Here is a 57,671-nt window from a genome sequence, read left to right on the forward strand (position 1 = left end):
CATTAGCTGTGGCTAATGTGTAAGAACCACTACATAATAAATCATTAGTGGCTCTTTATCATTTCTGTCCCACTCCCGCGTTTTTTGTTAGGTTAAAATCCATTTAACTAACACACTCAGAATGTGCTAAAGGAGCTCGAAACAATAAATTGTTCCAGCTCCTTTAAGCACCGATGTCTTATTTATAATATGTTTGTCTAATATCATCTTTCTTTATACCAAACTGCTTATAGGATTTATCCATTAATTTGGCAATTTTATCTGCCCAGCGAATGTCACTCGCATATTGATGTTGCGCAGGATTTTCTGGATTCCATCGCATTTGATATAAATTCAGTTGATTGTTTTCAAAATATTCATTACGAATGAACTTTGCACCACCAATAATCGCCTTATCTGGTGATGTCCATTGTTCCTTTTCAGCATAACTTTTCCCACTACGAACAGCACTACTATCGAATGCTCCTATACCAAAAAAGTTGTAATAGCGTTTTTTTCCATCTTTAATGCCTTTTGCTAATTCTGATTTGCCGTTACCTGTTTCTACTAATGCATGGCTAACAAGATAAATGACATTAACCTCATATTTTTCTTGAGCTTCTAGAAAAACTTTCCCTCGATTTTCTAAAATCCCCTTACCTTTTAGCAATTGGTTAACTTCAGATTCCGACATTGGCACTTTTTCTGTGATATCCATATACTTCATATCATTGTCTTTATGTGAAATAGTCATTGCTTTAGCAATTTCATTATTATTTGCTTCAACAAATTTACCATCCTCTTCTTTTGTCTGTACAATACCTTTCCCTTGTTGCATTGAAACAGCCTCATCAAAAGAGTAATTCACATCATTTTTAAACAATTTAGTTTCATTCACGATGAGTAATACAGCAAAAACAACTAAAATAACTATCAATAGTAGCGTTGAAATGCGTAACTTGAAATTCTTCTTCATATAGACAAAACCTCATTTTTCTTACTTAGACAATAAAAAATATGCCACTACAATCGCTAATATTACGATTAAAAAAGAAGCGTTAACGATTACTTTCATCGTTGTTCTATCTCTGAACATCATATTAAAGACAACTAGACTAATTGATAATGAAACAGCAAAAAAAGTAATAGCTAACACTAATTTCATCATAAATAGACAGACTAAACCTATGACTAATAATGTATTAGAAATTACAGCTGACGTTTTTAACATTCTCGAATTAATATGCACTCACCCTTTTTATTTAAATAACTTACATAATCATAATAATACATGATGTTTCATAGGCCTGTCGATGATTGATTCACAATAGCACGTGATTTTTTTGTTTTTCAATATTATTCATTTATTCCATCAAAAACACCCTTTTTAATTTTTACAAAAATTAAAAAAAGTGCTCCTACACTGCTTGCATGTAGAAACACTTTTTCATTGTAATGTTATTCTTCTCGAGACATACCTTTTAGCATATTAAGCATGTATGTTAAACTACGGTTCATGTCGTCATCTTTCAATACGCCCAATAGACTTCTTATAGTTGTCTTAGCATTTGGACTCGCTTGATTGGCAACGTGTAATCCTTTATTAACTTTATTTAGGAAGTCGCTTAAATCTGATACATTGAGTTCACCTAATAAAAATACCATTGAAGCCATATTAGATAATAGCCCTGTATAAATATCTTTATTAAGTTCAACTGCAAATTTATTTATGATGACTTGACGTCCTCGAATTGCACCATTTAAAGCATCTAATAGTTTTGCATCATCTAATGTTTTAATAAGCTTGATTGCTTTTAATATACTATCTTTATTCGCTGCAATTGCCTCTGTAACTTCATTTAAACTTTCTAACTTAATTTGTTCTTCTGATTTTTCTAAGCGTCTAATTTTAGAAGATATTCTCTCAGCCATTATTTATCCACCTGATTTCCCGGGAAAACATAATCTGAACGTTCCCATTTTTTCTGTACTTGAACACTGTACTGCGGATGACGTTTTTTATTGACACGGAAATTATTAGGGTTCAACGGTGACTTACCACGTTTCGTAATTACCTCCAAACGACAGCTAGTACGTTTATAAGATGGTGTATCCGTGTATTGATCAACATCACTATTAGTTAATAAGTTAATTGCACCTAGATCTCCATTTTCCATCGCATCATTATTTAATGGAATATAGATTTCTTTACCTTTAACACGATCTGTCACGTGAACTTGTAATACCGCTTCTCCTGTTTCAGAAATCAGCTTAACTTCTGCACCTTCATGAATGCCTCTATCTTCAGCAAGCTCTGGAGAAATTTCAACAAATGCACGTGGCACTTTGTATTTAATCATTGGTGTTTGATAAGTCATATTACCTTCATGGAAGTGCTCTAACAATCGACCATTGTTTACATGAATATCATAAATTTCATCTTGCTTAAAGTAATTATCAAATGATAATGGGAATAATTTTGCTTTACCATTATCAAAATTGAATCCTTCTAAGTATAGAATAGGCTCATCAGTACCATCAGGTTGTACTGGCCATTGTAAACTATTGAATCCTTCTAAACGATCATAACTTACCCCAGCATATAGAGGTGTTAAGCGTGCTACTTCATCCATAATTTCACTAGGATGCTTGTAATTCCAATCAAATCCTAATCTATTAGCAATTGCTTGGAAAATTTTCCAGTCAGGTTTTGAATCACCAAGAGGTTCTAATGCTTGGTATAAACGTTGAATACGACGTTCGGTATTTGTAAAAGTACCGTCTTTTTCAAGTGAAGGACTTGCTGGCAATACAACATCTGCGTATGTTGCTGTGAATGTTAAAAATTCATCTTGGACTACCATGAAATCTAATTTTTCAAACGCAGCTTGTACAAAATTAATATTTGAATCTACAATACCCGTATCTTCACCATATAAGTACAATGAGTGTACTTCTCCGTCATGTATACCTTCTACCATTTCATGATTATCTTTACCAGCTTTTGGATTCAATTTAACGCCATATTCTTTTTCAAATTTAGCGCGAATATCATCCGCTTCAATACTTTGATAACCAGTAATCTTATCAGGCATACTTCCCATATCACTACATCCTTGAACATTATTATGTCCACGTAATGGATACGCACCAGTACCAGGACGACGATAATTACCTGTTACTAATAATAAGTTTGAAATCGCTGTACTTGAGTCACTACCAATGTCTTGTTGTGTAATACCCATTGCCCAACAAATTACAACAGATTCAGCTTTAGCACATTCTTCAGCAAATTTAATCAATTCTGATTCAGGAATACCTGTTGCTTCTTCAGCAAAAGCCATTGTAAATGTTTCTAATGATTTGTAATATTCATCAAAATCATCTACCCACTCATCAATAAATGCTTTATCGTGTAAATCATGATCAATAATATACTTAGTCACTGCGCTTAACCACGCTAAATCCGTACCTGGTTTCGGTTGATAAAAACGATCCGCACGTTCAGCCATTTCATGTTTTCTAATATCAAACACATGTATTTTTTGTCCAAATAATTTTTGAGCACGTTTCATGCGTGATGCAATAACTGGGTGTGCTTCGGCTGTATTGGTACCTATCAATACAGACATTGCCGCTTTTTCTAGATCTTCAATACTACCTGAGTCACCGCCGTGTCCAACCGTTCTAAATAAGCCTTTTGTTGCAGGTGCTTGGCAATATCTTGAACAGTTATCAACGTTATTTGTTCCAATAACTTGTCTTGCTAATTTTTGCATTAAATACGATTCTTCATTCGTCGCTTTAGAAGAAGAAATGAATGATAGTGCATCTGGGCCATACTTTTCTTTAATAGATGTAAAATTATCTGCAATGACATTTAAAGCTTCATCCCATTCTACTTCATGGAACTCACCATTTTTCCTTACTAGTGGTTTAGTTAATCGTTGATCTGAATTAATATGTCCCCATGAAAACTTACCTTTAACACAAGTCGCAATTTTATTTGCTGGAGAATCATGTGATGGTTGTACTTTTAAAATTTCTCTATCTTTAGTCCAAACTTCAAATGAACAACCCACACCACAATAAGTACACACTGTTTTAGTTTTCTTAATACGCTCTTTACGCATTTCTGCTTCTGAATCTGAGATTGCAAATAGTGGACCATAACCAGGTTCTGCTTTTTTAGTTAAATCAATCATTGCTGCTAATGAACCAGGTTCCGTATCAGTCATATAACCCGCATTACCTTCCATATTCACTTCCATCATGGCATTACATGGACATACCGTCGCACATTGACCACAAGATACACATGAAGACTCATTAATCGGTACATCATTATCCCAAATAACACGTGGATGTTCACGATCCCAATCAATTCTAATAGTTTCATTCACTTCGATATCTTGACATGCTTCTACACAACGCCCACATAAGATACATTGATTTGGATCATAACGATAAAATGGGCCGTAATCTTTTTCGTATGGCTTCTCTTTATATTCATACGTTTGATGCTGAAGCCCCCATGCATCCATCGTATTATGAATTTCACAATCACCATTATTATAATCACATACTGTACAATACAGCATATGCTTTTCTAAAATTCGATCAAGCGCTTCTTTTTGAGCATCTTTCACATCATTGTTCACAGTATTTACAGTCATTGGACGATCAATCACCGTACTACATGAACGTTCAATTTTACCGTCAATTTCAACAGTACATGTATCACATGTTTGAATTGGTCCCATCGACTCGTTATAACAAATTGAAGGTACAAAAGTATCTTGTGATTTAATAAATTCAAGTAAATTCGTACCTGGTTCTACAAGATAATCTTTTCCATCAAGTGTAACCACCAAATGTTCTTGCATATTACTCACCCCGTCTATATATATTTTCCGTAAATGACTTTTAATAAATTGCTCATATCCACCTAAAATAACGATGCCCCACACATCTTTCAGATAGAATTAATTTAATTGTATTACTTTATGTACTAGTTGTTAAGTGAAATTTTGTATTTTGCCTTTTTACAATCATTTTTATTTGAAATATTTTGCGCGAAATTAAATCATCTTTTTGTTTAATTGAAAATAATTATCATTATTAGTTTTCCAATTATCTGTTTCACGCTTTTTGCCATATCTTTCACAACCTTATTAATGACAATATTTAATAATCACCTCACCTAAAAATCGTTATACTATTTATAAATACCCTTTTTCTGAAAATTAATAACCCAAGTTTGATAAATATCTACTATCATTTAGAAGGTAAGATTTATCTTTAAATTAAATTTGTAATGGATTAATTTATAAAAATCAAATCAGGCATTAAATAAAATAGCCCATAAATACAAAGTGTTATCACCTTCTATTTACGGGCTATTAGTTCTATTCGTTATTCTATTTACAGATCATTCTATCTAATTAATTTGTGTACAATTTTGATAACTTATTTTCCCTTAGTTTACTACTCTAGATTATCTTTTAATAACTTAGTACTTTCAGCTTTTGACTGCTCACTAGGAATGAAGTAGTACAATCCGTCACTTTGAATGCCGCCTTGACCACTCAATTGATGTTTATTAATCGTGTCATTAGCATCTTTATAATTGCTTCTAATCGTATTCAAATCACCTAATGTTAAATCTGTTTTAACATTATTTTGAATTTCATTCATTAGACTATTAAAATGTGTAATCGATGATGGACTTGCAATCTTATTAGCCATCGCTTCAAGTACAATTTGCTGACGTTGTTGTCGACCAAAGTCACCACCAGCACCTTCTTCTTTACGACTTCTAATAAACTTCAATGCTTGATCACCATTTACATGTGTCTGCTGTCCTTTTGTAAAACGAACACCATCAACAGTGAATGTATCATTACTTACTACATCAACACCGCCGATGCTATCTATCATATTATGCAAACCATCCATATCGATTGTCGCATAATGATCAATTGGCACATTCATTAATTTTTCAAGTGATTTAACAGCCATATTTGGTCCACCATATGCATAGGCATGTGCAATTTTTTCAGTAGTACCACGGCCAACAATTTCCGCTCTTGTATCACGCGGTATACTTACTATTTCAGTTTTCTTCGTTTTAGGGTTGATAGATAAAATCATAATACTATCACTACGCTCTCCGCCACCCTTTTTCTTACGATCAGCATCTGAATCGACACCAAATAAAGCGATTGTGAATGGATCACCATCGTTTAAACTCACTTTTTTATCTCTTAATTCTGAATGATTGCGATCTAACGGATTGTGTATCTTATTACCAGTAATAAAAATTTTAGCAGCTACATACACAACAGCTACAATCGCTAAGATTACTAAAATACCGAATACCCATAAAAATATTTTTTTCGGTAGGCTCATTTTACTTTTAGACGAACGTTTCAATCCCACCACTCCTTTACTATTCCTTACATACTTTGTCTGTTTTCTCTATTTATTATATAGTAAAATAATTTTTTTACTATACTTCTGTAGACGTATAACTATTTTTTATCATTTTTTATCTCTAGAGAATATCTATCTGTATTTTTGATAACCACCATTTGCATTTAAAATTTTAAGTACCGTTTCATGACATGCTTTATTACTTATAATAAAAGGTGCACCCTTTAAATGATCAATTGCCTTACCATCTAAAGTCGTCATTTTTAGATTCAATAGTTCTGCAAATAAAAACTGTGCAGCAATGTCCCAAGGTTTAGGATTTGTATTAATATGTGCCCCAAATTGACCTTTTGCCACTCGCATAGAATCTAATCCGCAAGCACCAACTAAACGATAACTAAATGAGGCGTCAAATAAATCTTGCACCGTATCTAGATTCATCACTTGTGCATTAAACGATATAATAGCGTCTTCCAATTTTAACGATGGTGGTTCTTCCATCTTAATTCCATTACAAAAAGCACCTTCTCCTCGTATTGCTTTATAAAGCTTTTTATGCGGATAATCATATACGTACGATAACATTGGTTTACCTTCATAAAAATACGCCAATATAATACAATAATCTTCTTGCTGTTTTACTAAATTGGCAGTTCCATCAATGGGATCCATAATCCATAAATGATTAATTTCATTCGTAATCATTGCATTACTTTTTTCTTCCGCTAATAGTTGGTGTTCCGGAAAATATGTTGCTAAAAATTGTTGAAATTGTTGTTGAATCTGTTTATCTACATTTGTAACTAAATCAAATCGATGACGCTTAGTTTCTGTAGTCATTTCCATAATTAATTGCGGAATAACATTGTCTATTTGTTTCAACCACGAACATATTAACTTATCTATTTGCTGTAATGTTTTATCTGTCATTTCGTCCACCACTTCTCATATCATTATCATTTTATTATTACCCTATATTAAAAGAATCAACAATACAACTGAAGACTTCTTCATTTTATGCATAAAAAAATCGGCTAGTCACGTGCTAGCCGACAAATAGAAAGGAAAGTAAGTAATAAATATTGAAGATGTTGTGATGTAACTTGAACGATTAAAAGCTATCTGTTATATAGCTCTACCCCTTTGTTTAATCGCTCCCCCTGTTACAAGTAATATCATAGCACAATCTTTTTTAAAATGTAAGCGTTTTCCACAAAATTTTTACGATTTTTTTTAAAAGATATTGAAAATGTCCTCATTGTCACTCTTATGTTATACTTTGTGTAATATATCATCTTTTAGGAGGTGGCTGTCATGAATAAAGCTGAAAGGCAAAATTTAATAATTACTGCAATTCAACAAAATAAAAAAATGACCGCTTTAGAATTAGCTAAATATTGCAACGTATCCAAACGCACAATTTTAAGAGATATTGATGATTTAGAAAATCAAGGTGTTAAAATTTATGCGCATTATGGGAAAAATGGTGGTTACCAAATACAACAAGCACAATCTAAAATTGCATTAAACTTATCTGAAACACAATTATCGGCCTTATTTTTAGTGCTTAATGAAAGTCAGTCGTACTCGACATTACCATATAAAAGCGAAATCAACGCAATTATAAAACAATGTTTAAGTCTTCCACAAACACGCTTAAGAAAATTGCTTAAACGCATGGACTTTTATATTAAATTTGATGACACACAACATATGACACTCCCAATGCTGTTTTCCGACATTTTAATTTATTGTACAGAACGAAATGTGATGTTAGTAGATCATAGGGTTGATGATAATATTAAAGCTGAAAACGTTATATTTATTGGCCTTTTGTGTAAACATGGACATTGGCATGCAGTCATTTATGACATTGCTCAAGACAAAACTGCCGAACTTGAAATTGAAAATATTATAGATATTTCGTATTCATTCGGTAAGACGATTCAAACCAGAGACATATCCATTGATAACTATCATCAATTTTTAAACCCCATCGATTCCTAAAAAACAGCAGTAAGATGATTTTCAATTAGAAAATATCTTGCTGCTGTTCTCTATTTATACAATACTTCGTATTGAATGGCTTCGCTTTCCTAGGGTGCCGTCTCAGCCTTGGTCTTCGACTGGCACTGCTCCCTCAGGAGTCTCGCCATTAATACTACGTATTAACATGTAATTTTACTTTGAAATACTTAAAAAAATAAAACACTTTGCCCAACTTACACTACCAATAGAAACTGCTGTTAGAATTCCTCAAAATGATATTTCGCGATATGTTAATGAAATTGTTAAAAAGATAGCTGATAGCGAATTCGATGAATTCAGACATCATCGTGGCGCAACATCCTATCATCTAAAAATGATGTTAAAAATCACCTCATATTCATATACTCAATCTGAATTTTCTGGCCGTAGAATAGAAAAATTACTTCATAACAGTATTCGAATGATGTGGTTAGCTCAAGATCAAACACCTTCTTATAAAACTATTAATCTTTTTAGAGTGAATCCTAATACTGATGCGCTAATTGAATCTTTATTTATTCAGTTTCATAATAAAATGCATATCAAAAAAGCTGATTTCTATCAAATAATTAATAGAAATCAGCTTTTTTCATTGCCTAAAAACTTAATGTCCCGACCTCTTTATCTACGCATAAATACTTATTACTGATATAACGAAAGAAACAAAATTATTTGCTATATGTAATGCAATTGTTGAACCTAGGTTTCTTCCAGATTTTAAATAAGTGAAAACTAATATGATGGATAGTATGAGATATGGACCAAACTCAAACGGCGACTTTGCATCAGTCACATGAATAAATGCAAATAAGAACACCGAAACAATACTCATAGCTATAAAATTAAACTTCTTACCTAATTCTCCAATTAAAATATGTCTAAATACGATTTCTTCAACTATTGGACCTACAATCACAATTAATAAGAATGCTACAGGTAAAAATGCAGGCACTTCAAACATTTTATTTAGCTCAAGTTCATTGGCTGTTTCACTATATTGCAAATGTTTAGGTAGAAACTGTGTCATATATTCATATGTATAAATTAAGATGAGAGCAATAATATACGTTATTGACAATCTAAGCCAATATTTTTTGATATACGCAAAACCAGCTCGAAGCCTTGATGGCATCACTTTTAAATGAAATAAATAAAATGCGCCAATCCCAATCGTATATGCTAAAGCTTGTGTGATAGTCGCTACAAATATCAGATTACTATCGATTTCATAATAACCAAACAAAATTGGTCCTATGTAAGCTGCAATTGTGAGTGCATAAAATATAACACCTATAATTGGAATTATAAGCAAATCTCTCCATGCTATATCTTTAAACGTGTATTTCTTTTTTTCATTTTCCACTGTTATATCCTTTCCTGTTTAATAATTGATTTTTGGAGGTACTTCTACATGATAAACGAAACTAAGTATATGAGACAACAAATTACTAATTTGATTCAAATCATTGATACGATTAAATATAATACCTTAATGACAGATTGGAACATTCAAACGCATATTTATAAATTTAACCAAATAGTTACTAATGAATTGAATAAGTTCAAAGGCTTTGAAACATTATATATAATAAACGAAAATCAAGTTTCCTATTATGAAATTATAACACTACTTAATAAACGTCCCCTCCGACAAGTCGACTATGGTAACAAAATTCAATATCTTAATTTTTATCATACACAACTATCTAACGCATTATTTGCAATTAAATTTGCCCATTAACCTATTTTTCATAAAATGTCATTTAAACAAGTTATTTATTAAAATTCACTTTATTACATAAATTATACAATTAAAAAGTTTCTTCAAATTGTAAAGATGCATTAATCGAGTTATAATCATAATGATTAAGATGGTAGATTTAGTCTTATATAACTACATTTACTAAGATTTAAATAGATGAGTACATAATGTATAAATTGGGAATATACAGTATGACTTACGGTAATATATCAATATATTGATATATTATTTGCACATGGGAGTATGCTATTTTTTATCTATACATCTTAAAAATATTTACAGTTTTATAATTCAATATCATTAAACAAACAACATATTCAGCTTATTTTTCATTCTCTTACGTTACAAGTTGTAAATACCATCGCGTTAAACAACAATAGCCAACGCTAATAAAATATATTGCGTTAAAGTGGAGTGATTAATATGTCAAACGTACTAACAGAAATAGATAGTCAATATCCATATATGACTAAAAATGAAAAAAAGATAGCTAAATTTATACTAAATTCACCTCAAAAGGTGATTAAAATGAGGTCTCAAGACTTAGCAAGCTTATTAGATATTAGTACATCATCAGTCATTCGATTCAGCAAGAAAATTACTGATGGCGGTTTTCACGACTTGAAAATAAATATATCTAAATATGTTCCTAAAGCATCATCAATTTACAATGTTGAATTAATGAATAACGAAAGCACAGAATCTTTAAGAACTAAACTCCATACACGTACTACACGCGCACTTAATCATGCTAATAACGAATTAAATGATAAAACTATTGATCAAATATGTCATTGTTTAAAACGTTCTGAGACGATTTTTATATATGGTTTTGGCGCATCTTTTGTAGTTGCTACCGACTTATACCAAAAGTTATCAAGAATAGGTCTTAATATTCAACTTGTTCAAGAAACACATATTTTTGCAACATTATTAGCAACTCACAATTCGAACGACAGTGTTATTCTTATTACTAACAATGGTACGCAAAGTGAAATGCAATCAATGGTTAAAGTTATTGATGACTACCATATACCTATAATTACAATTACTAGTACAAGGGATAATCCCGTAGCACAGGCATCAAATATTGTTTTAACTTATGGGAAAACTGATGAAAATGAGATGCATATGGGAGCAACAACTTCATTATTTGCTCAAATGTTCACTATTGATATTTTATATTATCGTTATGTTGCATTAAATTATCACGCATCATTAGATTTCATAACACAATCTAAAATGGCTTTAGATAACTATCGTAAACATTTATCAAATATTAACTTTAAACATTAACAGTCTTATATAAATTCTTTAATCATGTCATATAATAATTTATGCATCATTTTCAAAGCTTACATGTCTTTTATCTTGTATAACATACGCATATGACCAATGATTTGATAAGGCCATTCAATTTCTTATATTAAAAACAAACGCAGTTGATTAACGGATTCATTCCATATATCAATTGCGTTTGTTATTTTAATAATGCTATTTTTTATTTTAAAGCCCACAGTAAAAACTAACGATAATATTGCCACTTATAAGTTTTTCACACTACAACTTCGATTTAAGCTATATTTATAAAAAAATGCGCCTACTCATAACATTCTTTGGCTATTTAACTTTAATAAGCTAGGGCCAAATTTGTCATAAAATAAGCGCACATTATAATCATACTATTTTGCTTTTACATTATTTTTATTATATCTAATAAAGTAATAAATCGTTACAATCGTTAAGAAGATGACACCAATTAGCACTGATATTCTAGTTTCAACATTAAATACCATACCAACCAATACTAATATTAAGAATAAGATTGTTAAATAGTTAGTTACTGCGCCACCAGGCATTTTGAATGGGTGACCTTCCAATTCTTCAGGGTGTAATTTTCTAAAACGTAAGTGACTGAATAAAATCATAAACCAAGGAATCATACCTGGTAAAATAGACGCACTATAAACGTATACGAAAATACTCTTCGCTCCATCGATATATAAAGGTAAAATTACGTTTAATAAAGCACCAATTAAAATACCAAGAGATACTGCTATAACAGTGTACAATGGTACACCATTTCTCATTATTTTAGTAAATATTTTCGGCATTTCACCTTTATGAGCAAGTGTATAAATCATACGACTCGCACTGAAAATACCTGAGTTACATCCTGACATTGCTGCAGTTAATACAACAAAGTTAATTAATCCAGCTGCAAATGTAATACCGATTTTAGCAAATGTTGCAACAAACGGACTTCCAATGTCTCCTAATTGATTCCAAGGATACACTGAAACAATAACAAAAATAGCACCTAAATAGAAAATTAAAATTCTCCAGATAACACCATTCACTGCTTTAACGATATTTTTCTGAGGATCTTTAGTTTCACCTGCCGTAATACCTATCAGTTCCACACCTTGGTATGAACCAATTACAATTGATAATGCAAAGAAGAAACCAACAATACCATTTGGCATAAATCCGCCATTTGTCCATAGATTAGAAATACCTACCGCATGGCCACCATTTCCAAAACCAAAGAAAATAAGACCAAAACCAGCAATAATCATTAAAATAATTGTTACAACTTTAATTAAAGCAAACCAAAATTCAAATTCTCCAAACGCTTTTACCGAGAATAAATTCGCTGCCATTAATAATAAAATAGCAATAACACCAGGAATCCAAGTTGGCAATTCCGGGAACCAAAACTTCATATATTCTCCTACTGCGATGACCTCACTCATACCAACTACAATCCATTGGAATATATTACTCCATGCTGTCATATAACCTGCTGCAGGATGTATATAATCACTTGCAAATGTTGCAAATGATCCTGTTGTAGGGTTTAAATAAATCATTTCCCCCATTGCTCTCATGATTAAAAATAAAAAGATACCCGCAATTAAATATGCAAGGATAACTGATGGGCCTGTCCATTTAATTGTACTTGTCGCACCCATGAAAAGCCCCACGCCAATCGTACCACCAAGTGCAATCATTTGAATTTGACGGGCACTCAATCCCCTTTGTAGTTCATTGTTCTCCATAACTTCTTACCCCATCTCTGATTGATACTAAATAAATCCATAAAAAAACTTATTGCCGTAATTATACTATAAATTATCGATTTTGGTACATTAATATTTGCATACCATGCAATCGTTTACAGAACTACTATAGCAGGCTTTTGCAACTTTGCAAACAATTATTTTGTGATTTTTCTAAAAAATTAAAAAAGTTGTCCGTGAACCGTTGAGTCACATACAACTTCAGCTACTCTTGGTAATTATGATATAATTTTAATAATATTAAAAAGGAGTATATCAATGTTAAAACAAATACTGCTACGTGCTACAAAAATATCGGTACTCTTTGCTGTAGCATTTTTCATCATAAATTATATCGGTATGGAAAAACCTGACATCCTATATTTAGTTGGAAGAACTATTATTGCAACACTTGCTTTCATACTCATTTGTCTTACAGTATTTACTATTATTAATTCTCCAGAGCGCAAGATTAAACTCGGTACGACTTTACCGATTGCATTAATTATTGGTATCATTTTCGGCGCCATATTTTTAACGGTACAAATCGGTGTCATCACTGGGTTAATCATCGGTGTGATTGCTACGTTTATTTGGGAATTGATTGAAAAAAATAAAGGAGGTCGTTCATCATGACAACAGCATTAATTGGTGTAATTGTATTAATCTTACTAATTATTAGCTTTGTGCCAAACTACCGTGCTATGAAATCAGCAAAAGAACAAGGAAGTAATGCAACAAGAGCTACAATTATAGTAGGCATAGATATTATCTTAATTGTACTTATCATCGTGACGTTATTATTAAAATATATGTAACTATTTAAACCACCCTATCTCATACATAAACATGAACGTTCTACCATTTCACATACATATGGTCGTCCATTTAATGAGGTAAGGTGGTTTTCTCGTTAAAGTTTACCTTGTAATAGTAAAAAATAGCCAATTGTTGCGAGTATTAAGTAAATCATTGAACCAACAACAAAAGATCTTACTTGCACGCGAAATGGTGTCTGTTTGTTAAATATAGGACCAATCACCAAATTTCCAACGCCTAAAATTACTGGACCAGCTAGAAAAAACAATATAATGTAACCCATCATGATACGCCTCCTATTTCGTAAAGAAACGCGCTACAATTTGATCGTAATCAATATCTTTTGCTACATAATCTACATTAGAAAAGTCCTGTGCGCTTGTCATTTTATTCGTATTAACAATAACATCTAATCCAGCTGCAATCGCGGCTGTTGCACCATTTACAGAATCTTCAATAGCCAAACATTGTGTCGGCATATAATTTAATTGTTGTACTGCAGATAAATATAATTCAGGATCAGGTTTAACTTGTTCAACATCTTCTCTACCAACAACTACCTCTATATAATCATCTAGACCTAATGCTTTAAAGGTAGGCATTATTTCCGCTTTCACACTACTTGTGGCAATCGCCATAGGAATGTGACGTTGCTTTAAAAATGCCATCAATGATTTAATCGTATCAATCATCGGTAATGTTGTACTAGTAAGATGATGTTCTTCATAAAGTTTATCTTTATTTTCCGAACCAATCGCTTTAATTAAATGGTCATGCAAATCTGTAGCTGCTCCTCCAATAGAAGAACGATAAAAATCAATGCTTATAGGATCGGCATTATGCATCTCTAAATGTTTATTAATAACATTAAATAAATGTTGTTCCGTATCTATTATTGTTCCATCGAAATCAAATATAACTGCTCTATACATATATTTACTCCTCTATTTTTTCTCTTTATCAAAGCTTAACACAGTCCGATGACCACTTCATTCTATTAGTGCAATTATAACTTTTTTGACCAATACTTTGCTAAAATAGGCCCTGTTATATTATGAATGAAACTAAACACTGCGCCTGGTACTGCTGCAATTGGATTAAAATGCAATGCTGCTAATGACACAGCTAAACCAGAGTTCTGCATTCCAACTTCAATACTGACTGCTTTTTGATCTTGTCGATCTAATTTTAAAAGACGAGCTAACCAATATCCAATCGTATATCCTAATACGTTATGTAAAATAACTACTAAAAATATTAATAATCCTGTAGTTAAGATTTGGTGCTTACTGCCACCTACAACTATTGCTAAAATTAATGAAATAGCAACAACTGATATAATTGGCAAAGCTGTAGAAGCTTTTTCAGCAATTTTACGATTAATAATTTGCAAAACAATACCTAAAGCAATTGGAATTAATACAACTTGAACAACTGACCACAACATACTCAAGAAAGATACTTCCAACCATTCATTTGCAAATAGATATATTAACGCAGGTGTAACGAATGGCGCTAGCAACGTAGAGACCGTCGTAATAGAAACAGAAAGTGCTACGTTAGCTTTGGCTAAATAACTCATTACATTACTTGATGTCCCACCCGGACAACATCCAACTAATATTACGCCAACAGCAATATCAGGTGGTAAATGAAAAGACTTTGCAATTATAAATGCTAATGTGGGCATAATACTGAATTGTAGACAGACACCAATAATTACTGCTCTAGGTGCTTTAAAGACCATTTTGAAATCATTAGGTGTAATTGTTAATCCCATACCTAACATAACAATACCAAGTAAATAAGGTACCCACTTACCTAATGTCGCAACATGTTGTGGGGAAATAAATCCAATAACAGCTGCTACTAACATCCATACCAAAAAACTCTTCGTGGCAAATATACTCAATTTTTGAAACATTGTTAACACATCCTCGTCGATAATATTGAAAAATATTACCATAAGACCAGTAAGGTTACAATTACTTTTCTGAAAATTAAGGTTATTTAGTCATTCTCTTCTTATTGCAAATATTTTATCACTGATAAAAAATTATTTTAAACTTCATTCAAAAGTCTTAGTGAATAAAGAAAAAAAGCGTGGTAAAATCAACTTGAACAAAATTAAGTCACCTTTATAAATATTAAACGTGTATTTAATGCCATGTATTCCTCGGGAGGTCCTCACATGTTAATTGATAAATTCGAAACATACATCATCAACATCGCCGGTTTAAATGACCGTACTACTAGAAAAAAATTAAGTAAGTTATGCAAAAGTGTACAATTTTGTGATGCGTTGCAATTCTCAATAAACAAACAGTTTAATCAGTATGTATTAGAAATTAGCTTACCAAAGCAACAACTTCCATACTTCATTTCATTTTTAAGTTTTCATCAGTATAGTATTTTCCAAGTACTTTCACCAAAGAAAATAAATGAATTACTTGATTCTGATAATTTATATCAATCTGCAAAGCGTTTCGATATCAATATTGATGGCTTGCAAGATGCTTTCATTAAAGACAAAGTCATCGATATTATGAATATGTTCCAAAATCACACTGATATCACTTATACGTTGAATAAGTCTCATGCACATATTATATGTACGCCAGAAATATTTGCTAAATTGTTACATACGATTGCAACTAGAAATATCGACATTCTATCTGCCAATTATAGATCGTCATCTATGAGCAAAGCTCGTATATCATAACAAAAGACACATCTATACGATGATCATTTACAATGATTGCGTATAGTGATGTGTCTTTTTTTGTATTATTTATCTTCGGACGATTGATCCTCAACCATTTGTTCAAATGCTTCACGAACTTGTGGTACTGTCATACCTACTACAACTTGGATACTCTTACCACTCTTTACTAATCCGTGTGCCATTTGTTGATGCGTGAAATATTCCGTATCCGCAACTTTACTTTCATCATAAACAGTTAAGCGTAATCTTGTTGTACAGTTAGTAACATCTTTGATATTTTCTTTGCCGCCTAAACCGTCGAGGTAATACGCAGCTTTGTCTTCGTATTCATTACCTGTTGAAGCACGTTTAGAATCTACGCTATCACCTTTTTTATTTTTGTAATCTTGCTTAGAAAATAATTTAACTTCCTCTTCTGTTTTCTTACGTCCAGGTAATGGAATATCAAATTTCAAAATTAAGAATCTGAATAAGAAGAAGTAAATCGCTACAAATATCAGACCGATAATAACTTGTGCAACATAAGTACCCCAATGTTCTTTACCTAATGGCAACCAGTTTGTTGAAATAAAGTCTAACAAGCCACCACCCATGTTACCTACAACACCAAATGCGTACATTAAAGTATCCATTGATGCTGCTAAAACTGCGTGTAAAACAAATAAGTATGGTGCGATGAATAAGAATGTAAATTCTAATGGCTCAGTAATACCTACAACGACTGCTGTTAATGTTGCAGGAATAAGTAATGCTGCTACTTTTTTACGATTTTCTTTAGGTGTCGTAGCATACATTGCTAAAGCAATACCTAAACATCCAAATACTTTCCCATTTCCTTGAAGCATAAAGCCATAAGGGAATTGCTCTTTTAATGGCTTAGTACTCTTAGCAAACTCATTTAAATGTTGTAACCATTCAGCTTTCAAGCCGTGATTGAGTACTACTGGTCCAACTTCAATTGGTGCATAAATAAAGTGATGTAATCCTGTTGGTATTAATACACGTTCTAAGAAGTGGTACAGCCAAACACCGATATAGCCTGAAGCGATGATAAAGTGTTGCATTGAACCAATACCGTGCTGAACAGTTGGCCAAATAACACAAGTAATTGCTGCTAATGGTAACATCACAAAAAATGAAATCGTAACTACAAATGTTAAACCTTGGAATACACCAACCATTTCTGGTAATCGTTTACTATAGTATCTATTGTGAATCCAAGTAATAATAGCTGAAATAATAATACCACCTAGAATATTCGTATCCAATGTGGCAATACCTGCAATTGATTTTAAACCAGGTACATTTTCAACGCCTTTTTCTAAATTAGCGCCAAACGTATGTGGCCATTGCGTTAAAATGGCATTTATAAATGTATTAAACATTAAGTAACCCATCAATGCTGCAAGTGCTGCATGACCTGGTGCTTTTTTAGCTAAAGAAAGTGGTAAACCTACAACAAATACAACTTCCATATGCGTAAAAATAACCCAGCCACCAGATTCTATTACTGACCAAAATTTAAACCAAAACGTATGTTGATCTGCTAAACTCCCCATGATTGTAGGATTTTTAAATAATGTCGCAAAGCCAAGCACTATCCCAAAGAAAGCGAACATTAATACCGGTACAATCATTGCACTACCGAAACGCTTTATCGCATTCATCTTCTATTCCCTCCATATCATCTTTCCTAACAATACATCTAATTAGATTCATTTATAAATAGATGTCTTACTATTTAAATATAATATATAGTAAACGCTTACACACCTACAACGACATTGACGTATTTTGAAAGTATTTTGTATAATCAGATTATCTTTTCATATAGTGAAAATTTTTTCACGACCTTATATATGACATCGTTGTATTTGTAATACATTCGTTTTAAACGCATAATCAAACCTATATCAATACACAAATATATATAATGACATACAAGATTTTAATGTAATAACGATCTATCACACATTTATTTTCAAGGAGGTTGAATATGTTTTTAGATGAACACATTAATCGAAACTTTGATAAACTTAATGATAATGATTTACATATCGCTCACTTTATCAATACACATATAGATGAATGTAAAAATATGAAAATACAAGATTTAGCGCAATTCACACATGCCTCGAATGCAACCATTCACAGATTTACACGCAAATTAGGTTTTGACGGTTATAGTGATTTTAAATCGTACCTTAAATTTGAAAGTAATAAGACACACCAATTACCTTCTAACTCTATCGATAGTTTCAAACAAGAAATCGATAGTACATTCAGTTATTTAGAACGCGTTGATTACCAGCTTCTTACTGAAAAAATGCATACAGCTTCAACAATATATTTGTATGGTACAGGGCGTGCACAGTTAAACGTTGCTTCAGAGGCACAGCGTATATTGTTAACGTTACATAATCATGTCATTGTACTTCATGATGAACATGAACTTAAAATGATTTTGAACAAGAGTGAACCTAATGATTTATTCTTTATTATTTCATTATCAGGTGAAACACATGAATTATTAGAAGTAACAAACTTGCTTCAACTTAGACAAAAATACTTTATTTCTGTTACTACAATGAAAGATAATACCCTTGCTCAAAAAGCAAATTACAACGTCTATGTATCCAGTAACACATTCTACTTAACTGATGGTACAGACTATTCTAGCTTCATCAGTTATCATATATTCTTTGAAACACTTGTAAGAAAATATAATGAGTATTTACTACATAATGATATTTCAAATTAGAAAAAAGGAAGTTATGATTTAATGGCCTTGAGCCTATCATAACTTCCTTTTATCATTTTATTGTTGTGTTGATGTTTCGATAACGTGGTACATCTTATCAAACATCAATTCGAAACCATGCACCATGGCATCATGATATTCTTTTTTCTTTTGCTTGTATTCTAAATTAGTAAATCGTCTTTCTTTTTCAACTAATGAACGATAATAAAATAGCATTTGGGTGCCACCTGTTTCACGTTCAAAAAATTCTACCTCAATGACATCTTGTGTTTCACTTAGTCCAGGCATACCGATAGTCATCTTAACGTATTCATCCATAACTAAAGATTCATAAATGCCTTCAATCACATTTACTTTGCCATTACGTTGTTGATCTACAATACGATATTTACCGCCTTCTTTAACGTCCGCTTCAATCTCTTTATTCGTTCTGGCCGATGTCATAAACCATTGTTTCAACAAATCTTTCTTTGTCCAAGCTTCGTATACTAACTCTGGAGAAAATTTATAAAGCTTTTCAACTTCAACTTCGACATGTTCATTCTCTACATTAAATTTTGCCACTGTTGTCCACCCACTTTCGCTCTTACTTTTATTTTAACGTATTTTTGCTCAGTTCCAAACATAGATGATCATCATTTTTAAAAGATTAGCGTTATACGGTGAGTACAACATGATCTGTTAATATAACAAGCCACCTTACTTGGCTACATCGATATATTGTTAAGCATTAACGTTTCATTTCTTGACTAGTGTTCTTTTTTAGCTTTGGAAAATTAAATAAAATCGCAATAAGTCCGCATACACCTAATAATATAGGATAAATGCTGTATGGGAATAACATTAACGGTGAAATACCAGCTACACCAGCCGCTGAAATGACTTGCGGGCTATATGGTAATAAACCTTGGAAGCAGCCTCCAAATATATCAAGAATACTTGCTGATTTCCTTGAATCTACATCATATTCATCTGCAATATTTTTAGCTAAAGGACCTGACATAATAATAGAGATGGTGTTGTTTGCCGTGGCAATATCTGCGACACTTACCAAACTCGCAATTCCTAATTCTGCGCCACGCTTTGATTTCACTTTAGAGCGAACAAATTGCAACAACCATTCAATACCACCATTGTGTTGAATAATACCGACTAAACCACCAATTAGCAACGCAATCATAGCAATATCTTCCATGCTTATAATACCTTTGGACACTGCATCTAGTAGCCCCATCCAACCGAATGAACCATCTATGAGACCAATGATTCCGGCTAATAATGTTCCGCCAATCAATACGATAATGACATTTACACCTAATAATGCTAATACCAATACTAAAATATACGGTACAACTTTAATTAGATTATAATCATAGCTTTTAGCATGATTTAAAGAAATGCCATTCGTTAAGAAATACAGAATAATAATCGTTAAAATAGCACCTGGCAATACAATTTTAAAGTTTACTCTGAATTTATCTTTCATTTTCGTATGTTGTGTTCTAACCGCAGCAATTGTTGTATCTGAAATCATTGATAGATTATCGCCGAACATTGCACCTCCAACAACTGTAGCCATTGCTAGCGCAGTTGGTACATCTGTCGCTTGTGCAAATCCGTAACCAACAGGTGCTATTGCAGCAACAGTCCCTACAGACGTCCCCATAGATATAGAAACAAACATACAAATCACAAACAATCCTACAATAATTAAATTTTCTGGGATTAATGATAGTCCTAAATTAACTGTCGACTTTACGCCACCCATTTTTTCAGCTGTATTTGAAAATGCACCTGCTAAAATAAAAATCAACATCATTAAAATAATGTTTGAATGGCCTGCACCTTTCGTGAAGACCTCAACTTTTTTAGCAAATGATTCTTTTCGATTCATTAATAACGCCACAATTACCGTTATCGTAATTGCAACATTTAATGGCATTGAAGTAAAATCACCTGTGATAATACCTACGCCTAAAAACAACGCCACAAATAATAACAAGGGGAATAATGCCCAAGCATTGCTCTTTTTATGTACTTCCATCCTTTTTACCTGCTTTCCAATTAAAAATACCTCTTTCTCACAAACGATGAAGAAAGAGGTTTTCATGTGCTTTACCTGCTTATCTTCAAACCATTACGGTTACTGGAATTGGCACATTCGAGATGTTGCCGAGGCTTCATAGGGCCAGTCCCTCCACCTCTCTAGATAAGTGATGCTTATTTACGTTTACGTTACAAGATAATCCTTAGTACGTCAATCATAAATTAATCAGGAGTCGTATAATATTTTTCATAAACAATCATTGCTACTGTAATAATAATCAAAACAATAATGCTAATAACAAGTAAAAGCCACCATTTAAGCATTAATGCAATAAAAATGAACACGATAGACACACTTACTAATATTAATGATATGACTTTAAATTGCTGAACACGTTGCTTGGAGATGACTTTCAACTGTTTGTTTGATAGACGCGTATTTTTTATACTGATTCCCAGTATATTTTCTAATATTTGAACCAATACGATACTTATTGCAAATATAATAATTGGTAAAACATCATAGCTCCCTATAGTTAATGTATAAATTACAAATCCAATGTAAAGTAACCCTGAGACAAAGGATAAAAAGTATGCGACGTATTTGTTAAACTTAATGATATGCTTTTTAACGTTTTGATGTGTAAACCATACATTCGAAACGATCGCAACTGCTACAAATAATGTGAATACTATATATAATGGTAATTTTTGTTCAGGAAAAACAGTCGCTATTCCAAAAGCTAATGCTAAAATCAAAAATAATATAGCTCTAGATACTATTAATGCCATAATAACAACCCCTTTGTTTAATATCGAGTTTGCAAATTTACGTTTATCAGCGTTTCTATGATCAGTACTTCTACGGGTAGCGTTTCTATGTAATTTACATCATCTTAACATATAAATACTTCGCTATTTAATTGAAAACATATCCTATTATTCTTTGTCCGTTCTGACGTTTAATATCTAGCCTTAGGTATTTCACTTGTTAATGAATTTAACTTTCTTCCACTAACCGTCCCTAAACCCAATCCCGCAACATTTTTTAATTTTTTCGTTGTTGTCCTGACATCCTCATTAAGAAAGTTTATTCTGCTTAAACCTTATAATCCACACCCTGAGCAAACGCTCCTTATGACAGAGTATTAAAATAAGCCGATAAAGATACACACCTTTACCGACTATTTAAAATACACTTCACCAATTCATTTTAATTTAATGGATTGAAGTAACTAAATTAATATTATGTTGTTCAATTAAAAGCTTCATACAAACCTAATCTATTTGCACTCCACCGCTAACACCGAACACTTGTCCAGTTGTATAACTTGATTCTTCTGACGCTAATAGCACATAAGTTCCACATAACTCAACAGGTTGACCTGCACGACCTAAAGGTGTTTTTTGACCAAATGTTGGGATTTTACTTTGAGGTTGTCCACCAGAAATTTGTAATGGTGACCAGAATGGACCAGGCGCTACACAGTTCACTCTAATTCCTTTTGGTCCTAATTCTTCTGAAAAACTTTTAGTTAATGAAATAATTGCTGCTTTTGAAGCGGCATAATCATGAAGAATAGGACTAGGATTATAACCTTGTACAGATGATGTCGTTGTAATTGACGCACCCGGTTTTAAATATTCCAATGCTTTTTGAACTGTCCAAAATAGCGGATAGACATTCGTTTCAAATGTTTCTGTAAATGCCTCAGTTGTAAATCCATGAATATCATCATGATACTGTTGATGTCCAGCAACTAAAGTAACATTATCTAAGCCACCTAATTGTTGATATGCTTGTTCAACAAGGTCATAGTTGAACTGCTCATCTCTTATATCACCAGGAATTAACACTGCCTTTTGACCACTTTCTTCAATCACTTGGCGTACTTCTTGTGCATCTTGTTCTTCACTCGGAAGATAGTTAATCGCTACATCTGCACCTTCTTTAGCATACGCAATTGCTGCTGCACGCCCTATTGCTGAGTCACCACCTGTGACTAATATTTTATAGCCTTGTAAGCGTTGATGACCTTGGTAAGACGTTTCGCCACAATCAGGTGCTGGCGTCATTTCAGATTGTAAACCCGGTACCTCTTGTTCTTGTTTTTCATAATCCGTTGTTTTAAATTTTGTTCTAGGATCTTGAGCTGCCATTTTTTAACATCTCCTTATTCGCTTAATGGTTATTATTTACCCAATCTTCCTAGGAACTTAATCATGATTACACTAAAAATTACTTTCTTCTTTATAAAAACAAGCTCGAATTACTCATGCAATAGTCTTTTTACAAATTCAACAAAATACTCAGGTACTTTTTCAAGAATCCTTTCATCCGGTTTATATTGAGGATGATGTAAATCATATTCACTATGAGAACCAATTAACGCAAATACACTTGGAAAATGTTGACTATAACCTGAAAAATCTTCTCCAATCGTAAGCGGCTGTTCCATCATTTCCACCTTATATCCAACATGTTGGGCTACTGCAATTGCTTTATGCGTCAATGCCTCATCATTCATCACAGCGCCAGGTAAATGTGTATAATTTAAATTAATTTTCATATTATATGCTTGAGCCAATCCGTCCGCAATATCTTGTAATCGTGTTTCTACAAGCTTTCGTACCACAGGATCAAAACTACGCACTGTGCCTTGTACATACGCATGATCAGCAATGACATTCCAAGTATTACCACATGATATTTGTCCAATTGTTACTACCGCTTCATCAAACGCAGATAGATTTCTACTAACTATGGATTGAATACTATTAATCAATTGCGCCAACACAATAACTGGATCGTTGCATTGTTCTGGCTTTGCAGCATGACCACCCACGCCTTTAATATGAAACTCAAAACGATCTACTGCTGATGTAATTGCCCCTGTTTTGATTGCAAATGTACCTACCGAACGCGATGGGTCATTATGAAAACCCAATACTGCTTGTACATCTTTTAATGCATGTGTTTCAATAATTTTAAAAGCGCCATGTCCTAGTTCTTCTGCTGGTTGAAAAATGAATTTAACACGCCCAGTAAGAGTGCCCTCAATTTCTTTTAATTTTACAGCCGTAGCCAAAATACTAGCCATGTGAATATCATGACCGCACGCATGCATAACACCTTCATTTTCAGATTTAAAATCCTGTTCAACAAGCTCTTGAATCGGTAAAGCATCAATGTCAGCCCGAACAGCTATACAACTCAGACCTTGTCCCACTTCAGCAACAAGCCCAGTCGCAAGTGGTAAGTCTAATATTCTAATATGATGTTCTGTTAAAATATCTTTAATTTTTTGTGTAGTCTTAAATTCTTTATCGGATAGTTCTGGAAATTGATGAAAATACCTTCTCCAGGTAACAGCTTGATCTTTTAATCCCATCGGTCATTCCCCTTCCTTAAGTCAATGATATGTTGTCTACCCTACGATGATCATCTTTGACTATTAAACGATGATTTCACAACAATGTACTCTTGTTAATTACTTTCGCTAATGATAGACAGTTGTTTAATAATATCGTAACACTGTTGTCAAACTATTCTAACTTTTATAATTAAGAATCTATACAAAAACGTGTTCTCGGATAAACTTGTTTTTACAAACCACAAAAGCTCTAAACATTAGTGTAAACCAATGCTTAGAGCTTTCTAATTATTTTATGCTTTAAAAGATAATGTGTTATCTACGATGACCTTACCGTCTTTAATAACTTTTTCTGCGTGATTGATACCAAAATGATATGGAATATATTCATGATTTGGTGCATCCCAAATTACTAAATTAGCCTTATCACCTGTGTTAATTGTACCCGCGTTAATGTCTATTGCTTTAGCAGCATTGACCGTAACAGCATTCCAAACTTCATTAGGTGATAGCTTTAATTTCAAGGCTGCAATCGCCATAACAAGTTGTAAGTTGTTTGTGACACTACTACCAGGGTTATAATCAGTTGCTAATGCAATCGCACCGTTATTGTCTAGCATGCCTCTTGCATCTGCATAATCTTCTTTACCTAAATAGAACGTCGTTGCAGGTAAGAGGACAGCTACAGTATCACTATTTCGCAACTTTTCTTTTCCTTTATCACTAGAAGCTACTAAGTGGTCTGCTGATATTGCTTGTTCATCAATTGCTAATTCCAGTCCGCCTAACGGATCAATTTCATCCGCATGTATTTTCACTTTAAAACCTGCTTCTTTGGCTTTTTGCATATAATGTTGCGATTGTTCTATTGTAAATACACCTGTTTCACAGAAAATATCCGCAAAGTCTGCATATTGTTTTACTTCCGGAAGTAACGCAATCATTTCTTCTAAAAATGCCTCATTTGAACTTGCCTCTTTAGGTACAGCATGAGGCCCTAGGAAAGTATGTTTCATGTCTAAATCATATTTCTCAGCTAAACGATTAGACACTTTCAATTGCTTCAGTTCATTTTCTCTATCTAATCCATAACCACTCTTACTTTCAACTGCAAGCACGCCGTGTTTAATCATAGTAAGCAAATCATGCTCTGCTTTTTTAAACAAGTCATCTTCGGATGTTTCTCTAGTAGCATTAACGGTAGATAATATGCCACCACCCATTTCTAATATTTCAAGGTAAGACTTACCTTGACGTTTTAATGACATCTCATGTTCTCGAGATCCACCAAATGTTAAATGGGTATGTGCATCTACTAATGCTGGGGACACTACCTTCCCACTAGCATCAATCGTCTCAGTCGCATCGTAGTCATCTGTATGTGTTCCAGCATATACAATTTTGCCATCTTTAATGACAACTGTACCATTTTTCACAACATTTAATTCATCTAATTCCTTACCCTTCAAAGGTTTATCTGTTGATCTCGGTAAAATTAATTCTGCTATATGATTAATTATTAAATCATTCATTACTTATCACCTGCTTTATCAATCATTGGAATATGAATACCTTTTTCTTTAGCTGTTTGAATAGCGATGTCATAGCCAGCATCAACATGTCGGGCAACACCCATACCTGGGTCAGTCGTCAATACACGTTCCAATCTTCTTTCAGCACGCTCTGATCCATCTGCTACAACAACCATACCCGCATGAAGTGAATATCCCATGCCAACACCGCCACCGTGATGGAATGAAATCCATGAACCACCTGCAGCTGTGTTAATGAGTGCATTCAATACAGCCCAATCACCAACCGCGTCACTACCATCTTTCATACTTTCTGTTTCACGGTTAGGACTAGCAACTGAACCAGCATCTAAATGGTCTCGTCCAATAACAATTGGTGCTGAAATTTCACCGTCACGTACAAGACGATTTAAAGCTAAGCCCATTTTCGCTCTTTCTCCATAGCCTAACCAAGCAATACGTGATGGTAGTCCTTGATATGAAATTTTTTCTTCAGCTAAATCAAGCCATCTTAATAACTTTTCATTTTCTGGGAAAAGTTTGCTCATTTCTTCATCCGCACGCTCGATATCTTTTGGATCACCACTCAACGCAGCAAAGCGGAATGGCCCTTTACCTTCACAGAATAATGGTCTAATGTAAGCTGGTACAAAGCCTGGGAAGTCAAAAGCATTTTTCACTCCGTTATTGAAGGCTACTTGACGAATATTGTTACCATAATCAAATGCTACAGCGCCACGTTTTTGGAATTCAAGCATTAATTCAACATGCTTTGCCATTGAAGCTTGTGACAGTTCAACATATTTTTTCGGATCTTTTTCACGCAATACTTTCGCTTCTTCTACAGAGTATCCTTGTGGCACATATCCATTTAGCGGATCATGTGCACTTGTTTGGTCAGTAATAATGTCAATTTTAAATCCTTTTTCTAGAATCGCTTGATGGATGTCTACAGCATTTCCAACTAACCCGATTGATAATCCTTCTCCACGTTCTTTCGCCTCTTCTGCTAATTTTAATGCTTCATCTAAATCAGCTGTTTTAACATCACAGTATTTCGTATCAATTCGCTTATCAACACGTGTTTCATCAACATCCACGCAAATTGCTACCCCATGATTCATAGTAATTGCTAACGGTTGCGCACCACCCATACCACCTAAACCTGCTGTCAGTGTAACAGTGCCTGCTAAATCTCCATTAAAGTGTTGATTACCTAGCTCGGCAAATGTCTCATAAGTACCTTGCACAATACCTTGAGAACCAATATATATCCAACTACCGGCTGTCATCTGTCCATACATGATTAAACCTTTTTTATCTAATTCATTAAAATGATCCCAGTTTGCCCATTCAGGCACTAATACTGAATTTGAAATTAATACACGTGGCGCTTCTTCATGTGTTTTAAATACAGCAACTGGCTTTCCTGATTGTACTAACATTGTCTCATCTGATTCTAATTCTCGTAACGTTTTCTCTATTGCTTCAAAAGCTTCCCAATTACGTGCTGCTTTTCCAATACCACCATAAACAACTAAATCTTCTGGTCTTTCAGCAACTTCTGGGTCTAAATTGTTGTATAACATTCTAAGTACTGCTTCTTGTTCCCAACCTTTACACTCAATACTCAAACCTTTTTTTGCTTGAATTTTTCTCATAAAATTCGCTCCTGTTCTTTTTAGAAGTTAATTCCACTAAATTTAAAACGCTTACATTATTATCTTCAATATTCATTATAGTATGTTAAAATATAGCCAACAAATATAAATAAACTAATTATCCATAGCTTGAATCTATAAATAAAAGGAGCAAAACACATGAAAATTATTCAGTTAGAATACTTCTTGGCTATCGTGAAATATAATAGTTTTACTAAAGCTGCACAATTTTTACATATTAGCCAGCCATCTTTAACTGCTACGATTAAAAAAATGGAAGCAGATTTAGGTTATGACTTATTTACACGTTCAACAAAAGACATCAAGATTACCGAAAAAGGAATACAGTTTTATCGTTATGCGAGCGAATTAGTTCAACAATATCGATCCACGATGGAAAAAATGTATGATTTAAGCGTTACATCAGAACCAAGGATAAAAATTGGGACTCTTGAATCTACGAATCAATGGATTGCGAATTTAATTCGAAAGCACCATTCCGACTACCCTGAACAGCAATATCGTTTATATGAAATACATGATAAACATCAATCTATAGAGCAATTACTGAATTTTAATATTCATTTAGCTATAACAAATGAAAAAATAACCCACGAAGATATAAAATCTATTCCATTATATGAGGAATCTTACATTTTATTAGCACCCAAGGAAACATTTAAAAATCAAAATTGGGTAGATGTTGAAAATTTGCCACTCATATTACCAAACAAAAATTCTCAAGTGCGCAAACACTTAGATGACTATTTTAATAGAAGAAATATTCGTCCAAATGTCGTTGTAGAAACAGATCGATTCGAATCAGCAGTTGGATTTGTTCATCTCGGCTTAGGTTACGCTATCATTCCGAGATTTTATTACCAATCATTTCACACGTCTAATTTAGAATATAAAAAAATTCGTCCAAACTTAGGCCGAAAAATTTATATCAATTACCATAAAAAACGCAAACACTCCGAACAAGTACATACATTCGTACAACAATGCCAAGATTATTTATATGGACTTTTAGAGGCTCTTTAACTTAAGTTATTAGAGCCTCTTATGCAGTTGCGTAGTCAACTGTATACCTTTCGCCTTTAACTTAAGTTATTAGAGCCTCTTATGCAGTTGCTCAGTCAACTGTATACCTTTTGCCTTTAACTTAAGTTATTAGAGCCTCTTATGCAGTTGCTCAGTCAACTGTATACCTTTTGCCTTTAACTTAAGTTATTAGAACCTCTTATGCAGTTGCTCAGTCAACTGTATACCTTTTGCCTTTAACTTAAGTTATTAGAGCCTCTTATGCAGTTGCTCAGTCAACTGTAAAACAATTTCACAACCAATTTTATGATTTACATGTATAAATCATTACATTCAGACCAACAAACATAAATAAGCAGTAAGATGACTACAACTTAAGAGTCTTCTTACTGCAATTATTTTTCAAATATATCAACGTTAATATAACTTCTATTAAGAAATACTCACATTCTGCCCTGCAATGCAAATCTCGTCACATATAAATATTTTTAATTATTTTAAAAAATGATGCACTAAATTAGCAACGAGCTTAGCAGTTCTATTGTCAGCGTCATATGTTGGATTCATCTCAGCAATACTAACTGAAGACACCTTATCACTTGGAATAATACGTTTTGCTAATTCAAGAACAGTATGTGGATACAAACCTAACACTGCAGGCGCACTTACCCCTGGTGCAAATGCACTATCAATGACATCCATACAAATCGTAAACATAATGACGTCATGTTCATGCACAAAACGCTCAATCATATCTTTAATAGGTGGCGACACATGGTTTAATAATTCATCTGCAAAGACATAATCAATCTTTTTCTCTTTAGCATAATCAAATAAACTTTGCGTATTACCACCTTGAGCTATACCAAGAACTAAATAATCAGTATTGTCATCCTCTTCTAAAATTTGTCTAAAACTCGTACCAGATGTTGATTCTTGTTCAGCACGAGTATCAAAATGCGCATCAATGTTAATCACACCGATTGACTGTGTTGGATAAACTTTACGCGTAGCTAAATATTGTGCATACGCAATATCATGTCCACCGCCTAATAAAAATGTTTGTCTATGATTAGCAATTGACTTCGCTGCAAGCATAGCAAATTCTTTTTGAGTATCAATTAATTCCTCATGATCATGATAAACATTTCCGTAATCGACTAAAGTTTCACATTGATTCAAATCCGGCAAACCTGCAAATACTTGTTTAATCGCATCTGGCCCTTCTTTTGCACCAATGCGCCCCTTGTTTAAAGCAACACCTTTGTCAACAGCATAGCCTAATATACCGACCCCTGATGGCATACTACTCTTTTCCAGCTTAGACAAATCTTCAAATGTTACTGTTTGAAAATGTCTAAATTTTTTCGGGTCTGTTTCACTATCTAACCTTCCAGTCCATAAATTTGGTTCACCTTGCTTGTACACAGCATTTCCCCCTCTTATTTATGTGGCTTATTAACAATTAAAGTATAACGTATAGGAAATTTTGAATTCAATTCATAGTTAAATCCGTACCTTAAAAATACTTATCTACATTACTTTTACCCCTATTTTCTATGTAATAACGAATACTTAGCTGATTTATGTTAATAAAATACGTCAAGACTATTACATTTTCATTAATATTGACATAGACAATTTATCTCTCGGCTTGTAATATGTATAATTGTTACTAAAAGATATTTTGCTTGTTACCTAATGGAGGTTACATATAATGAAGAACAATAAAATTTCTGGTTTTCAATGGGCAATGACGATTTTCGTCTTCTTTGTCATTACAATGGCGTTATCCATTATGCTCAGAGATTTCCAGTCTATAATTGGTGTCAAACACTTTATATTTGAAGTTACAGATCTAGCACCATTAATTGCTGCAATCATTTGTATACTCGTTTTCAAATATAAAAAGGTCCAACTTGCAGGTTTAAAATTCTCAATCAGCCTGAAAGTAATTGAACGTCTATTGCTAGCTTTAATTTTACCTTTAATTATTCTAATTATTGGTATGTACAGCTTTAATACATTTGCAGATAGCTTTATTTTATTACAATCAACAGGCTTATCAGTACCTATTACACACATTCTGATTGGACATATTCTGATGGCGTTCGTAGTAGAATTCGGATTCCGCTCATACTTACAAAATATTGTTGAAACGAAAATGAACACGTTCTTTGCAAGTATTGTTGTTGGTTTGATGTATTCAGTTTTCTCAGCAAATACAACTTATGGTACAGAATTTGCTGCTTATAACTTCCTTTATACATTCTCATTCTCTATGATTCTTGGTGAATTAATTAGAGCGACTAAAGGACGTACAATTTATATTGCAACGACATTCCATGCTTCAATGACATTCGGACTTATTTTCTTGTTTAGCGAAGAAATCGGCGATCTATTTTCAATCAAAGTCATCGCCATTTCAACAGCAATCGTTGCAGTAGGATACATTGGTTTAAGCTTAATTATCCGAGGTATTGCATATTTAACAACAAGACGAAACCTTGAAGAACTTGAGCCTAATAATTATTTAGACCATGTCAATGACGATGAAGAAACTAATCATACTGAGGCTGAAAAATCTTCTTCAAATATTAAAGATGCTGAAAAAACAGGTGTAGCTACTGCATCAACGGTCGGTGTTGCTAAAAATGATACTGAAAATACAGTGGCTGACGAACCAAGCATTCATGAAGGTACTGAAAAAACAGAACCTCAACATCACATAGGTAATCAAACTGAATCTAATCATGATGAAGATCATGACATCACTTCGGAGTCAGTAGAATCAGCAGAATCAGTTAAACAAGCACCACAAAGTGACGATTTAACAAACGATTCAAATGAAGATGAAATAGAGCAATCATTAAAAGAACCTGCGACTTATAAAGAAGACAGACGTTCATCAGTTGTAATTGATGCAGAAAAACATATCGAAAAAACTGAAGAACAATCTTCAGATAAAAACAAATAATAACAAAGCGCTTGCTAGTACCTCTTAAAAAGATGATGCTAGCAAGCGCTTTTCTATACTATATATTATTTTTCTAAAATTTTAACACCCTCTTGAGTGCCTACAATAACTTGATCTGCCATATCTAAGAAGTATCCTGTCTCAAACACACCTGTCAGATGAATTAAATACTCATGGAACTTATATGGGTCAATTCCTTTTGGTAACTTACAATCTAAAATATAATTGCCATTATCAGTTATAAATGCGACATCTTCGTTTACACGACGTTCTACTTTTATATCAGCGTATGATTCAATTTTACGTAATATGTGATACCAGTTAAATTTATCCACCTCTACTGGTAACTTAAACGTCTCACCTAAGTATTGAACTATTTTCGTTTCATCGACAACCACAACAAAACGCGATGCCATTTCATCTATAACTTTCTCTCTGAACAGCGCACCACCGCCACCTTTAATTATATTTAAAGATGGATCTACTTCATCAGCACCATCAATTGCTAAGTCGATATGATCAACATCATTGATTTCACATATTTTAATACCTAATTCTTTTGCTAAAAATGCAATTTTATTAGAAGTGCATACACCTGTAATATTGTAACCACGTTCTTTAATTAGTTGCGCCATTTGAGGTAAGAGTAATTCCATTGTACTTCCTGTACCAATTCCCAGCGTCATATCACCATTGATTTGACTTAAAACATCATTTAATGTCATTAACTTGAGTGCTTTGACATCTTTCATGAAGGTAGCCTCCCATATTTATGTAATCTATTCAATTCATATTTTACATGACTCGTATAAATTAACATACCCTTATTTCTAACATTTTTTTAAACATATCAATCAGAATTTACAATTCTAAAAATGTTTTATAGTACAATATATTTTAAATAATACTCGTTAAGGAGAATGATATGATATCAATTCACGCAATTTCGACAGGAAAAATCCAAGATTTGCCTTATAGCTCGAAAAGACCGATGCGCTCTGCTTTAGATAAAACTAAGATTTCACAAACAACATGGTTATCTTCAACTGGTTTCACTGGTGATGAACAGGCTTATAAAGATCATGGTGGACCACATAAAGCAGTTTGTGGGTTTAGTAAGCATAATTATGCACTGTATCAAGATGATTTACCTACACTACCTATTCATGCGATGTTTGGAGAGAATTTAACATTTGATTATTTAGACGAATCTGATGTTTACTTTGGTAATCAATATCGTTTAGGTGAAGCGTTAATTGAGGTTTCTGAAATTAGAGAACCATGCTGGAAAATTCAAGCAAAATATAATATTCCTGATTTAGTGAAGCGCATGTCTACATCTGGTAAAACAGGTTTCTATTTCCGGGTATTAAAACAAGGCTATGTATCTCCAAATGATCAGCTTTACTTAATACAAGAAGCACCAATCGAACATCGTTTATCTGTACAACAGCTTAATGAACTTTATTATAATGATAGACAAAATCAAGATATGTTACGATATGCACTAAACAATCCATTTCTGTCACCAACAAGACGCGATAAACTTCAAAAAATGTATAACAGAACATTGAAATAATTACCTTTCATTATAAGTGTTAAATGAACTTTTCAAAACAAAAAGGAATCAACTTACACATCGTTTGTATAATAGTCTTATCTATAACCACTGATGCTATTGATTCCTTTTTTATGTTATATATTTTCTTTATTTCAAACTGTATATTAATGATGTCACTTCATTTGATACGATTCTTGATAACCTATTCAAAATTCCGCCAAATAACATAAATATTATATAAATGCCGATACTTTTAATCATTTTCTACTTTTTCTTCGATACGGAAACTTGTTTTCGAATTGAACACTTCACCAGCTTTTAAAATTGACGGTGCTTTTTCACCATATAAATTAATATCATTTGGTAAAAATTGTGTTTCTAATGTAAAGCCAGAATGTGGTTTATAAATATTAAATGGACTATCCCACTCATCAGGCTGGTTAAAAGTAAAGAACACAACATGAGGCATATCTGTATCGACCTCTAACATAAATTCATGATTTTCAACATACATTTTATGTTCACCAACTGTAAATGGGTGATCGAGACCACCAAAACGTGTCATTTGTTGGCTTAATTGCGCATGTTGTGATGTAAAAATATCACTCAATTTTATCTTGTTATCTTCAAACACTTCATGTAAATCTAGAATATCACCTGTAACAATATTTCGCTCATCTAATACATACATATCTAATTGATTACTTGAAATGCGATGATTATCAACGACATTATTATCTCGATTCAAATTGAAGTACACATGATTCGTAGGACTAAACAATGTGTCTTCTGATGCAACTGCTTCGTATTCAATCGACCATTGGTGATCCGCATCATAAATATGTGTAATCGTCACATCGATATCACCCGGGAAATGATCATCAGCTGATTTCAACACCGTCTTAAATATCACTTTAATTTGAGCAATTTCATTTCTAATTTCATAATCAAATAACTTATTGTCCAAACCATGACATCCACCATGTAAATGATGTTCGCCGTTGTTTTTTTCTAACTGATATTCTTTACCTTTCAACTTAAATTTAGCATTATCAATTCTACCGCTATATCTTCCTATAGAAGCACCAAATTTAAAAGGATTACTATGATAAAATTCATCCGCTTCAACAACATTTCCAAGAACAATATTATTATCATGATATTTCCAAGACACTACTCTTGCTCCATAATTCGTAAAAATAATTTTAGTTTCATCATTATCAATTTTGATTAAATCTACACTTTGTCTTTGGTGCTCAACTTCAACTATCATTTTTACTTCTCCCTTCTAACCACAAGTGTTCAAGCTCTGCTGGGTAGCAACATTACTAAAACACCTACAATACAAATGATTGCACCGATAACATCATATTTATCTGGCATTTGTTTATCTACGACCATCGCAAAAATCAAACTCATGATGATAAATACGCCACCATATGCTGCATATACTCTTCCGAATGATGGAAATGATTGAAATGTCGCAATGACACCATATAACATGAGTATCGCACCGCCTATTAGCCCAACAAGTGAAGACTGTCCTTCCCTAAGCCACAGCCAAATCAGGTATCCCCCACCTATTTCACATAAGCCAGCTAATATAAATATAAAAATCGGATATAACATGAAATCACTCCATCACACATTTGCTACCAATAATCTATCGGCTACATATCATTTGTTTACATTTCTTCTTACTTCACATTCCCATTTTAAAAAGTTCGTTTTCACATTCATATTGTACACTTTTTTAGACATTATTCTATAGCTAAATATAAAAAAATAAGAGTAACACGCTTTCATCATCATTTTATATGATAAATGTGTGTCACTCTCATCAATTTTATTTTTTAAATACACGTTTCATTGAATTAAATAAGCCACGTTCAAATGTAAGTACTGAATCTTTATATGTTTTAATTGCAATCCATATCAAGACAGCTACCATTACAATTGAGATTAAAGAACTTAAGATGACCTCATATATTTGAAGCCCTGAAGTTTGAGCGCGTACAACTAATTGAAATGGCGCTAAAAACGGAATATAACTTGTGATTAAAGCAAGTCGCCCATCAGGATTATTTATCGTGAATATCGCGATATAAAATGCAATCATACCAAGTAATGTCAGTGGCATCAAAGATTGATTTAAATCTTCTATTCTAGATGTTAATGATCCGAGGATGGCTGCAAGTAATACATACGCCATAATTCCAACAATACTACTTATAATTCCGACAATAATAATTTGCCAAGACAATTGATTCATTTCCACGTTAAAACCTTGTAGCAAGTCTTTTAAGTCAAAGGCAAAAATGCATATAACTGCCATCAATACAATTAAAATAATCTGAGTCACGGCAACTGCTATAACGCCTAAAATTTTAGCAAAAATATGTTGGATTGGTGAAATACTTGTAATAATCATTTCAATGACACGCGATGTTTTCTCACTAGCAATTTCCATAGCTATTTGAGATGCATAATTTAAAACAATAAAGAACATTAGAAAGATAATGCCATAAGCTAAAGCATAGTTGAAAATCTTTTGTCCTTCTGATACTTTATCGACTTCATCATTAGAAATCACCTTATTATCAACTTTACTTTGTGCTTGTAATTTTTGTAAGTCTTCTTTGTTGATATTTAATTCCCCGGCTACCATATTTGTTTGAATAGCTGTAAGCAGTGCTTGTACTTTTTGTGAATCTTCATGACTTACTCGCTTCTCACTAATGATTGTCCCTTGTAACGTGCGATTTTGATTCACCTTGATAATATAAGCTTTATCAAGTTTATGTTTTTTTACTTCTTTTTCAGCATCTTCTATAGAAACTTTAGTAAACTTAGCATCACTATGAAATGTATTCGCCTGTTGCTTGAAAACCTTATAGATTTGTTCATTCGGTGCTGCTACACCAATTTTATCTGGACCATCATCAAACATGTTAATAATCTTATCAATGTTAGATAGGCCAATCATTAAGGCAGCAATAATAATCATAAAAATTACAAATGATTTAGCTTTAATTTTTTTGATATATGTCAAAGTAAATGTCGCCCAAAACTTATGCATCCTTGCCACCAACCTTCTCAATGAATATATCTTGTAATGATGGTTCTACAACTTGGAATCGTTTAACATAACCTTGATGTGCCACAACTTGATAAATATCTTTGGCTACGTCTTCATTCTCAATCGTCAACTGAAGACCTTGCTTCATGTTTTCACTATGAATGATGCCTCTAATGTTTGTTAAATCTGGTAGTGTTGTTTCTGATTCAATGACAACTTTCTTGTTACCATTAGATGCACGTACATGATTGATATCACCAGAAACAACAAGTTGACCTTTATCTAAAATACAAACATCATCACATAATTCTTCAACATGCTCCATACGGTGAGAACTATAAACGATTGTACTGCCCCAATCATTTAAGTCTTTAACTGCTTCTTTTAATAACTCAACATTAACTGGGTCTAGACCACTGAAAGGCTCATCTAATATTAGTAATTCTGGTTTATGTAACATACTTGCTAACAGCTGAATTTTTTGTTGATTCCCTTTTGATAGACTATCAATTCGTTTTTTGCGGTTTTCAGTAATATCAAAACGCTCAAGCCAATACGATATTTGCTGTTGTATTTCTGTTTTTGACATTCCCTTTAAAGTTGCCAAATATTTCAATTCTTCTTCAACTGTCAATTTCCCATGTAAACCGCGTTCTTCCGGTAAATAACCAATACGATTGTACATTGTTTTATCTAGTTTTTTACCGTTATACGTAATGTGTCCTTCAGTTGGTTCACTTAAGCCTAAAATCATACGAAATGTCGTTGTTTTACCTGCACCATTTCTTCCTAGAAAACCTAACATTTTGCCTGATTCTAACTCTAATGAAATATCATTTACTGCCGTCATCTTGCCAAAACGTTTCGTAACATGTTCAATTACAAGTCCCATACTTTGCCTCCTAAAAAAATATGTATTTATCTTAATATAACATTTCTATTCTCTATAAATGCAATATTTTTAAAGTGAATTTATTTTTAAAATTTCTGAAATTGAAATATTTAAATAGTATCTTCTTTGCATGTTAAGTATCATTAGCGCTAGATACGCATTTCCCATATCTTTATTGCCTTATTTGTAAAAAAATATCCCAGCATCATTGTGCCGAGATATTTATATCATTACAATTGATTATCTGTTTCTTCCGGTGTTTTCGGTGTTTCAGATGTCACTGGTTGATTTTTAATTGTAGACGGGTATTTTGGGCTTTCGCCATATTTATTTGCCGGCTTACTGTCAAAGCATAGGAATACTATCATAACAATTGTTAGGCCTAAATAAACAAAATAAAGAAGTACTAACAAAATATTAAGACCCATCGGCATTAATGTAAAATCACTGTCATAATAACTATCGATAATCTGTAATACTATATAAAATATAATACTGAATACTGTCATAATCATTGGAAATAACATTGTTCTTGATATATCGTGAAATCTTCGAACGCACAACGCTAAATTTGGAATAAACGTTGCCAAACTATAGACAAAAGTATACACAGATGTAAGGATAATCATCAATATACTCATAACTATTAATGTTTCGTTATCTGCCGCTATAGAAATAAAGAATAGAAATAGGTTTATTATTAGCACACACACAGCTGGAACCATAAGTATCAAATGCCATAGTGCCATATACCAATATTCACTACGTCTTGATCTCCCCTTAAAATTTACATAATTTTTCCAAAATAATACGAATGATTTCATAAAACCTACTTGAGGTAATTGTTCCATTGTAATCTCCCTTTCGTTAATCATATTTATATTTTTAATTATTGTTACCGTTATAATTTACAAGATTCATTATCAAGCCACTTCATTTCAATCGTCAATCACTTTGGAAAATGAACTTTATATTTCATCACTAGTAAAATGAAAACCCGCTACAAGTACACATCTATATGGAGACTCATTTGAAAGTCAACGCTTCGTTAACTATACTAAAAATATGTCACACTGCAATGTTCACGTTTAAAAGAGTCTCAATCTCTGCAAATAAAATATTCCATAACAAAGTATATACTTTACATTTTTATAATTCTTAACAATACTATTTTATCAAACATTTACCACAATAAAAATATCTTTATCATTTTTATTTAATTTAATCATATAATTGCGAGGAGAATATTATGGATTTCGTTAATAATGATACAAGACAAATTGCTAAAAACTTATTAGGTGTCAAAGTGATTTATCAGGATACCACTCAAACGTATACAGGCTACATCGTGGAAACGGAAGCTTACTTAGGTTTGAATGATCGTGCGGCTCATGGCTATGGCGGTAAAATAACACCTAAAGTCACGTCATTATATAAACGTGGTGGTACAATTTATGCACATGTCATGCATACGCATTTACTCATTAATTTTGTAACAAAATCTGAAGGTATACCTGAAGGCGTACTTATACGCGCAATTGAACCAGAAGAAGGTTTATCCGCTATGTTCCGTAACAGAGGTAAGAAAGGCTACGAGGTAACGAATGGCCCAGGAAAATGGACTAAGGCATTTAACATTCCACGGGCTATCGATGGCGCTACGTTAAATGACTGTAGATTGTCTATTGATACTAAGAATCGTAAATATCCTAAAGATATTATTGCTAGTCCACGAATCGGTATTCCAAATAAAGGTGATTGGACACATAAATCTTTACGTTACACAGTGAAAGGTAATCCATTTGTGTCTCGCATGCGTAAATCAGATTGTATGTTTCCCGAAGATACTTGGAAATAAATGCCATCTTTCATTGATTACTATCATGAAAATGAAATCTATCTCCTTATAAGTCAATCAATCGTGCCGTCAACATGCGGATGGGTTGATTGTTTTTCTTTGTATCCATCATATTTTTTGATTCATCTCCTCTTATTGAACTTGTTCTTAATTATAAAATATAACAATAGAATTATTTATAATTATTAAATTTAGATGCATTAATATTATTGATATTATTTTCAAAAACTAGAAATATTGATTTGTTGCATGTATAATGTTAAAAGCGCCCTTTTATAACGCTTACATATAAAAGCTTATTTAGGGAGAGGGATATTCAACAAGGGGGATTTGAAAATGATAGAACTTAATGCAATTACAACATTATGTTTAGCTTGTATCCTTTATTTACTTGGTAAGGCTATCGTTAATCACGTTAATTTTTTAAAACGTATTTGTATACCAGCACCAGTGATTGGCGGCTTAATCTTTGCTATTTTAGTTGCGGCTTTGGATTCATTTGGCATGGTTAAGATTAAATTAGATGCTTCATTCATTCAAGATTTCTTCATGTTAGCATTCTTTACGACAATCGGTCTTGGTGCATCATTGAAATTATTTAAATTAGGTGGCAAACTCTTGCTATTATACTTTATGTTTTGTGCTATCATTTCAGTCATTCAAAACATAGTTGGTGTATCACTAGCAAAAGTATTAAATATTAAACCTTTGTTAGGATTAACAGCAGGTTCCATGTCTATGGAAGGCGGTCATGGTAATGCTGCTGCTTATGGTAAGACAATTCAAGATTTAGGTATTGATTCGGCACTGACAGCGGCTCTTGCAGCTGCAACTTTAGGTCTTGTATTTGGAGGGCTTATCGGTGGTCCAGTTGTAAAATTTTTAATCAAACGTTATAACTTAAAGCCTCAACATAGTGACGATACATTTAAAGATTATAGCCAAGTAGCATATAACGAACATTTACATAGTAAATTTAATGCCACTGAAGTATTCTTCATTCAATTTACAATCGTTGTATTCTGTATGGCAGTTGGAAGTTATTTCAGTCATTTGTTTACATCTCAAACAGGGATTAATGTTCCAATTTACGTTGGCTCATTATTTGTAGCTGTTATTGTCCGAAATATCTCTGAAAGTTTTAATTTTAATATTGTAGATTTAAAAATTACTAATCAAATTGGCGATGTCGCATTAGGTATTTTCTTATCTCTTGCGCTAATGAGCATTCAATTAATCGAAATTTATAAACTTGCTATACCTCTTATTATTATTGTTTTAGTTCAAGTTGTCGTTATGATTTTATTTGCTGTTTTAATTTTATTTAGAGGTTTAGGAAAAGATTATGATGCTGCAGTAATGGTAGGTGGTTTTATCGGGCATGGGCTTGGTGCAACGCCAAATGCCATGGCAAATTTAGATGTTATTACTAAAAAATATGGTAACTCACCTAAAGCATATTTAGTTGTACCTATTGTTGGTGCATTCTTAATCGATTTAATTGGTGTTATAGTCATTATGGGATTCATTCAATGGTTTAGTTAAACATCAAACTCATAAATAAAAGAGGAGGTCTTCGCCTCCTCTTTTATTTATCCTCGATGTATATTCAAGCTACGTTGTTCTATCCATGACAATATTTCCGGACTAAATACGATTTGTTTTTGTGTTAAGTCGTCAATATTTTTAGCATCTAACATCGTCATTATTGATTTCATGTGTTCAATAAATGATTCTACATAAGCTACTGTATGTGCAATGCCATTATTTTCAACTTGATTTAAAAACGGACGAGACATACCAGTTGCCTTTGCACCAAGTGCTAAACTTTTAATTGCATCGAGTGGTGTACGTAAACCACCACTCGCGAAAACTGAAATTTCGCTTTGATAAGCCGTTGTTTCAAGTAATGACTCAACTGTAGACTGTCCCCATGATGATAAGTAATCCATATCTTTATTTGCACGACGTTCATTTTCAATATCTACAAAGTTAGTACCACCTTTGCCACTAACATCGACATACTTGACGCCTATTTGTTGTAAGTCATGCATTAATTCTTTGCTCATACCAAATCCAACTTCTTTTATAATGACTGGAACAGACACTCGTGATACAATCGACGCTATATTATCTAACCAAGTCACAAATTCACGATTCCCTTCAGGCATAACTAATTCTTGAGGAGAATTAACATGGATTTGTAACGCTTGTGCCTCAAGTAATTCAACTGCTTCCAAAGCCTTTTCTACTGGTACGTCCGCACCAACATTGCTAAAAATCATGCCTTCAGGATTCATTTTTCGCGCAATCGTAAACGTCTCAGCCATGCGTGGATTTCTCAATGCCGCATGTGTTGATCCAACTGCCATCGCTAAGCCAGTTTCTCTTGCAACTACAGCTAGCTTTTCATTGATGTTTTTCGTCCACTCGCTACCACCCGTCATTGCATTAATATAAACCGGATATGCCATCGTTAAGTCAGGCGTCTGTGATGTCAAATCGATATCATTTACATTAATTGATGGGATAGAATGATGCACAAAACGCATCTTATCAAAATCTGAATACATTGCGTCAGATTGAGCCATTGCTATTTCAACATGTTCATTTTTTCTCTGTTCTCTTTGAAAATCACTCATGATTAAACCTACCTTTTCGTCATTTCTAATTTAAAACCATTTTTTACGTCTGAAAAAGATGATTAATACGACAGCTATAACAAACATTACAGCTAAGCAAATATAATATCCATAATGTAAATGTAATGCCGGCATATTTACAAAGTTCATACCATAAATCCCAGCTATGAATGTTAACGGTGAAAATATAACTGATACTAACGTTAATACTTGCATAATACTATTCATTCTAAATGACGTGTATGACTCAAAATTTTCTCGTATTTCGTTTGTCATTTCTTGAGCAGTACGAATGATATTACGTTGCTTAATCAAGTGGTCATCGATATGTTGAATGTATAGCGAATGTTTATTATCTATAATCAAATCACCATTTTGTTTCATTGTATCAATTAGCTCTTGCATAGGAAACAGTACACGTTTTACTTTAATCAAATCCGAACGTAACTTAAAGACACTATCCATGACCATTTTATTAAAGCGATCATCTACATGGCGGTCTTCAAAATGATAAACACTATCTTCAAGTGCATATACAAAGTTGAAATATTTATCAACCATCATATCTAAAATTAATATGACGACATCTGCACAATCTAATTCTGCATCTAATGTATTCATATACTTATAGACTACTTTATTTAATGATTCCAACGTTTGATGATGATATGTTACTAATACATTGTCTTGTATAAAAATATTTAGTGCTATTGGTGAATAGTTTGACCCCATAATACTATGGAATACTAAGTATTGATAATCTTTATAAGATTTATATTTAGCTCGTGGCATACCGTTAATTGCATCATCCACTTCTAAATCATTAAAATTAAAATGTGCTTTAAACCATTCATTTTCTTGTTCATTCGGTTCATCAAAATCATACCAAACAATAGTCGCATCTTTTGGTATCTCTTTGATATCATCAACTACTTTAAACGGTTCATATGTAGTTTGATACCGTATCTTTAAAGCCATCGATACTCCCCCTAAATAACGAATTCTCTATTATTTTATCATGAATTAAATAACGTGTATGTCTTAATTTATTTTAGTATGATAGTCACTAAGGAGATGGTTATTATCAAACAACTTTTTACACATACTCAAACCGTAACATCTGAATTCATTGACCATAACAATCATATGCATGATGCAAATTATAATATCATTTTTAGTGACGTCGTGAATCGTTTTAATTACAGCCACGGTCTTTCTTTAAAAGAACGCGAAAATTTAGCATATACGCTATTTACACTAGAAGAACATACGACATACCTCTCAGAATTGTCTCTTGGCGATGTATTTACTGTTACTTTATATATTTATGATTACGATTATAAGCGGTTGCATTTATTTTTAACATTAACTAAAGAAGATGGTACACTAGCATCAACAAATGAAGTAATGATGATGGGAATTAATCAGCACACACGTCGTTCTGATGCTTTTCCTGAATCATTTTCAACACAAATAGCACACTATTATAAAAATCAACCAACTATCACTTGGCCTGAACAATTAGGACATAAAATAGCAATTCCACACAAAGGAGCATTAAAATGACAGATGCATTACAACAAAAGATTCATATCGAATTACTAGATTTATTAGATGATGTTAAGTTTGAATTAACAGAATTAAATGCACAAAAAGGGTTATACATTAACGGACCAGCAAATCAGCTACTTAAGCGTGGCGTGCATATGGCTTATGTTCAAGGACAAAAGCAAGCCATCGATAATATTATGACTATTGTGGAACAACAGCTTGAAGATCAACATTTCCTAGAACATTATGATAAATTTCAAAATGAGGTTGCTCATCGCAATTATGATAAAACAGCTAACTTTGCAGAACTTAGTGATATTCCACGTCAATTCGATAATTTTTTAGATCAATTTTATCAAATTAAAGGGCAATACTTTATCATCACACATATCAATACACTTATTGGTGATTTTCACTCAGAAGCTCATTAACAATTAGTCTATATAACCCTTGCTATATTTTCAAAAACAAAACCCAATTACGATTTCATGTCAAATATCATCTTGCATGAAATCGTAACTGGGTCATTTATATGTTATTAGTTATTTTGTGTTACATCATCATCTATCGATTTGGCAATTTGTTTAATAGCTTTATGTGATTGTCTAATTGGATAAATTGGAAAATCATGTACCATCTTAGGATAATCATAAAACTCAATGTATTGATGATGTTGCAACATCATTTGTTCAAATAGCTTCATATCAGGATGTGTCATTTCACGTCCACCACCAAACATATAAACTGGTGGCAATCCTTCTATTGTGCCATTAATTGGCGATATGCGCTTATCTGTTAATGGTAGGCCATTCGCCCATTTTTTCATAATCTCATTGACACCAAACTGACTTAGAACCGCATCTTGTTCGATTAAGGCGTCCGAAATATCTTTATTAGATAGTGTTGCATCTAAAATTGGTGAGATTAAATACAATTTATTCGGTAATGGCTGTTGATTATCTAAAAGAGATTGTACAAAGGATAATGCCAGTGCACCACCTGAACCATCACCCATGACTACGACATTTTGAGGTCCTACTTCAGATACTAATTGATCATAAACACGTTGTATCGCTTGGAAAGTATCGTCAATATGAAACTCTGGTGTCTTTGGATAGATAGGCAGTACAACCTCATATAATGTACTTAAAGTGATTTTATCCAACAATCTCCAATGGAACGGTGATGGTTGTAGTGCATTGAATCCACCGTGAATATATAAAATTTTCTTATCAATTTGATGTCTGAAATTAAAGCGAAAGACTTGCATATCATCTAATGATAATTTTTCTAAATTTGCTTTAACATTTAATGTTGAAGGCTGCTTATGTTTTTTTCTATTTTCAATTTCTCTTTTATAAAAAAATCTTTCAACATCTTGATCATTTTTAAACATAATCGAGCGATTGTGAAGCAAATATTTATTGACAACGCTATTCATAACACGGTTTCTAATCAATGTCTTAACCTACCTTTATATATTTTATGTATCCAATGATTGTCTATCCCCTACATTCTTTGCCAAAAAAAGTATATAATGTAGAAGATATTTTCTTTTTCACTTTCAAATTTAAGACTACAATTGAACAGTGATTTTTCATCATTATAACAGACAACTAGACATATTGATAAGTAAAGAAAAGAACTTTATACGGAGGTACCTTGCATGACAAATCCAAATCAACGATTAGAACCATTTGATGAGACATTTCAACAATCGAATATTCATCGTGGTAAGCGATATGGTAAGAAAAAACGTTCATTGGTAAGCATGATTATTCAAATCATTGTTGTTATATTAACCGCAATCGCTGGATACAGCATGTGGAAACAACCCATTTTTAATATTGTCTTCACCAAAGAATCTGTAGATTTTGATGGCATTAAAAATTTTAACGAGACAATTGGAAAAATGCATCAATTAAATATTAATTTGGGTAATATCAATGATTTACAACAAGGAATCGATCGCTTAATTTTAGTCTTTAACGGTTTCTTTATTTTATGTATCGTTAGCCTAGTCATAACAATACTGACAATTGTATTTAATCGCACAGTTCTAAAAGTAGTAAATATTTTAGTGTTAACAATTATGTTAGTCATTACATTGTATTTCAGTTATATTATTAAAGCACTCGCACAAGAAATTGCAGATGCTTTAAAAAAATATTATTTAAATGTACCACCAGATCAAGTGATTACAGAAGCTGACGCTATTCATAACGGCATCATTTTACTGGGCTGTAGCATCGGTTTACTTGTTATAAGCTTATTCTTCCGTAATCGCATGCCCCGTTTAAAATAATGTTATATAGTAGGGATTGGGACAGAAATGTTATTTTCACAAAATTCATTTCGTTGACCCACTTCCTGCTTTTTCTTTATTAATGACCTACTACGTCAATGCCAAATTTTAATATAATTCCTCTAACATTCTACAAATCAACAAATAAAAAAAGTATCGATAACCATATTTGGCACCGATACTTTAAAAATCATGTCCCCACAACATAATTTTTGATTAGTCACACTTCAATTAATTTATTTTATTTATTCATGATTGATACTATTATCTGCATCTAACTTTTGAGCTGTAGCTTTTGCTTTTTTATTACTTTGTAAAAATAAACATAAAATTAAGGCGATGATGCTAAATATCGTTGCAACTATAAATGCATCATTAATACCTTCAACCGTTGCTAGTTTATTTACAAATTGTAGTAACACTTTCATTGCGCCTTCTTGTCCGCCATATTGTGATGCTAATTCACGCATATGATCTTGTACAACAGGATTCGTTTTATCTAACTCTTCCCCAAAAGCTGATAAGTGTTGTGTAGTTTGTGTTGTCATTACAGTAACTAAGATTGCTGTACCTATAGAGCCTGCTAATTGACGCATCGTATTTAAGAAAGCATTACCATGAGAGGCAAGTCGTCCCGGTAACGCATTAATAGCTGCAGTTACCATTGGCATCATTATAAATGCCATACCAAATGAACGAAGTACATAGATACCCATGATTGTCATATATGGTGTATCCATATTTAATTTAGTTAATTCCCATGTTGCATAAGTCATGACAGCAATACCAAAAATGGCTAAAGGTTTTAAACCAATCGTGTCTAACAACTTACCAGCAAATGGTCCTAGTAGACCCATAATTAGAGAACCAGGTAATAATAACAATCCGGAATCTAATGCTGAGAAACCACGTAAATTTTGTAAGTAAATTGGTAATAAAATCATACCACCATACAAACTTAACATTACAACCATATTAATAATTGTTGTTAATGTAAATGTTGGGAATTTCAATACTTCTAAATTCAACATTGGCGCCTTCATTCTTAATTCTCTTATTACAAATAGAATAATAAAGATAATACCAATCGCAAACATTGTTTCTATCTCAACAGAACCCCAGCCTTTGTTCCCCGCTTCTGAAAAGCCGTATAACAAAGCACCAAAACCAATCGTACTAAAAATGATACCTGGGATATCAGCTTTAGGGTTTGTTGTATATTGATATAACTTAAACCATACAAAACCAACTAAAATAGCGATAATCCCGATAATGAACATACCGTAAAACATCACATTCCAATGGTAATTTTGTACAATATAACCTGATAATGTTGGACCAATTGCAGGTGCTAAAATCATTGCGATACCCATTGTACCCATGGCAGCACCACGTTTTTCAGGTGGATAAATTGTAATAATAACAATTGAACCTAATGGCATTAGTACACCTGCACCAATGGCTTGTAATACACGTCCAACCATCATGATTGGGAAATTCATTGAAATCGCACAGATTAATGAACCAATTGTAAAGAGTACTAACGCAACTAAAAATAATTTTCGATATGAATATTTATTAAATAGATACGCCGTAATTGGTATTAAAATACCGTTTACTAACATGAATCCCGTCATCAACCATTGCCCTGTTGACGCAGAAATATTAAATTCCGTATTAATTTTTGGCAAAGCAACATTTAATAATGTTTGGTTTAAAATCGCAATAAACATACCGAATAATAATGCCGCTAATATTTTACCGCGTGAAACACCTTCACCAAAAATAAAGTTTTTATGTTCTTTTTTTATTTTTTCATTCACTTTATATTCTTCTGATTCAGGATTTTTAGCAGCAACTGCTTCCTCACCATTATTATTAGTGAATGCTTCTTGATCTTTCTCAGACCCCTTTGTGTAACCATTTAGACTAACTTGGCTATGATCATCTTGATTGTCAACACGCAACTCTTCATGCGTCATACGTTGTGTCGATTGATCAGTTGTTTTGTCTAAATCACTAGCTTTAAATTTAGATTGATTTGATTGACGTGTCGTAAATTGTTGTTCCTTTTGTTGGCGTTTGCCTTTTTTTCTTGATCTTATTAAAAATAAATTGATAACCCCAACAATAATGAGCGCTAAAATAATGTAGCTAATAATGAAGGTCGTAGTCATTTAATGACCCCCTTAATTTTTATGGATTTTTACTTCAGCGTTCATTCCAGGAACAACTTGTTTAGACGGTTCTGATTCTAGAGTGATTTTAACAGGTATTACTTGAGAAACTTTAGTGTAGTTACCATCACTATTTGATGATGGCATTAATGAAAAGCTTGCAGCAGTTGCTTTTCCAATACTATCAACTTTACCTTTAATAGAAGCTTTTTGACCGTCAATAGTCACATCAACATCTTTACCTACTTCAACATCTTTAATATCTTTTTCGTCAATATTTGCTGTTACATATAAATCATCTAAATTGTATGCATAAGCGATTGGGTTACCAGCTTGCACCATTGAACCTTCCATACCATCTAATTTGGCAATTGTACCTTTTTGAGGCATTTTAAGATCCATATCTTTCGTTTCGCCATCTTGACCTTGTACAGTAACAGTTGCTACTTTGTCACCTTTATCGAGTTTGTCACCTTGTTTAACATTAAGTGATTTAATTTGTCCAGATGCAGGACTTGCTATTTTAATTTGATCGCCATTTACTTTTGCATTATCAGTTGTTACATAGCTTGTTGTTTTATTCCAGAAATAAAAGCCAGCAATCCCAATTGCTAACAGTACAACAACCGTAATGACATTAATTAATATCATCTTTTTCATGAAACATTTCCTCCTATTTGCTTTTAAAATTCACTTTATTTATTATAGAGACATGATAACTAAAAAAACACCAACAATTTTTATAAGAGTGTTGGTTAAAATTCACAAAGGTGTAACAATATGAAACGACAAGCCAAAATAGAAATTCAAAACGCACTTGTTGATTTGATGGCTGAATATCCTTTTCAAGAAATATCCACTAAAATGATTTGCGCGTATTGTAATATTAATCGTTCTACTTTTTATGATTATTACAAAGATAAATTTGATTTATTGGATACCATCAACTCAAAGCATAAAGAAAAATTCCAATTTCTTCTAAGCGCGCTACATCATAATTTCGAAAATATTAAACAGGATAAGCTTAAACTTTATAAATTCTTCATTATTATTGCTAAGTATATCAAGCACAATGAGCAATTTTTCAAAGACATTTTAGTTACCTATCCAATGAAAACATTATTCATAGACTATATAAATTTAGCGAGAGATTACTATCAACAAATTATGAATGACTATAGTACTACAGTAACCAATAAACAGCTTTATGTTACATATATCATAGGCGGTCAAGCTGGGGTGTTTATTAATTGGCTTTCGAATGGTTGTAATGAATCACCTGAAGAAGTTGCTGACATTTTATTGGCTAATACGATTAAACTTCAAAACTAATAATACGGTTTCATTCTAATAAAGAAATGCTATAAAACAACTAGATAAAGTTAAACCAAATGGATAGATAATAGTACATATGTTACGGTGCTATCAATATAAAAATGCCGAGATTTCCACATAATAATCTCGGCATTTTTATTTTTGATGCTAAATTCATAGGTCTATGAATAGCTCAAGTTTTGTTTTTTAATTTTTCAATTCAATATAATAGAAGAAACTATGTTTATCATCGATTTGTTTTAAATACCTTCATATTATAAATCTGTAAAATAATTAATATAACTGCTGTAGCTATAATAATAATTATGTAAGGTATAGGATTATCTTCACCTTTTACCCCCACTAATGGCGATGCAACACACCAAATAAAAACTGCACTAAACCTAATAAACTTGATGAACTCCCTCTACCACTACTACTTTCATCCATAGCTATTGTAAAACCAAGTGTCGCAACACCTGTCACTGGTGCTATTAAAATGATAAATCCTATCGCTAAAATCCAAAAGTTCCAATGATTAAGCAATACAATCGTCACTAAAATTACACCGATAATCTGAATCATCGTCATGCCTCTCATCAATTTTTGTGAGTCTATAAAATCAACAAGGTACCCAGTAAGTTGACTTGATATAATGAGCGTAATACCAATTCCTGCAAACATCCAACTAAATTGTATTGCAGTCATGCCATAAATTTTTTGAATAATAAACGGAGACGCAGAAATATAAGTAAATAATATTACAAATGTCATACCTTGAATGAGCATTGGTAATACAAAACGTGGCGTCTTCAATAATATTTTGAAGTTTTTAAACATTGTCTTTAATCCACTACTTGACTCACGATTTGTCACTGTTAATGATTCAGGTACTTTTAATAAAGAACCTATGACCATGACGAAGCCAAAGATAGTCAGAATGACAAAGACCATACGCCAGACAGAATAATTTAAAATTATGCCCCCTATTGTTGGCGCAACAACTGGTGCAATACCATTAACAAGCATCAATAATGCCATAAACTTAGTTAGTTCATTACCACTATACATATCACTTGCTATAGCTCTTGAAATAACTGCTGCTGCGCCACCTGTCACTCCTTGAAGAAATCTTAATGCAACCATCAGCCAAATATTATGTACAAAAACAATACCTAAACTTGCTAATGTAAAAATAATCATAGCTATAATAAGCGGCTTTCTGCGCCCAGTTGAATCTGAAATTGGACCAGCAAACAAATTACCAAACGCTAAACCAATCATAAACATCGATAATGTTAATTGTGCGTTAGACGTCGTTGTTTGAAAATCATGTCTAATATCTGGTAATCCAGGCAAAAACATATCTATCGATAATGCTCCAATGGCAGTCAAAGATCCTAAAATAATAATAAATATCGGTGAACGCTTGTTAAAATGCGTTAAATCATTCATATGACTATCTCCTTTATATAATGATTAGTTTATAACTATCACGAACAGAAACTAAATTTAAATATGCTCTTTTATATATTAGCATTAGTCACAAGTTTCATGAACATCATTACAACTTATAAAAGGTATAAAATGATATAAACCTCAGCACTTCATAAATTTTTCCACAAAAAACAATCCCTTCAAAGTAATTCACACTAATTGTAAATACTTTGAAAGGATGTTGTTTGTATTCCATGACACATGCATCTTATTTAAGTTTTATACTCTATTTTTCTGATGTCTTGATTAATTGCAAGCGGTCTTGCGAGCCTTGTTCAAGCTCATATTCTTTATCTACTTGCTTACCGTTTTCATTTATTAATCTTACGGTTGCGGTAATCTTATCACCATGTTTTTCAGCATCTATAATTTGTGGTGAACTAATCATCATTAAACTTCCTTTAGATACACGCTTCTTTACATCATCATAAAAAGATGATCCTTTTTTTATATATGATGATACAAAATCAAAATCCGACTGATTAAACGCAGCATTATTCGCTAAAGAATATCCAGCAAAGAATTCTATCAATTTGTTCTTCAAGCTGTTTTCTTCTTTTTCTTTCTTTTCAACATAGTCTTCGATATCTTCACTGTCAAAATTCAAAGTTATTTCTGTATTGTATTTTAAATCGCTAGCTTTAATCGTCTTCGTCTGTGTTGTAAATGTTTTATCTTTCGCTTTACCTGAAGCTGAAATGGTAATATCTTTATTTTGTGGATATGGACCATACGTTTTGGAACTTGAAAATGCCATTTCACGGTCATTTATAGTTACTTTTTTAGAACTATCATTTAATTTTGTATCGCCTTTTAAAGTTACAGTTATATTTGCTTCTTCAAAATCTTCAGTAACATCTACCGTTTCAGAATTACTTTGTCTAAAATCAAATTTTAAATAGCCTGCAAAATCACCGTTCTCAGTTGATTTCATAGCTGGAATTCTATATGTCCCCGGTATAAAATTACCTATTGGCGTCACTTTATTTGCTTCAGCTATAACCGTCTTTTTCTTACCACCAGATTTAAACTCATATTTTGTTTTTTCTTTCGGTTTAACAATTGGTTGCTTGGTAGGTGCAGTAAAGCTCATATTATCGAAAAAGATATAACGCGTGCCATTTTTACTTACACGTAATATATTTTGACCAGATCTGGTTTGAATATAAGAAGCTACGCTGGTCTTACTCTTATTCAATTTATGTACCGTATTTTTAAGGTCGCTGACAAATTGCTTAAGCCCAACTTCATCTTTGATATAGTTAATGTATACTTTCGCTTCTTCAGAATCTACTTTATTATCTTTAGTACTTAATAATGTTGCTACTTTTTGTTTATCATTATTCTCAATCGCATTCACTAATATTTTAGTTTGCGCTTCAGGTGAATTGAAGTTTCTTAGTAAAAAGAACAATATAATAATTAAGATTAAAATGAAAAAACCAATTGCCCAAGGCACCATTTTTCTCATATTGATGTTATTAGTTTGTATATCTTCATCGGTTGACTTTCTATATAATGCTTGACGACTATCAAATTTATGTCCACATTGTGTACATATCTGTACATCATCTTGTGCTTGTTGTCCGCACTTCGGGCAAGATTTCATACTTTCACCTCAATTCTGTTCCTCTTCAATTGTTATATGTATATCACAAAAATTATTTCATTATTTTACCATTATTATTTTACAAATATTATCCCAAGAATACAATTCAAGAAATGATTAACTTTACTTTAGAATTGTACCTTATTACATTATTTATGAAAGTACTCTCTCAATTATAACTAAAAAGAAGGTGTTCAATACATACATATTTAGTCTTATATTTGAACACCTTCAAAAACCTATTTATGATTGCTATATGTTTTAATGCGATGATTGATGACTTCTAATACTTGCCTTACATTTTCAATATCTTCAGAATTTAAATCATTAGTAATATCTTGCGCAATATCTGTCATAATCGCATTACGTTCTTTCAAATATGCTCTACCTTTGTCAGTTAAGGTTATGAATTTCAAACGTTGATCAATATTTAAATTTGGTTTATCTAACTTAACTAATTTAGCATCGATTAACTTTTTAATTCGTCGGCTTACTGCGGCCTTATTTACACCTTGTCTTTGCGTGATTTCACTAATTGTCAAAGGTTCTTTATTTAACATACCTAATACGTTAGACTGCTCTAATGAAATTTCATATTCATTTTGTAAATCTTTCAACATTTTTGCAGTTAATGCGTTAACGTTATTTATAAACTGCTCTAAAAATTGAATATGGTCTTGTAAATGTTTTACCATAATTATTTCTCCCTAATTACTATTTTTATAAAGTATCCTCAGCAATCATTGTATCGCACATCTAAAAAACACAAAAATATTGACCCATATATAATATAACAAATTAAGACTTACATGTTGCTGCGTTCTCCTTGCTTTAATAAATTAAATCATCTACATTTATATTTAATATTTATTATAAGCGAGGTGTCAGTATGTTATTGAATTTATTATTAATATTTATACTTATCGTTATTTGTCCGTTAATTTTCAACTATACTCTGACGTTAAATTTAACATGCTACATCTTAGTTGTCATATCGATATTTTTGTCACTCATCTATAGCATCATGACCTATACTTTCCCTTGGTCTATGTTTGTAACATTTATAATAATCAGTATTATCATGCTATTCAAACATAGATATTTATTTTCTCATACTTCTAGTCGCTTATTTATTAAAAAATTATTATCTTTTTCATATAAATTTGTACTCTACACATCAGCACTTCTATTTATAAGTACGATTCAGTCACCTATTGTGAAAGGTTTGTCTATGTGGTTAGCTATATTATGTCTTTCCCTGTTACTAACCTTTATTTGTTATCTCGTTTGGACAGTATCATATAGACATAGATCATACAACAAAGAAGTTGATATCATAATTGTGTTAGGTGCTGGTATTTTTACCGAATTTGTCACACCAATGCTTGCAGCGCGTTTAGACCGTGCACTTGATATCTATCAACAACAAGCATCAGCAACAAAGATCATTGTATCTGGCGGACAAGGACCAGACGAACCAATTTCTGAAGCTTTAGCTATGCAACGTTATTTGATTGCACATGGTGTTGATAAAACAGATATACTAATGGAATCTCACTCTATAAATACATACACAAACTTTTTATATTCTAAACAAATCATCAACAATTTGTATCATGAAGCAGTTAAAATTGTTTGTGTAACAAGTCAGTTTCATGTATTACGCGCCTTACGACTAGCCCAAAAATTAGGTTTATCTATCGATGGTGTCGGAAGTCATACACCATATCACTTTTTCTTACATGTGCTCATTAAAGATTATCTAGGCGTAATGTATCAGTATAGATTGTTATTAACGTTATATTGTTCAAGTAGTTGGTTTATATGTCTTTACGCCGCTTTTATTTATAATAGTTAATCCACAAACAAACTATTATTATAGGTTGTTTCTAATATTGCGTCAAACTATCTTTAAATATTCGTTAATCCTTGATTAGACAATTGTTATATTGAAAATAAATAAACTAAAGCACGTCATCATTTTATATAATAGTGACGTGCTTTTTTGTAAACCCAAATCGTATTCTGTTATCTAACTTTTATACTACTATGTCTTAAATCATTAACATTTAGCGTCTTTACAAGCCACTAATCAGTTATTTTGCCATCTTCTAATTCAATCACTCGATCTGCATATTCAAATAATCTTCGATCGTGTGTAATCATAATACCAATCATTTGTTGTTCTTTAATTTGTTGACGTATCATCTCAACAACTTTTGTTGCTCTATCGGCATCTAAACTTGCTGTGGGCTCATCTGCTAAAATGATTTTCGGATTATTCATAAATGCTCTCATAATCGCAACACGTTGCTTTTCACCGCCAGATAACTGATGCGGATATACATTCAAGCGATCTTCTAAACCAATATTTTTCAAAAGTTGTATTGCTCTTGTTGAACTTTGTTGTTTGGTCATTCCCGCTTCTTGACCTACGAGTGTCAATTGCTCTATCACTTTTAAATAAGGAACTAAATGTGAAGATTGAAAAATAAAACCAATATCTTCCAATCGTAAATCACTAGGACGATGCTGTTTATCAAACAATGGCGCATCATTGTAAAGCACTGTACCACTCGTTTGACTTAACAATCCGCCTAATATCGTTAGCAATGTTGTTTTCCCAGAACCAGAGGCACCATTTAAAATGACAAATTCCCCTTGTTCCACTTCAAAATTAATACCTTTTAAAACTTTTGTTTCAGACAAACCTTCTCCGAAATTTTTGACGATATCTTCAACGACTAATGCCATTATTCTGCACCTCCAATTGCTTCGATAGGATCCACTTTAAATAATTTGATAAATGATAGTGAGGCACCTAAAATCGCTACTAATATAAATATCCCCACCATTAATAAAATATTTTGCGTTGTTAAGTAAAAAGGCATCGTTACCGGCATCATAAATGATAGTCCTACTATGATGATCACAGCAATACCTACCCCAATTATTGTTAGTGTTAAAATTTGTAAAACTAACGCACTCAATAAATGTCTTGTCTTAATACCAATTGCTTTCAAAATGCCAATTTGTGATATTTTTTGAATCGTCATAACATAGAAAAATGCACTTAGAACGATTGCTGTAATAGCAAACAAACTAACAATCATCATATTTAACGGTGCTTGCTCTGCTTGATAACTCGCAATATTACCTGTTAAATCTTTTTCACTCACCACTTGAACGTCATTTATTTTATTAAGCTCATCACGTTGTTGTTGTGTTAAATTTTTCACTGGATAAAATGCCGTATTAACCTTATTCAATGCATTAAATCCGTTATCGTTCAATAGCACAATGGAACTATGCGCATACATTGTGTCGTTTAAAATACCAGAAACTCTATAACTAGTTGAATTATTTTTAAAATGTAATCTATCCCCGACTCTAATGTTGTCTGCAGCTAACTTATCATTAATAGCGACCTCATGAGCATTTTTAGGATAATCACCTTTTTTAAGTTGTATGCGTTGTTGTTTAACGTCATTCATTGTAATCACATCTTGTTCTTTATTAGATAATTTCAATGTTTGAATATTCATTTTATATGGTTCTTGATGAATTACCTTTTTAATTTGATTCTGTTGCGTATCACTAAGTTGCGATTTCTCAATTTGCGGCTCTTTCATTTTTTGAACAACATATTCATCATTATCAAAGTGTTCAAATAACGAAATATTCTCCCTACCAAGCCCTTGAGCTAAACCACTAATAAATAACACCATAATACTTAATAAAAGAATAATTAATGTGATTAAAATATAACGAAATTTGTAAAACATAATCTCTTTTATCGCTAATTTCATATCGATTCACTTCTCCCTATTTCTTCTTTAGCGTCAGTATAAGGTTGAAATATGAACTCAATATGAACAATTGTTTTTTTACGCAAAAATATTTTACATGTATAATAAATGAAAAAGATAAGGGAGTTTATAGCTATGGTGCAATGTCTTGTTGTCGATGACGATCCTCGAATCCTAAATTATATAGCTAGCCATTTACAAACAGAGCACATTGATGCATACACACAACCAAGTGGTGAAGCTGCATTAAAACTTTTAGAAAAACAGCGTGTCGATATTGCAGTGGTAGATATTATGATGGATGGTATGGACGGCTTTCAATTATGTAATACATTAAAAAATGATTATGATATACCAGTTATTATGTTAACAGCGCGGGATGCACTTAGTGACAAAGAGCGTGCGTTTATAAGCGGTACTGACGATTATGTAACCAAACCCTTTGAGGTTAAGGAACTTATTTTTAGAATTCGTGCGGTATTACGTCGATATAATATCAATTCAAATTCAGAAATGACTATTGGCAACTTAACGCTAAACCAATCCTATTTGGAACTCCAAGTATCTAATAAAACGATGACGTTACCGAACAAGGAATTTCAATTATTATTTATGCTTGCAGCACGTCCTAAGCAAATCTTTACACGTGAACAGATAATAGAAAAAATTTGGGGCTATGATTATGAAGGAGATGAACGAACAGTTGACGTTCATATTAAGCGACTACGCCAAAGATTAAAAAAATTAAATGCCACACTTACAATTGAAACAGTAAGAGGACAAGGCTATAAGGTGGAGAATCATGTTTAAAACACTCTATGCTAGAATTGCGATTTATTCCATTACGGTTATTTTATTTAGTGCATTAATAAGTTTTGTATTAACAAATGTTTACTATCATTATAATTTAAAAGCATCTAATGACGCGAAAATCATGAAGACACTTAAAGAAGCAAGACAATATGAACAATCAGCTAAACCAACGCACATTCAACAATATTTCAAACATTTAGGGCAAATGAATTACCAAATAATGACCGTTGATCAAAAAGGTCATAAGACATTTTATGGGGAGCCATTTAGAGAAGATACTTTATCACAAAATGCTATTAACAACGTATTAAATAATAAAGATTACCATGGTATTAAAGATAAACCATTCGCATTATTCG

Annotated in this window: 56 protein-coding genes, 2 pseudogenes and 1 riboswitch (1 of these 59 running past the window's edge); of the genes and pseudogenes, 20 read left to right on the plus strand and 38 right to left on the minus strand. The window is 32.5% G+C overall.

What is annotated here, in order from left to right; all coding sequences use genetic code 11:
• Positions 1-178: 178 nt before the first annotated feature.
• The 6 genes from IDG66_RS11240 to IDG66_RS11265 form a co-directional block, all read right to left on the minus strand.
• Complete coding sequence (locus IDG66_RS11240) at positions 179-955, minus strand: N-acetylglucosaminidase (RefSeq protein ID WP_000739224.1); 777 nt, start codon at positions 953-955, stop codon at positions 179-181.
• A 21-nt stretch (positions 956-976) separates the two neighbouring features.
• Positions 977-1,210: a hypothetical protein gene (locus IDG66_RS11245; RefSeq protein WP_000921246.1), complete on the minus strand. Its 234-nt coding sequence runs from the start codon at positions 1,208-1,210 to the stop codon at positions 977-979.
• 227 nt (positions 1,211-1,437) lie between these two features.
• Positions 1,438-1,911 (minus strand): helical membrane plugin domain-containing protein, encoded by a 474-nt coding sequence (locus IDG66_RS11250; protein ID WP_000840811.1) that lies wholly within the window; start codon positions 1,909-1,911, stop codon positions 1,438-1,440.
• The gene (gene fdhF, locus IDG66_RS11255) at positions 1,911-4,865 is read right to left on the minus strand and encodes a formate dehydrogenase subunit alpha (RefSeq protein WP_001155278.1); all 2,955 of its coding nucleotides are present in this window, start codon (positions 4,863-4,865) and stop codon (positions 1,911-1,913) included. The genes IDG66_RS11250 and fdhF overlap by 1 nt, the downstream gene beginning before the upstream one ends.
• Before the next feature lie 601 nt (positions 4,866-5,466).
• A complete protein-coding gene (locus IDG66_RS11260; RefSeq protein ID WP_000831055.1) occupies positions 5,467-6,414 on the minus strand; it encodes an LCP family glycopolymer transferase in 948 nt (315 codons plus the stop codon).
• Positions 6,415-6,546: 132 nt separating this feature from the next.
• Positions 6,547-7,344, minus strand: coding sequence for an inositol monophosphatase family protein (locus tag IDG66_RS11265; protein ID WP_000130461.1), 798 nt, complete (start codon positions 7,342-7,344; stop codon positions 6,547-6,549).
• Positions 7,345-7,728: 384 nt separating this feature from the next.
• Here IDG66_RS11265 and IDG66_RS11270 point away from each other — a divergent pair, with 384 nt between their 5' ends.
• Both IDG66_RS11270 and IDG66_RS11275 read left to right on the plus strand, forming a co-directional pair.
• Entirely contained in the window at positions 7,729-8,421 is a 693-nt protein-coding gene (locus IDG66_RS11270) for a helix-turn-helix transcriptional regulator (protein WP_001030125.1), read from the plus strand.
• A gap of 196 nt (positions 8,422-8,617) precedes the next feature.
• Positions 8,618-8,977 (plus strand): annotated as a pseudogene (locus tag IDG66_RS11275) (transposase); the annotation flags it as partial.
• 90 nt (positions 8,978-9,067) lie between these two features.
• Here the strand turns inward: IDG66_RS11275 and sdpB are convergent.
• Positions 9,068-9,805, minus strand: coding sequence for a CPBP family intramembrane glutamic endopeptidase SdpB (gene sdpB / locus IDG66_RS11280; protein WP_000426696.1), 738 nt, complete (start codon positions 9,803-9,805; stop codon positions 9,068-9,070).
• Between the two features lie 48 nt (positions 9,806-9,853).
• On the opposite strand from sdpB, the gene IDG66_RS11285 reads away from it, so the two are divergent.
• A complete protein-coding gene (locus tag IDG66_RS11285; RefSeq protein ID WP_000606723.1) occupies positions 9,854-10,183 on the plus strand; it encodes a hypothetical protein in 330 nt (109 codons plus the stop codon).
• Positions 10,184-10,627: 444 nt separating this feature from the next.
• On the plus strand, positions 10,628-11,500 hold the full coding sequence (rpiRc, locus tag IDG66_RS11290) for a pentose phosphate pathway transcriptional regulator RpiRC (RefSeq protein WP_000073195.1): 873 nt from the start codon (positions 10,628-10,630) through the stop codon (positions 11,498-11,500).
• 386 nt (positions 11,501-11,886) lie between these two features.
• Here the strand turns inward: rpiRc and IDG66_RS11295 are convergent, their stop codons facing one another.
• Complete coding sequence (locus IDG66_RS11295; protein ID WP_000429673.1) at positions 11,887-13,266, minus strand: amino acid permease; 1,380 nt, start codon at positions 13,264-13,266, stop codon at positions 11,887-11,889.
• A 279-nt stretch (positions 13,267-13,545) separates the two neighbouring features.
• Here IDG66_RS11295 and IDG66_RS11300 point away from each other — a divergent pair, with 279 nt between their 5' ends.
• Positions 13,546-13,902, plus strand: coding sequence for a hypothetical protein (locus IDG66_RS11300; RefSeq protein ID WP_000917664.1), 357 nt, complete (start codon positions 13,546-13,548; stop codon positions 13,900-13,902).
• Complete coding sequence (locus IDG66_RS11305; protein ID WP_000205305.1) at positions 13,899-14,084, plus strand: hypothetical protein; 186 nt, start codon at positions 13,899-13,901, stop codon at positions 14,082-14,084. Before IDG66_RS11300 ends, IDG66_RS11305 begins: the two co-directional genes overlap by 4 nt.
• 95 nt (positions 14,085-14,179) lie before the next feature.
• Here IDG66_RS11305 and IDG66_RS11310 read toward each other — a convergent pair whose 3' ends face one another.
• From IDG66_RS11310 to IDG66_RS11320, 3 genes are all read right to left on the minus strand, one after another.
• Positions 14,180-14,371, minus strand: a complete 192-nt coding sequence (locus tag IDG66_RS11310) for a hypothetical protein (RefSeq protein WP_000971980.1) — start codon at positions 14,369-14,371, stop codon at positions 14,180-14,182.
• 10 nt (positions 14,372-14,381) lie between these two features.
• Complete coding sequence (locus tag IDG66_RS11315; protein WP_000285450.1) at positions 14,382-15,017, minus strand: HAD family hydrolase; 636 nt, start codon at positions 15,015-15,017, stop codon at positions 14,382-14,384.
• A gap of 74 nt (positions 15,018-15,091) precedes the next feature.
• Positions 15,092-16,009, minus strand: a complete 918-nt coding sequence (locus IDG66_RS11320) for a bile acid:sodium symporter family protein (RefSeq protein ID WP_000486822.1) — start codon at positions 16,007-16,009, stop codon at positions 15,092-15,094.
• Positions 16,010-16,276: 267 nt separating this feature from the next.
• On the opposite strand from IDG66_RS11320, the gene IDG66_RS11325 reads away from it, so the two are divergent.
• The gene (locus IDG66_RS11325) at positions 16,277-16,807 is read left to right on the plus strand and encodes a hypothetical protein (RefSeq protein ID WP_000904065.1); all 531 of its coding nucleotides are present in this window, start codon (positions 16,277-16,279) and stop codon (positions 16,805-16,807) included.
• A 65-nt stretch (positions 16,808-16,872) separates the two neighbouring features.
• Here the strand turns inward: IDG66_RS11325 and IDG66_RS11330 are convergent, their stop codons facing one another.
• On the minus strand, positions 16,873-18,477 hold the full coding sequence (locus tag IDG66_RS11330; RefSeq protein ID WP_103143707.1) for an alpha-glucoside-specific PTS transporter subunit IIBC: 1,605 nt from the start codon (positions 18,475-18,477) through the stop codon (positions 16,873-16,875).
• 329 nt (positions 18,478-18,806) lie between these two features.
• On the opposite strand from IDG66_RS11330, the gene IDG66_RS11335 reads away from it, so the two are divergent.
• A complete protein-coding gene (locus IDG66_RS11335) occupies positions 18,807-19,571 on the plus strand; it encodes a MurR/RpiR family transcriptional regulator (protein WP_000477989.1) in 765 nt (254 codons plus the stop codon).
• A 57-nt stretch (positions 19,572-19,628) separates the two neighbouring features.
• On the opposite strand, the gene IDG66_RS11340 is transcribed toward IDG66_RS11335, so the two are convergent.
• From IDG66_RS11340 to hutU, 7 genes are all read right to left on the minus strand, one after another.
• Positions 19,629-20,135 (minus strand): SRPBCC family protein, encoded by a 507-nt coding sequence (locus IDG66_RS11340; protein ID WP_001051561.1) that lies wholly within the window; start codon positions 20,133-20,135, stop codon positions 19,629-19,631.
• A 166-nt stretch (positions 20,136-20,301) separates the two neighbouring features.
• Positions 20,302-21,615 (minus strand): Na+/H+ antiporter NhaC family protein, encoded by a 1,314-nt coding sequence (locus tag IDG66_RS11345; RefSeq protein WP_206172198.1) that lies wholly within the window; start codon positions 21,613-21,615, stop codon positions 20,302-20,304.
• A 76-nt stretch (positions 21,616-21,691) separates the two neighbouring features.
• Positions 21,692-21,787: riboswitch (SAM riboswitch) on the minus strand.
• A gap of 52 nt (positions 21,788-21,839) precedes the next feature.
• Positions 21,840-22,409, minus strand: a complete 570-nt coding sequence (locus tag IDG66_RS11350) for a hypothetical protein (RefSeq protein WP_001185193.1) — start codon at positions 22,407-22,409, stop codon at positions 21,840-21,842.
• A 486-nt stretch (positions 22,410-22,895) separates the two neighbouring features.
• Positions 22,896-23,777 (minus strand): SDR family oxidoreductase, encoded by an 882-nt coding sequence (locus tag IDG66_RS11355; RefSeq protein ID WP_000730043.1) that lies wholly within the window; start codon positions 23,775-23,777, stop codon positions 22,896-22,898.
• Between the two features lie 110 nt (positions 23,778-23,887).
• Positions 23,888-25,009, minus strand: coding sequence for a M20 peptidase aminoacylase family protein (locus tag IDG66_RS11360; RefSeq protein WP_000523148.1), 1,122 nt, complete (start codon positions 25,007-25,009; stop codon positions 23,888-23,890).
• Between the two features lie 275 nt (positions 25,010-25,284).
• Positions 25,285-26,523: an imidazolonepropionase gene (gene hutI, locus IDG66_RS11365; protein WP_000998766.1), complete on the minus strand. Its 1,239-nt coding sequence runs from the start codon at positions 26,521-26,523 to the stop codon at positions 25,285-25,287.
• Complete coding sequence (hutU, locus tag IDG66_RS11370) at positions 26,523-28,184, minus strand: urocanate hydratase (protein WP_103143706.1); 1,662 nt, start codon at positions 28,182-28,184, stop codon at positions 26,523-26,525. The genes hutI and hutU overlap by 1 nt, the downstream gene beginning before the upstream one ends.
• 159 nt (positions 28,185-28,343) lie before the next feature.
• Here hutU and IDG66_RS11375 point away from each other — a divergent pair, with 159 nt between their 5' ends.
• Complete coding sequence (locus IDG66_RS11375) at positions 28,344-29,228, plus strand: LysR family transcriptional regulator (RefSeq protein WP_000691833.1); 885 nt, start codon at positions 28,344-28,346, stop codon at positions 29,226-29,228.
• 492 nt (positions 29,229-29,720) lie between these two features.
• Here the strand turns inward: IDG66_RS11375 and hutG are convergent, their stop codons facing one another.
• Complete coding sequence (gene hutG, locus IDG66_RS11380) at positions 29,721-30,656, minus strand: formimidoylglutamase (protein WP_103143705.1); 936 nt, start codon at positions 30,654-30,656, stop codon at positions 29,721-29,723.
• Between the two features lie 289 nt (positions 30,657-30,945).
• Here hutG and sdpC point away from each other — a divergent pair, with 289 nt between their 5' ends.
• Positions 30,946-32,205 carry a peptidoglycan release complex CPBP-like subunit SdpC gene (sdpC, locus tag IDG66_RS11385; protein ID WP_000794442.1) on the plus strand — a complete coding sequence of 420 codons (1,260 nt, stop codon included), beginning with the start codon at positions 30,946-30,948 and terminating at the stop codon, positions 32,203-32,205.
• 65 nt (positions 32,206-32,270) lie between these two features.
• Here the strand turns inward: sdpC and IDG66_RS11390 are convergent, their stop codons facing one another.
• Entirely contained in the window at positions 32,271-32,957 is a 687-nt protein-coding gene (locus tag IDG66_RS11390) for a ribose 5-phosphate isomerase A (RefSeq protein ID WP_000655864.1), read from the minus strand.
• Between the two features lie 173 nt (positions 32,958-33,130).
• Here IDG66_RS11390 and IDG66_RS11395 point away from each other — a divergent pair, with 173 nt between their 5' ends.
• Positions 33,131-33,784, plus strand: coding sequence for an MOSC domain-containing protein (locus tag IDG66_RS11395; RefSeq protein WP_000623450.1), 654 nt, complete (start codon positions 33,131-33,133; stop codon positions 33,782-33,784).
• 235 nt (positions 33,785-34,019) lie between these two features.
• On the opposite strand, the gene IDG66_RS11400 is transcribed toward IDG66_RS11395, so the two are convergent.
• The 6 genes from IDG66_RS11400 to IDG66_RS11425 form a co-directional block, all read right to left on the minus strand.
• On the minus strand, positions 34,020-35,039 hold the full coding sequence (locus IDG66_RS11400; protein WP_000634696.1) for an aldose epimerase family protein: 1,020 nt from the start codon (positions 35,037-35,039) through the stop codon (positions 34,020-34,022).
• Between the two features lie 29 nt (positions 35,040-35,068).
• Complete coding sequence (locus IDG66_RS11405) at positions 35,069-35,395, minus strand: YnfA family protein (protein WP_000966695.1); 327 nt, start codon at positions 35,393-35,395, stop codon at positions 35,069-35,071.
• A gap of 48 nt (positions 35,396-35,443) precedes the next feature.
• Entirely contained in the window at positions 35,444-35,629 is a 186-nt protein-coding gene (locus IDG66_RS11410; protein ID WP_001789152.1) for a hypothetical protein, read from the minus strand.
• Positions 35,613-36,845: an ABC transporter permease gene (locus IDG66_RS11415; RefSeq protein WP_000548705.1), complete on the minus strand. Its 1,233-nt coding sequence runs from the start codon at positions 36,843-36,845 to the stop codon at positions 35,613-35,615. The genes IDG66_RS11410 and IDG66_RS11415 overlap by 17 nt, the downstream gene beginning before the upstream one ends.
• Positions 36,838-37,737, minus strand: coding sequence for an ABC transporter ATP-binding protein (locus IDG66_RS11420; RefSeq protein WP_000524830.1), 900 nt, complete (start codon positions 37,735-37,737; stop codon positions 36,838-36,840). Before IDG66_RS11420 ends, IDG66_RS11415 begins: the two co-directional genes overlap by 8 nt.
• Positions 37,738-37,967: 230 nt before the next feature.
• Positions 37,968-38,588, minus strand: a complete 621-nt coding sequence (locus tag IDG66_RS11425) for a DUF805 domain-containing protein (protein ID WP_000436820.1) — start codon at positions 38,586-38,588, stop codon at positions 37,968-37,970.
• Between the two features lie 398 nt (positions 38,589-38,986).
• On the opposite strand from IDG66_RS11425, the gene IDG66_RS11430 reads away from it, so the two are divergent.
• Positions 38,987-39,595 carry a DNA-3-methyladenine glycosylase gene (locus IDG66_RS11430; protein WP_000348300.1) on the plus strand — a complete coding sequence of 203 codons (609 nt, stop codon included), beginning with the start codon at positions 38,987-38,989 and terminating at the stop codon, positions 39,593-39,595.
• A 336-nt stretch (positions 39,596-39,931) separates the two neighbouring features.
• Complete coding sequence (gene gltS / locus IDG66_RS11435) at positions 39,932-41,140, plus strand: sodium/glutamate symporter (RefSeq protein ID WP_000571578.1); 1,209 nt, start codon at positions 39,932-39,934, stop codon at positions 41,138-41,140.
• Positions 41,141-41,187: 47 nt separating this feature from the next.
• On the opposite strand, the gene fni is transcribed toward gltS, so the two are convergent.
• Together fni and corA are read right to left on the minus strand one after the other, a co-directional pair.
• Complete coding sequence (fni, locus tag IDG66_RS11440; RefSeq protein ID WP_001279387.1) at positions 41,188-42,237, minus strand: type 2 isopentenyl-diphosphate Delta-isomerase; 1,050 nt, start codon at positions 42,235-42,237, stop codon at positions 41,188-41,190.
• Positions 42,238-42,267: 30 nt separating this feature from the next.
• Positions 42,268-43,215 carry a magnesium/cobalt transporter CorA gene (gene corA / locus IDG66_RS11445; protein WP_001185431.1) on the minus strand — a complete coding sequence of 316 codons (948 nt, stop codon included), beginning with the start codon at positions 43,213-43,215 and terminating at the stop codon, positions 42,268-42,270.
• A 96-nt stretch (positions 43,216-43,311) separates the two neighbouring features.
• Here corA and IDG66_RS11450 point away from each other — a divergent pair, with 96 nt between their 5' ends.
• Positions 43,312-43,803, plus strand: a complete 492-nt coding sequence (locus tag IDG66_RS11450) for a thioesterase family protein (RefSeq protein ID WP_000234727.1) — start codon at positions 43,312-43,314, stop codon at positions 43,801-43,803.
• Positions 43,800-44,219: a hypothetical protein gene (locus IDG66_RS11455; RefSeq protein WP_000128656.1), complete on the plus strand. Its 420-nt coding sequence runs from the start codon at positions 43,800-43,802 to the stop codon at positions 44,217-44,219. The genes IDG66_RS11450 and IDG66_RS11455 overlap by 4 nt, the downstream gene beginning before the upstream one ends.
• 107 nt (positions 44,220-44,326) lie before the next feature.
• Here IDG66_RS11455 and IDG66_RS11460 read toward each other — a convergent pair whose 3' ends face one another.
• Positions 44,327-45,247, minus strand: a complete 921-nt coding sequence (locus IDG66_RS11460; RefSeq protein ID WP_000620869.1) for an alpha/beta hydrolase fold domain-containing protein — start codon at positions 45,245-45,247, stop codon at positions 44,327-44,329.
• 207 nt (positions 45,248-45,454) lie between these two features.
• Between IDG66_RS11460 and IDG66_RS11465 the strand changes: the two genes are divergently transcribed.
• Positions 45,455-46,093: a hypothetical protein gene (locus IDG66_RS11465; protein ID WP_000184234.1), complete on the plus strand. Its 639-nt coding sequence runs from the start codon at positions 45,455-45,457 to the stop codon at positions 46,091-46,093.
• A 245-nt stretch (positions 46,094-46,338) separates the two neighbouring features.
• On the opposite strand, the gene IDG66_RS11470 is transcribed toward IDG66_RS11465, so the two are convergent.
• A complete protein-coding gene (locus IDG66_RS11470) occupies positions 46,339-48,270 on the minus strand; it encodes a DHA2 family efflux MFS transporter permease subunit (RefSeq protein WP_000213883.1) in 1,932 nt (643 codons plus the stop codon).
• Between the two features lie 12 nt (positions 48,271-48,282).
• Positions 48,283-48,930, minus strand: a complete 648-nt coding sequence (locus IDG66_RS11475) for an HlyD family secretion protein (RefSeq protein WP_000738250.1) — start codon at positions 48,928-48,930, stop codon at positions 48,283-48,285.
• A 120-nt stretch (positions 48,931-49,050) separates the two neighbouring features.
• Between IDG66_RS11475 and IDG66_RS11480 the strand changes: the two genes are divergently transcribed.
• Positions 49,051-49,602 carry a TetR/AcrR family transcriptional regulator gene (locus IDG66_RS11480; RefSeq protein ID WP_000828570.1) on the plus strand — a complete coding sequence of 184 codons (552 nt, stop codon included), beginning with the start codon at positions 49,051-49,053 and terminating at the stop codon, positions 49,600-49,602.
• A 229-nt stretch (positions 49,603-49,831) separates the two neighbouring features.
• Here the strand turns inward: IDG66_RS11480 and IDG66_RS11485 are convergent.
• The 4 genes and pseudogenes from IDG66_RS11485 to IDG66_RS11500 all read right to left on the minus strand — a co-directional run bounded on the left by IDG66_RS11485 (position 49,832) and on the right by IDG66_RS11500 (position 53,385).
• Positions 49,832-51,039 (minus strand): annotated as a pseudogene (locus IDG66_RS11485) (multidrug effflux MFS transporter).
• Between the two features lie 109 nt (positions 51,040-51,148).
• Entirely contained in the window at positions 51,149-51,277 is a 129-nt protein-coding gene (locus IDG66_RS11490) for a hypothetical protein (RefSeq protein ID WP_001790052.1), read from the minus strand.
• 30 nt (positions 51,278-51,307) lie between these two features.
• Positions 51,308-52,690: a glycopeptide resistance protein TcaA gene (gene tcaA / locus IDG66_RS11495; protein WP_206172199.1), complete on the minus strand. Its 1,383-nt coding sequence runs from the start codon at positions 52,688-52,690 to the stop codon at positions 51,308-51,310.
• Between the two features lie 239 nt (positions 52,691-52,929).
• Positions 52,930-53,385: a MarR family winged helix-turn-helix transcriptional regulator gene (locus IDG66_RS11500; RefSeq protein ID WP_000238542.1), complete on the minus strand. Its 456-nt coding sequence runs from the start codon at positions 53,383-53,385 to the stop codon at positions 52,930-52,932.
• Positions 53,386-53,579: 194 nt separating this feature from the next.
• Here IDG66_RS11500 and IDG66_RS11505 point away from each other — a divergent pair, with 194 nt between their 5' ends.
• Positions 53,580-54,548, plus strand: coding sequence for a YdcF family protein (locus IDG66_RS11505; RefSeq protein ID WP_001549718.1), 969 nt, complete (start codon positions 53,580-53,582; stop codon positions 54,546-54,548).
• 230 nt (positions 54,549-54,778) lie between these two features.
• On the opposite strand, the gene IDG66_RS11510 is transcribed toward IDG66_RS11505, so the two are convergent.
• Complete coding sequence (locus IDG66_RS11510) at positions 54,779-55,444, minus strand: ABC transporter ATP-binding protein (RefSeq protein ID WP_001229911.1); 666 nt, start codon at positions 55,442-55,444, stop codon at positions 54,779-54,781.
• The gene (locus tag IDG66_RS11515; RefSeq protein ID WP_000761395.1) at positions 55,444-56,499 is read right to left on the minus strand and encodes an ABC transporter permease; all 1,056 of its coding nucleotides are present in this window, start codon (positions 56,497-56,499) and stop codon (positions 55,444-55,446) included. The genes IDG66_RS11510 and IDG66_RS11515 overlap by 1 nt, the downstream gene beginning before the upstream one ends.
• A gap of 135 nt (positions 56,500-56,634) precedes the next feature.
• Between IDG66_RS11515 and hssR the strand changes: the two genes are divergently transcribed.
• On the plus strand, positions 56,635-57,309 hold the full coding sequence (hssR, locus tag IDG66_RS11520) for a DNA-binding heme response regulator HssR (RefSeq protein ID WP_000249497.1): 675 nt from the start codon (positions 56,635-56,637) through the stop codon (positions 57,307-57,309).
• Positions 57,302-57,671, plus strand: the 5' portion of a protein-coding gene (gene hssS / locus IDG66_RS11525) for a heme sensor histidine kinase HssS (RefSeq protein WP_000477339.1). The gene runs 1,004 nt beyond the window's last position; the window shows 370 of its 1,374 coding nt (coding positions 1-370); it begins with the start codon at positions 57,302-57,304; its stop codon lies beyond the right edge, outside the window. The genes hssR and hssS overlap by 8 nt, the downstream gene beginning before the upstream one ends.

The organism is Staphylococcus sp. EG-SA-18 (assembly GCF_017151825.1).
GTDB lineage: Bacteria > Bacillota > Bacilli > Staphylococcales > Staphylococcaceae > Staphylococcus > Staphylococcus aureus.

What these genes read in the sequence shown, in the direction of transcription:
- IDG66_RS11240 (WP_000739224.1), bottom strand. Translation starts at nt 955, where the DNA reads ATGAAGAAGAATTTCAAGTTACGCATTTCAACGCTACTATTGATAGTT.
- IDG66_RS11245 (WP_000921246.1), bottom strand. Translation starts at nt 1,210, where the DNA reads ATGTTAAAAACGTCAGCTGTAATTTCTAATACATTATTAGTCATAGGT.
- IDG66_RS11250 (WP_000840811.1), bottom strand. Translation starts at nt 1,911, where the DNA reads ATGGCTGAGAGAATATCTTCTAAAATTAGACGCTTAGAAAAATCAGAA.
- fdhF (WP_001155278.1), bottom strand. Translation starts at nt 4,865, where the DNA reads ATGCAAGAACATTTGGTGGTTACACTTGATGGAAAAGATTATCTTGTA.
- IDG66_RS11265 (WP_000130461.1), bottom strand. Translation starts at nt 7,344, where the DNA reads ATGACAGATAAAACATTACAGCAAATAGATAAGTTAATATGTTCGTGG.
- IDG66_RS11270 (WP_001030125.1), top strand. Translation starts at nt 7,729, where the DNA reads ATGAATAAAGCTGAAAGGCAAAATTTAATAATTACTGCAATTCAACAA.
- IDG66_RS11285 (WP_000606723.1), top strand. Translation starts at nt 9,854, where the DNA reads ATGATAAACGAAACTAAGTATATGAGACAACAAATTACTAATTTGATT.
- rpiRc (WP_000073195.1), top strand. Translation starts at nt 10,628, where the DNA reads ATGTCAAACGTACTAACAGAAATAGATAGTCAATATCCATATATGACT.
- IDG66_RS11295 (WP_000429673.1), bottom strand. Translation starts at nt 13,266, where the DNA reads ATGGAGAACAATGAACTACAAAGGGGATTGAGTGCCCGTCAAATTCAA.
- IDG66_RS11300 (WP_000917664.1), top strand. Translation starts at nt 13,546, where the DNA reads ATGTTAAAACAAATACTGCTACGTGCTACAAAAATATCGGTACTCTTT.
- IDG66_RS11305 (WP_000205305.1), top strand. Translation starts at nt 13,899, where the DNA reads ATGACAACAGCATTAATTGGTGTAATTGTATTAATCTTACTAATTATT.
- IDG66_RS11310 (WP_000971980.1), bottom strand. Translation starts at nt 14,371, where the DNA reads ATGATGGGTTACATTATATTGTTTTTTCTAGCTGGTCCAGTAATTTTA.
- IDG66_RS11315 (WP_000285450.1), bottom strand. Translation starts at nt 15,017, where the DNA reads ATGTATAGAGCAGTTATATTTGATTTCGATGGAACAATAATAGATACG.
- IDG66_RS11320 (WP_000486822.1), bottom strand. Translation starts at nt 16,009, where the DNA reads ATGTTTCAAAAATTGAGTATATTTGCCACGAAGAGTTTTTTGGTATGG.
- IDG66_RS11325 (WP_000904065.1), top strand. Translation starts at nt 16,277, where the DNA reads ATGTTAATTGATAAATTCGAAACATACATCATCAACATCGCCGGTTTA.
- IDG66_RS11330 (WP_103143707.1), bottom strand. Translation starts at nt 18,477, where the DNA reads ATGAATGCGATAAAGCGTTTCGGTAGTGCAATGATTGTACCGGTATTA.
- IDG66_RS11335 (WP_000477989.1), top strand. Translation starts at nt 18,807, where the DNA reads ATGTTTTTAGATGAACACATTAATCGAAACTTTGATAAACTTAATGAT.
- IDG66_RS11345 (WP_206172198.1), bottom strand. Translation starts at nt 21,615, where the DNA reads ATGGAAGTACATAAAAAGAGCAATGCTTGGGCATTATTCCCCTTGTTA.
- IDG66_RS11350 (WP_001185193.1), bottom strand. Translation starts at nt 22,409, where the DNA reads ATGGCATTAATAGTATCTAGAGCTATATTATTTTTGATTTTAGCATTA.
- IDG66_RS11355 (WP_000730043.1), bottom strand. Translation starts at nt 23,777, where the DNA reads ATGGCAGCTCAAGATCCTAGAACAAAATTTAAAACAACGGATTATGAA.
- IDG66_RS11360 (WP_000523148.1), bottom strand. Translation starts at nt 25,009, where the DNA reads ATGGGATTAAAAGATCAAGCTGTTACCTGGAGAAGGTATTTTCATCAA.
- hutI (WP_000998766.1), bottom strand. Translation starts at nt 26,523, where the DNA reads ATGAATGATTTAATAATTAATCATATAGCAGAATTAATTTTACCGAGA.
- hutU (WP_103143706.1), bottom strand. Translation starts at nt 28,184, where the DNA reads ATGAGAAAAATTCAAGCAAAAAAAGGTTTGAGTATTGAGTGTAAAGGT.
- IDG66_RS11375 (WP_000691833.1), top strand. Translation starts at nt 28,344, where the DNA reads ATGAAAATTATTCAGTTAGAATACTTCTTGGCTATCGTGAAATATAAT.
- sdpC (WP_000794442.1), top strand. Translation starts at nt 30,946, where the DNA reads ATGAAGAACAATAAAATTTCTGGTTTTCAATGGGCAATGACGATTTTC.
- IDG66_RS11390 (WP_000655864.1), bottom strand. Translation starts at nt 32,957, where the DNA reads ATGAAAGATGTCAAAGCACTCAAGTTAATGACATTAAATGATGTTTTA.
- IDG66_RS11395 (WP_000623450.1), top strand. Translation starts at nt 33,131, where the DNA reads ATGATATCAATTCACGCAATTTCGACAGGAAAAATCCAAGATTTGCCT.
- IDG66_RS11400 (WP_000634696.1), bottom strand. Translation starts at nt 35,039, where the DNA reads ATGATAGTTGAAGTTGAGCACCAAAGACAAAGTGTAGATTTAATCAAA.
- IDG66_RS11405 (WP_000966695.1), bottom strand. Translation starts at nt 35,395, where the DNA reads ATGTTATATCCGATTTTTATATTTATATTAGCTGGCTTATGTGAAATA.
- IDG66_RS11415 (WP_000548705.1), bottom strand. Translation starts at nt 36,845, where the DNA reads ATGCATAAGTTTTGGGCGACATTTACTTTGACATATATCAAAAAAATT.
- IDG66_RS11420 (WP_000524830.1), bottom strand. Translation starts at nt 37,737, where the DNA reads ATGGGACTTGTAATTGAACATGTTACGAAACGTTTTGGCAAGATGACG.
- IDG66_RS11425 (WP_000436820.1), bottom strand. Translation starts at nt 38,588, where the DNA reads ATGGAACAATTACCTCAAGTAGGTTTTATGAAATCATTCGTATTATTT.
- IDG66_RS11430 (WP_000348300.1), top strand. Translation starts at nt 38,987, where the DNA reads ATGGATTTCGTTAATAATGATACAAGACAAATTGCTAAAAACTTATTA.
- gltS (WP_000571578.1), top strand. Translation starts at nt 39,932, where the DNA reads ATGATAGAACTTAATGCAATTACAACATTATGTTTAGCTTGTATCCTT.
- fni (WP_001279387.1), bottom strand. Translation starts at nt 42,237, where the DNA reads ATGAGTGATTTTCAAAGAGAACAGAGAAAAAATGAACATGTTGAAATA.
- corA (WP_001185431.1), bottom strand. Translation starts at nt 43,215, where the DNA reads ATGGCTTTAAAGATACGGTATCAAACTACATATGAACCGTTTAAAGTA.
- IDG66_RS11450 (WP_000234727.1), top strand. Translation starts at nt 43,312, where the DNA reads ATGGTTATTATCAAACAACTTTTTACACATACTCAAACCGTAACATCT.
- IDG66_RS11455 (WP_000128656.1), top strand. Translation starts at nt 43,800, where the DNA reads ATGACAGATGCATTACAACAAAAGATTCATATCGAATTACTAGATTTA.
- IDG66_RS11465 (WP_000184234.1), top strand. Translation starts at nt 45,455, where the DNA reads ATGACAAATCCAAATCAACGATTAGAACCATTTGATGAGACATTTCAA.
- IDG66_RS11470 (WP_000213883.1), bottom strand. Translation starts at nt 48,270, where the DNA reads ATGACTACGACCTTCATTATTAGCTACATTATTTTAGCGCTCATTATT.
- IDG66_RS11475 (WP_000738250.1), bottom strand. Translation starts at nt 48,930, where the DNA reads ATGAAAAAGATGATATTAATTAATGTCATTACGGTTGTTGTACTGTTA.
- IDG66_RS11480 (WP_000828570.1), top strand. Translation starts at nt 49,051, where the DNA reads ATGAAACGACAAGCCAAAATAGAAATTCAAAACGCACTTGTTGATTTG.
- IDG66_RS11490 (WP_001790052.1), bottom strand. Translation starts at nt 51,277, where the DNA reads ATGGAATACAAACAACATCCTTTCAAAGTATTTACAATTAGTGTGAAT.
- tcaA (WP_206172199.1), bottom strand. Translation starts at nt 52,690, where the DNA reads ATGAAATCTTGCCCGAAGTGCGGACAACAAGCACAAGATGATGTACAG.
- IDG66_RS11500 (WP_000238542.1), bottom strand. Translation starts at nt 53,385, where the DNA reads ATGGTAAAACATTTACAAGACCATATTCAATTTTTAGAGCAGTTTATA.
- IDG66_RS11505 (WP_001549718.1), top strand. Translation starts at nt 53,580, where the DNA reads ATGTTATTGAATTTATTATTAATATTTATACTTATCGTTATTTGTCCG.
- IDG66_RS11510 (WP_001229911.1), bottom strand. Translation starts at nt 55,444, where the DNA reads ATGGCATTAGTCGTTGAAGATATCGTCAAAAATTTCGGAGAAGGTTTG.
- IDG66_RS11515 (WP_000761395.1), bottom strand. Translation starts at nt 56,499, where the DNA reads ATGAAATTAGCGATAAAAGAGATTATGTTTTACAAATTTCGTTATATT.
- hssR (WP_000249497.1), top strand. Translation starts at nt 56,635, where the DNA reads ATGGTGCAATGTCTTGTTGTCGATGACGATCCTCGAATCCTAAATTAT.